The organism is Mycobacterium sp., from assembly GCF_039583785.1.
In the GTDB taxonomy this organism is placed as follows: domain Bacteria; phylum Actinomycetota; class Actinomycetes; order Mycobacteriales; family Mycobacteriaceae; genus Mycobacterium.
Genome location: NZ_JAVKSG010000020.1, coordinates 1 through 51,340, shown reverse-complemented (window position 1 = coordinate 51,340; position 51,340 = coordinate 1). Strand labels below are relative to the sequence as shown.

Annotated in this window: 53 protein-coding genes, 5 tRNA genes and 5 pseudogenes; 40 read left to right on the top strand and 23 right to left on the bottom strand. The window is 65.7% G+C overall.

What is annotated here, in order from left to right; all coding sequences use genetic code 11:
* Window positions 1-165 precede the first annotated feature (165 nt).
* Window positions 166-233: transfer RNA gene (locus tag ABDV69_RS09210), tRNA-Val, on the bottom strand.
* A 477-nt stretch (window positions 234-710) separates the two neighbouring features.
* Between ABDV69_RS09210 and ABDV69_RS09205 the strand changes: the two genes are divergently transcribed.
* From ABDV69_RS09205 to ABDV69_RS09190, 4 genes and pseudogenes are all read left to right on the top strand, one after another.
* Window positions 711-1,823 carry a hypothetical protein gene (locus ABDV69_RS09205; RefSeq protein WP_343573434.1) on the top strand — a complete coding sequence of 371 codons (1,113 nt, stop codon included), beginning with the start codon at window positions 711-713 and terminating at the stop codon, window positions 1,821-1,823.
* 441 nt (window positions 1,824-2,264) lie between these two features.
* Complete coding sequence (locus tag ABDV69_RS09200; protein ID WP_343573433.1) at window positions 2,265-3,455, top strand: WXG100 family type VII secretion target; 1,191 nt, start codon at window positions 2,265-2,267, stop codon at window positions 3,453-3,455.
* Complete coding sequence (locus ABDV69_RS09195; protein WP_343573431.1) at window positions 3,452-4,144, top strand: hypothetical protein; 693 nt, start codon at window positions 3,452-3,454, stop codon at window positions 4,142-4,144. The genes ABDV69_RS09200 and ABDV69_RS09195 overlap by 4 nt, the downstream gene beginning before the upstream one ends.
* Before the next feature lie 368 nt (window positions 4,145-4,512).
* Window positions 4,513-4,659 (top strand): annotated as a pseudogene (locus tag ABDV69_RS09190) (site-specific integrase); the annotation flags it as partial.
* Between the two features lie 23 nt (window positions 4,660-4,682).
* On the opposite strand, the gene ABDV69_RS09185 reads toward ABDV69_RS09190, so the two are convergent.
* Window positions 4,683-4,757, bottom strand: a tRNA-Val gene (locus tag ABDV69_RS09185).
* Window positions 4,758-4,928: 171 nt separating this feature from the next.
* On the opposite strand from ABDV69_RS09185, the gene ABDV69_RS09180 reads away from it, so the two are divergent.
* The 5 genes from ABDV69_RS09180 to ABDV69_RS09160 all read left to right on the top strand — a co-directional run bounded on the left by ABDV69_RS09180 (window position 4,929) and on the right by ABDV69_RS09160 (window position 5,927).
* Window positions 4,929-5,001 (top strand) — tRNA-Gly (locus tag ABDV69_RS09180).
* 27 nt (window positions 5,002-5,028) lie between these two features.
* Window positions 5,029-5,102: transfer RNA gene (locus ABDV69_RS09175), tRNA-Cys, on the top strand.
* A gap of 14 nt (window positions 5,103-5,116) precedes the next feature.
* Window positions 5,117-5,191: transfer RNA gene (locus tag ABDV69_RS09170), tRNA-Val, on the top strand.
* Window positions 5,192-5,287: 96 nt separating this feature from the next.
* A complete protein-coding gene (locus tag ABDV69_RS09165; protein ID WP_343573429.1) occupies window positions 5,288-5,491 on the top strand; it encodes a hypothetical protein in 204 nt (67 codons plus the stop codon).
* Between the two features lie 106 nt (window positions 5,492-5,597).
* Window positions 5,598-5,927, top strand: coding sequence for a DUF732 domain-containing protein (locus ABDV69_RS09160; protein WP_343573427.1), 330 nt, complete (start codon window positions 5,598-5,600; stop codon window positions 5,925-5,927).
* A 269-nt stretch (window positions 5,928-6,196) separates the two neighbouring features.
* On the opposite strand, the gene ABDV69_RS09155 is transcribed toward ABDV69_RS09160, so the two are convergent.
* Together ABDV69_RS09155 and ABDV69_RS09150 are read right to left on the bottom strand one after the other, a co-directional pair.
* On the bottom strand, window positions 6,197-6,661 hold the full coding sequence (locus tag ABDV69_RS09155) for a phage terminase small subunit P27 family (RefSeq protein ID WP_343573425.1): 465 nt from the start codon (window positions 6,659-6,661) through the stop codon (window positions 6,197-6,199).
* Window positions 6,661-6,786: a hypothetical protein gene (locus ABDV69_RS09150; RefSeq protein WP_343573424.1), complete on the bottom strand. Its 126-nt coding sequence runs from the start codon at window positions 6,784-6,786 to the stop codon at window positions 6,661-6,663. Before ABDV69_RS09150 ends, ABDV69_RS09155 begins: the two co-directional genes overlap by 1 nt.
* Before the next feature lie 818 nt (window positions 6,787-7,604).
* Between ABDV69_RS09150 and ABDV69_RS09145 the strand changes: the two genes are divergently transcribed.
* Entirely contained in the window at window positions 7,605-8,195 is a 591-nt protein-coding gene (locus ABDV69_RS09145) for an HNH endonuclease family protein (RefSeq protein WP_343573423.1), read from the top strand.
* A gap of 432 nt (window positions 8,196-8,627) precedes the next feature.
* On the opposite strand, the gene ABDV69_RS09140 is transcribed toward ABDV69_RS09145, so the two are convergent.
* A complete protein-coding gene (locus ABDV69_RS09140) occupies window positions 8,628-8,972 on the bottom strand; it encodes a GlsB/YeaQ/YmgE family stress response membrane protein (protein ID WP_343573421.1) in 345 nt (114 codons plus the stop codon).
* A gap of 396 nt (window positions 8,973-9,368) precedes the next feature.
* Between ABDV69_RS09140 and ABDV69_RS09135 the strand changes: the two genes are divergently transcribed.
* Both ABDV69_RS09135 and ABDV69_RS09130 read left to right on the top strand, forming a co-directional pair.
* Complete coding sequence (locus ABDV69_RS09135; RefSeq protein WP_343573419.1) at window positions 9,369-9,719, top strand: hemophore-related protein; 351 nt, start codon at window positions 9,369-9,371, stop codon at window positions 9,717-9,719.
* A gap of 149 nt (window positions 9,720-9,868) precedes the next feature.
* Window positions 9,869-10,174 carry a hypothetical protein gene (locus ABDV69_RS09130; RefSeq protein WP_343573417.1) on the top strand — a complete coding sequence of 102 codons (306 nt, stop codon included), beginning with the start codon at window positions 9,869-9,871 and terminating at the stop codon, window positions 10,172-10,174.
* A 41-nt stretch (window positions 10,175-10,215) separates the two neighbouring features.
* Here ABDV69_RS09130 and ABDV69_RS09125 read toward each other — a convergent pair.
* Together ABDV69_RS09125 and ABDV69_RS09120 are read right to left on the bottom strand one after the other, a co-directional pair.
* A pseudogene (locus tag ABDV69_RS09125) lies at window positions 10,216-10,337 on the bottom strand (LLM class flavin-dependent oxidoreductase); the annotation flags it as partial.
* Window positions 10,338-10,455: 118 nt separating this feature from the next.
* Window positions 10,456-10,839 (bottom strand): DUF732 domain-containing protein, encoded by a 384-nt coding sequence (locus tag ABDV69_RS09120; protein WP_343573416.1) that lies wholly within the window; start codon window positions 10,837-10,839, stop codon window positions 10,456-10,458.
* A gap of 66 nt (window positions 10,840-10,905) precedes the next feature.
* Here ABDV69_RS09120 and ABDV69_RS09115 point away from each other — a divergent pair, with 66 nt between their 5' ends.
* The 4 genes and pseudogenes from ABDV69_RS09115 to ABDV69_RS09100 all read left to right on the top strand — a co-directional run bounded on the left by ABDV69_RS09115 (window position 10,906) and on the right by ABDV69_RS09100 (window position 12,699).
* A complete protein-coding gene (locus tag ABDV69_RS09115) occupies window positions 10,906-11,391 on the top strand; it encodes a polyketide cyclase (protein WP_343573414.1) in 486 nt (161 codons plus the stop codon).
* 68 nt (window positions 11,392-11,459) lie between these two features.
* Window positions 11,460-11,594: a Clp protease N-terminal domain-containing protein gene (locus ABDV69_RS09110; RefSeq protein ID WP_343573412.1), complete on the top strand. Its 135-nt coding sequence runs from the start codon at window positions 11,460-11,462 to the stop codon at window positions 11,592-11,594.
* 67 nt (window positions 11,595-11,661) lie between these two features.
* The gene (locus tag ABDV69_RS09105) at window positions 11,662-12,168 is read left to right on the top strand and encodes a hypothetical protein (RefSeq protein WP_343573410.1); all 507 of its coding nucleotides are present in this window, start codon (window positions 11,662-11,664) and stop codon (window positions 12,166-12,168) included.
* A pseudogene (locus ABDV69_RS09100) lies at window positions 12,156-12,699 on the top strand (GNAT family N-acetyltransferase). Before ABDV69_RS09105 ends, ABDV69_RS09100 begins: the two are co-directional and overlap by 13 nt.
* Here the strand turns inward: ABDV69_RS09100 and zapE are convergent.
* Window positions 12,689-13,714 carry a cell division protein ZapE gene (zapE, locus tag ABDV69_RS09095; protein ID WP_343573408.1) on the bottom strand — a complete coding sequence of 342 codons (1,026 nt, stop codon included), beginning with the start codon at window positions 13,712-13,714 and terminating at the stop codon, window positions 12,689-12,691. The pseudogene ABDV69_RS09100 and the gene zapE overlap by 11 nt on opposite strands.
* 33 nt (window positions 13,715-13,747) lie before the next feature.
* Between zapE and ABDV69_RS09090 the strand changes: the two genes are divergently transcribed.
* The 5 genes from ABDV69_RS09090 to ABDV69_RS09070 all read left to right on the top strand — a co-directional run bounded on the left by ABDV69_RS09090 (window position 13,748) and on the right by ABDV69_RS09070 (window position 18,758).
* Window positions 13,748-14,545: a pyrimidine reductase family protein gene (locus ABDV69_RS09090; RefSeq protein WP_343573406.1), complete on the top strand. Its 798-nt coding sequence runs from the start codon at window positions 13,748-13,750 to the stop codon at window positions 14,543-14,545.
* Between the two features lie 81 nt (window positions 14,546-14,626).
* Entirely contained in the window at window positions 14,627-16,186 is a 1,560-nt protein-coding gene (locus ABDV69_RS09085) for an alpha/beta hydrolase (RefSeq protein ID WP_343573404.1), read from the top strand.
* 79 nt (window positions 16,187-16,265) lie between these two features.
* Entirely contained in the window at window positions 16,266-17,570 is a 1,305-nt protein-coding gene (gene aftC / locus ABDV69_RS09080; protein ID WP_343573403.1) for an arabinofuranan 3-O-arabinosyltransferase, read from the top strand.
* Window positions 17,567-17,983 (top strand): peptide-methionine (R)-S-oxide reductase MsrB, encoded by a 417-nt coding sequence (gene msrB, locus ABDV69_RS09075; RefSeq protein ID WP_343573402.1) that lies wholly within the window; start codon window positions 17,567-17,569, stop codon window positions 17,981-17,983. The genes aftC and msrB overlap by 4 nt, the downstream gene beginning before the upstream one ends.
* A 64-nt stretch (window positions 17,984-18,047) precedes the next feature.
* A complete protein-coding gene (locus tag ABDV69_RS09070; protein ID WP_343573400.1) occupies window positions 18,048-18,758 on the top strand; it encodes a GNAT family N-acetyltransferase in 711 nt (236 codons plus the stop codon).
* Here ABDV69_RS09070 and ABDV69_RS09065 read toward each other — a convergent pair.
* Genes ABDV69_RS09065 through hemE form a run of 4 tightly spaced genes read right to left on the bottom strand, consistent with a single transcriptional unit; the run spans window position 18,755 to window position 22,650 of the window.
* The gene (locus ABDV69_RS09065) at window positions 18,755-19,507 is read right to left on the bottom strand and encodes a class I SAM-dependent methyltransferase (protein WP_343573399.1); all 753 of its coding nucleotides are present in this window, start codon (window positions 19,505-19,507) and stop codon (window positions 18,755-18,757) included. The two genes, ABDV69_RS09070 and ABDV69_RS09065, sit on opposite strands and share 4 nt — an antisense overlap.
* 22 nt (window positions 19,508-19,529) lie before the next feature.
* Complete coding sequence (gene hemQ / locus ABDV69_RS09060) at window positions 19,530-20,225, bottom strand: hydrogen peroxide-dependent heme synthase (RefSeq protein WP_343573398.1); 696 nt, start codon at window positions 20,223-20,225, stop codon at window positions 19,530-19,532.
* A gap of 5 nt (window positions 20,226-20,230) precedes the next feature.
* Window positions 20,231-21,604: a protoporphyrinogen oxidase gene (locus ABDV69_RS09055; protein ID WP_343573397.1), complete on the bottom strand. Its 1,374-nt coding sequence runs from the start codon at window positions 21,602-21,604 to the stop codon at window positions 20,231-20,233.
* Window positions 21,601-22,650: a uroporphyrinogen decarboxylase gene (gene hemE, locus ABDV69_RS09050; RefSeq protein WP_343573396.1), complete on the bottom strand. Its 1,050-nt coding sequence runs from the start codon at window positions 22,648-22,650 to the stop codon at window positions 21,601-21,603. Before hemE ends, ABDV69_RS09055 begins: the two co-directional genes overlap by 4 nt.
* A gap of 111 nt (window positions 22,651-22,761) precedes the next feature.
* Between hemE and ABDV69_RS09045 the strand changes: the two genes are divergently transcribed.
* The 3 genes and pseudogenes from ABDV69_RS09045 (at window position 22,762) to ABDV69_RS09035 (ending at window position 25,590) form a co-directional block, all read left to right on the top strand.
* Window positions 22,762-23,574 carry an enoyl-CoA hydratase/isomerase family protein gene (locus ABDV69_RS09045; protein WP_343573395.1) on the top strand — a complete coding sequence of 271 codons (813 nt, stop codon included), beginning with the start codon at window positions 22,762-22,764 and terminating at the stop codon, window positions 23,572-23,574.
* 93 nt (window positions 23,575-23,667) lie between these two features.
* Window positions 23,668-24,305 (top strand): annotated as a pseudogene (locus tag ABDV69_RS09040) (DUF3000 domain-containing protein).
* A 1-nt stretch (window position 24,306) separates the two neighbouring features.
* A complete protein-coding gene (locus tag ABDV69_RS09035) occupies window positions 24,307-25,590 on the top strand; it encodes a ribonuclease D (protein WP_343573393.1) in 1,284 nt (427 codons plus the stop codon).
* Between the two features lie 70 nt (window positions 25,591-25,660).
* Here ABDV69_RS09035 and dxs read toward each other — a convergent pair whose 3' ends face one another.
* Window positions 25,661-27,631 (bottom strand): 1-deoxy-D-xylulose-5-phosphate synthase, encoded by a 1,971-nt coding sequence (gene dxs / locus ABDV69_RS09030; protein WP_343573392.1) that lies wholly within the window; start codon window positions 27,629-27,631, stop codon window positions 25,661-25,663.
* A 348-nt stretch (window positions 27,632-27,979) separates the two neighbouring features.
* Between dxs and ABDV69_RS09025 the strand changes: the two genes are divergently transcribed.
* From ABDV69_RS09025 to ABDV69_RS09005, 5 genes are all read left to right on the top strand, one after another.
* Window positions 27,980-29,281 (top strand): ArsB/NhaD family transporter, encoded by a 1,302-nt coding sequence (locus tag ABDV69_RS09025; protein WP_343573391.1) that lies wholly within the window; start codon window positions 27,980-27,982, stop codon window positions 29,279-29,281.
* Between the two features lie 27 nt (window positions 29,282-29,308).
* Window positions 29,309-29,749: a CBS domain-containing protein gene (locus tag ABDV69_RS09020; RefSeq protein WP_343573389.1), complete on the top strand. Its 441-nt coding sequence runs from the start codon at window positions 29,309-29,311 to the stop codon at window positions 29,747-29,749.
* A gap of 120 nt (window positions 29,750-29,869) precedes the next feature.
* Window positions 29,870-30,316, top strand: coding sequence for a CBS domain-containing protein (locus ABDV69_RS09015; RefSeq protein WP_343573387.1), 447 nt, complete (start codon window positions 29,870-29,872; stop codon window positions 30,314-30,316).
* 190 nt (window positions 30,317-30,506) lie between these two features.
* Window positions 30,507-31,796: an ArsB/NhaD family transporter gene (locus ABDV69_RS09010; protein WP_343573385.1), complete on the top strand. Its 1,290-nt coding sequence runs from the start codon at window positions 30,507-30,509 to the stop codon at window positions 31,794-31,796.
* 96 nt (window positions 31,797-31,892) lie between these two features.
* Entirely contained in the window at window positions 31,893-33,200 is a 1,308-nt protein-coding gene (locus tag ABDV69_RS09005; protein WP_343573383.1) for an ArsB/NhaD family transporter, read from the top strand.
* A 4-nt stretch (window positions 33,201-33,204) separates the two neighbouring features.
* Here ABDV69_RS09005 and ABDV69_RS09000 read toward each other — a convergent pair whose 3' ends face one another.
* Together ABDV69_RS09000 and ABDV69_RS08995 are read right to left on the bottom strand one after the other, a co-directional pair.
* Window positions 33,205-34,419 (bottom strand): TRAM domain-containing protein, encoded by a 1,215-nt coding sequence (locus ABDV69_RS09000; RefSeq protein ID WP_343573381.1) that lies wholly within the window; start codon window positions 34,417-34,419, stop codon window positions 33,205-33,207.
* Window positions 34,416-36,407: an APC family permease gene (locus ABDV69_RS08995; RefSeq protein WP_343573379.1), complete on the bottom strand. Its 1,992-nt coding sequence runs from the start codon at window positions 36,405-36,407 to the stop codon at window positions 34,416-34,418. Before ABDV69_RS08995 ends, ABDV69_RS09000 begins: the two co-directional genes overlap by 4 nt.
* A gap of 104 nt (window positions 36,408-36,511) precedes the next feature.
* Here ABDV69_RS08995 and ABDV69_RS08990 point away from each other — a divergent pair, with 104 nt between their 5' ends.
* On the top strand, window positions 36,512-37,183 hold the full coding sequence (locus ABDV69_RS08990; protein ID WP_343573378.1) for a TrkA family potassium uptake protein: 672 nt from the start codon (window positions 36,512-36,514) through the stop codon (window positions 37,181-37,183).
* A 61-nt stretch (window positions 37,184-37,244) separates the two neighbouring features.
* On the top strand, window positions 37,245-37,907 hold the full coding sequence (locus tag ABDV69_RS08985) for a TrkA family potassium uptake protein (protein ID WP_343573377.1): 663 nt from the start codon (window positions 37,245-37,247) through the stop codon (window positions 37,905-37,907).
* Here ABDV69_RS08985 and ABDV69_RS08980 read toward each other — a convergent pair.
* Both ABDV69_RS08980 and ABDV69_RS08975 read right to left on the bottom strand, forming a co-directional pair.
* Window positions 37,858-38,490, bottom strand: a complete 633-nt coding sequence (locus ABDV69_RS08980; protein ID WP_343573437.1) for a DUF3159 domain-containing protein — start codon at window positions 38,488-38,490, stop codon at window positions 37,858-37,860. The genes ABDV69_RS08985 and ABDV69_RS08980 overlap by 50 nt on opposite strands.
* A gap of 86 nt (window positions 38,491-38,576) precedes the next feature.
* Entirely contained in the window at window positions 38,577-38,945 is a 369-nt protein-coding gene (locus ABDV69_RS08975) for an OB-fold nucleic acid binding domain-containing protein (RefSeq protein WP_343573375.1), read from the bottom strand.
* 125 nt (window positions 38,946-39,070) lie between these two features.
* Between ABDV69_RS08975 and ABDV69_RS08970 the strand changes: the two genes are divergently transcribed.
* Window positions 39,071-39,769, top strand: a complete 699-nt coding sequence (locus tag ABDV69_RS08970; protein WP_343573373.1) for an alpha/beta hydrolase — start codon at window positions 39,071-39,073, stop codon at window positions 39,767-39,769.
* 69 nt (window positions 39,770-39,838) lie between these two features.
* Here ABDV69_RS08970 and ABDV69_RS08965 read toward each other — a convergent pair whose 3' ends face one another.
* A complete protein-coding gene (locus ABDV69_RS08965) occupies window positions 39,839-40,612 on the bottom strand; it encodes a DUF3710 domain-containing protein (protein WP_343573372.1) in 774 nt (257 codons plus the stop codon).
* On the bottom strand, window positions 40,613-41,077 hold the full coding sequence (gene dut, locus ABDV69_RS08960) for a dUTP diphosphatase (RefSeq protein ID WP_343573370.1): 465 nt from the start codon (window positions 41,075-41,077) through the stop codon (window positions 40,613-40,615). It lies immediately after the preceding gene.
* Between the two features lie 25 nt (window positions 41,078-41,102).
* Between dut and ABDV69_RS08955 the strand changes: the two genes are divergently transcribed.
* Entirely contained in the window at window positions 41,103-41,579 is a 477-nt protein-coding gene (locus tag ABDV69_RS08955) for a DUF3093 domain-containing protein (RefSeq protein WP_343573368.1), read from the top strand.
* A gap of 24 nt (window positions 41,580-41,603) precedes the next feature.
* Here ABDV69_RS08955 and ABDV69_RS08950 read toward each other — a convergent pair whose 3' ends face one another.
* Window positions 41,604-41,906 (bottom strand): DUF4193 domain-containing protein, encoded by a 303-nt coding sequence (locus ABDV69_RS08950; protein WP_343573367.1) that lies wholly within the window; start codon window positions 41,904-41,906, stop codon window positions 41,604-41,606.
* 173 nt (window positions 41,907-42,079) lie between these two features.
* Between ABDV69_RS08950 and cei the strand changes: the two genes are divergently transcribed.
* Window positions 42,080-42,730, top strand: a complete 651-nt coding sequence (gene cei, locus ABDV69_RS08945) for an envelope integrity protein Cei (RefSeq protein ID WP_343573365.1) — start codon at window positions 42,080-42,082, stop codon at window positions 42,728-42,730.
* Between the two features lie 5 nt (window positions 42,731-42,735).
* Here cei and ABDV69_RS08940 read toward each other — a convergent pair whose 3' ends face one another.
* On the bottom strand, window positions 42,736-43,611 hold the full coding sequence (locus ABDV69_RS08940; protein WP_343573364.1) for an inositol monophosphatase family protein: 876 nt from the start codon (window positions 43,609-43,611) through the stop codon (window positions 42,736-42,738).
* Between the two features lie 116 nt (window positions 43,612-43,727).
* On the opposite strand from ABDV69_RS08940, the gene ABDV69_RS08935 reads away from it, so the two are divergent.
* From ABDV69_RS08935 to ABDV69_RS08910, 6 genes and pseudogenes are all read left to right on the top strand, one after another.
* The gene (locus tag ABDV69_RS08935; RefSeq protein WP_343573363.1) at window positions 43,728-44,534 is read left to right on the top strand and encodes a polyphosphate--glucose phosphotransferase; all 807 of its coding nucleotides are present in this window, start codon (window positions 43,728-43,730) and stop codon (window positions 44,532-44,534) included.
* A gap of 128 nt (window positions 44,535-44,662) precedes the next feature.
* Window positions 44,663-46,210 carry an RNA polymerase sigma factor gene (locus ABDV69_RS08930; RefSeq protein ID WP_343573436.1) on the top strand — a complete coding sequence of 516 codons (1,548 nt, stop codon included), beginning with the start codon at window positions 44,663-44,665 and terminating at the stop codon, window positions 46,208-46,210.
* Window positions 46,211-46,410: 200 nt separating this feature from the next.
* Window positions 46,411-46,833, top strand: a complete 423-nt coding sequence (locus tag ABDV69_RS08925; protein WP_343573361.1) for a hypothetical protein — start codon at window positions 46,411-46,413, stop codon at window positions 46,831-46,833.
* Window positions 46,830-47,192, top strand: a complete 363-nt coding sequence (locus tag ABDV69_RS08920) for a hypothetical protein (protein WP_343573360.1) — start codon at window positions 46,830-46,832, stop codon at window positions 47,190-47,192. Before ABDV69_RS08925 ends, ABDV69_RS08920 begins: the two co-directional genes overlap by 4 nt.
* Before the next feature lie 89 nt (window positions 47,193-47,281).
* Window positions 47,282-47,662 carry a hypothetical protein gene (locus tag ABDV69_RS08915; RefSeq protein WP_343573358.1) on the top strand — a complete coding sequence of 127 codons (381 nt, stop codon included), beginning with the start codon at window positions 47,282-47,284 and terminating at the stop codon, window positions 47,660-47,662.
* Between the two features lie 219 nt (window positions 47,663-47,881).
* Window positions 47,882-48,130: pseudogene (locus ABDV69_RS08910) on the top strand (hypothetical protein); the annotation flags it as partial.
* 134 nt (window positions 48,131-48,264) lie between these two features.
* On the opposite strand, the gene ABDV69_RS08905 reads toward ABDV69_RS08910, so the two are convergent.
* Together ABDV69_RS08905 and ABDV69_RS08900 are read right to left on the bottom strand one after the other, a co-directional pair.
* Window positions 48,265-50,136, bottom strand: a complete 1,872-nt coding sequence (locus tag ABDV69_RS08905; RefSeq protein WP_343573357.1) for a site-specific integrase — start codon at window positions 50,134-50,136, stop codon at window positions 48,265-48,267.
* Window positions 50,133-51,185, bottom strand: a complete 1,053-nt coding sequence (locus tag ABDV69_RS08900; protein ID WP_343573355.1) for a tyrosine-type recombinase/integrase — start codon at window positions 51,183-51,185, stop codon at window positions 50,133-50,135. The genes ABDV69_RS08905 and ABDV69_RS08900 overlap by 4 nt, the downstream gene beginning before the upstream one ends.
* Between the last annotated feature and the right edge of the window lie 155 nt (window positions 51,186-51,340).

The following is a 51,340-nucleotide window of genomic DNA, read 5'->3' as shown; positions in this document are numbered from 1 at the left end:
CGATACCGTGTCGTTTGCCATGCCAAGCTAAAATTTCGCGCCGCTCGCGAGATTACGCGCTCAGGGGCTGCGGATGCCGTAGACCGAGGTTGGTTGTTTGAAACGCAGCCAAGTCGTCCCAGTCGCGGAAGCGAAGCAGGGTCGGGGTTTACTGCGAGAACTTGGTGGTGGTCCCGGCTGGGTTCGAACCAGCGACCTCCCGCGTGTGAGGCGGGCGAGACTGTCACTGACCTGCGGTTTATCTGCGTCTGTGCGTCGTATGCGCCGCATTGAGCAGGGCTGACGTACCCAGGCTGTCCGGCGAACGGACATAAACCGGACACGGTGCTTGCACTCCCGTCCAGGAGTCTCCGAGTTGCCGCTCGCGTTGTGGGCAGCTTCGGGGGTTCCGGGGAGCAGGCACCCCGATGCCCCGCATCGCATCATCAGTCACCCGGTCGACACCGTCGACGAACGCCGCGGCATCGGCATCTGAACAGCCGCCATTCGCGCAGGGTTCTGCCGGAGCCTCGGTTGACGGGAGGTCGCGAGAGCCCGAGGCCGCCAGGCCGCAGGGCGCGAGAGCGACAGCGTTCGGCCGGACGTCAACCGAGGCGCCGAGCCACAACCCGGCCACGGCCGGCGGGCTTGTTATATGTGCCAAAAATGTCCGCGCCAACCTCACAGACAGGATCGCGACCGGAGAGCTGCGGGCGATCGACGCATTGGGGTTGCAGTTCCCGAGCCCAAAGATGGTCACGGCGGCGGCGGCATTGTTCGAGCCGGCGGCACCGTGGGCATGTGGCCCTGAGCGTCGTGGTGTCGAACCGGAATCCGGACGGTTTCGCATCACCATCGGCCCTGGCGTCGTACGGCTCGGGTGGGCCAATCCTGTCCGGGCCGAGAAAACCGCAGAGCGGGCCGTCGGTTATCACCAACGCGACGTTGACGATGCCAAGCTGCACGTCAGAAACGACTTCGCCCTGACAGCCGGGAACGACGATCAGGCCGTCGTGTCTTCGACACGACGGAGCAGTTCGGCGGCCGACCAGCGCAGCGCCGGAGCTGTCATCACCGAGTGGCCCCGCAAATCACGCTCGGCCATGTGCCGCACCTTCGCCGAACTCGACTACAGCCCACTCGTCGAGTCCGGTCGCGTCCCGGCCACGATCACGCTCACCTACCCCGGAGACTGGGAGGTTGTCGCGCCGGACGGGGCCAGCGTGAAACGGCATATGATGTTGTGGCGCAAACGCTTTCACCGCGAGTACGGCGAACCAGCTCGCTACATCTGGAAACTGGATTTTCAACGGAGCGGCGCACCCCACATTCACCTATGGATGGCACCGCCAATATCGCCCGGCCGCTCGGGTCGCCGCTTTGCGCAATGGCTGTCCGAAACGTGGGCAGAGGTTGTCGACCACCCAGACTCGGCGCAGAAGGCGCGGCACCGACTCGCCGGAACCGCCATCGACGTGCGCAGTGGCTTGAAAGCCCGCGACCCGAAGCGGCTGGCGATCTACTTCACCAAGCACTCATCACCAAACCTGAACGGCGGCAGGGAATACCAGCACATCGTGCCCGAACTGTGGCGGCGGCGCGGATGCGGCCCTGGCCGGTCCTGGGGCAATTACGGACTCAAGCAGGCCATTGCCGTCGTGGAGGTCAACCAGGACGCCTATCTTGCCGCCCGCCGGATCGTGCGGCGCTGGTCACGCAGCCAAGCGGTGTACGGCAACCCCACCAGCCGCTTTCCTACAGCCGTGGTGCCGCGCACTGCTATTCGCCTGGTTCCCCGCGTCAATCGCGACACCGGAGAAGTGACTCATCGAAGGGTGCACTGACGACGAAAGCTCTGCGGCCCAGGCGGACTGGCCGGCGGCTACGCCCTAGTGAACAATGGACCGGGATTCGCCGCCCAACTCGCCCGCGCCGTTGTATGAATCGGCCCAAACACGCCACTATCGTGATGCGTTCAGCCTGTGCCGTCGTCGGCACGTCCCCGATTGCCTCGGCAGCAGGGTTGCCGCCGGGCCGTGTGGTCAGAGACGGCGCATCGCCTCGGTTGTGGGGTATAGTGAAACTAATCGTTCGGCCCGCACCGAGACTCTGTCTCGGGAGTGGGCCGGATTTCGCTATCGCCCCCATGCCGGTTCAGCCCAGCAAGCTCTCGGCGTCGATCGATCGGACGCCGGCGAGCGTGTTTGCAGTTGTCGTGCGGTCGGTTGGCCTTGACCCTTTGAAAGGCGGCCGGCGAGCACCAAGAGCAGGGTTACGATTTTTCTGTGGTGCAGCCGTTGAACGTCGATTCCGCCGTCCTGCGGAAAGAGGCCGCCAACTTCGAGCGGATCGCTGAATCGCTCAAAGATCAGATCACGCGTGTGCAGCAGACGGCAACTGAGTTGGTCGCCGAGCACAACTGGAAGGGCTTGGCGCGTGATGCGGTGAACGGCGCGCTCAACCAGTACGTCGAGGCCGCCCAGGTAATGTGCAACGAGCTGAACGACAACTCGACAAAGCTCGCGAGCGCCGGCCTGCTCTACGGTTCCACCGACGAGCAGCAGACCTCGCGATTAACGCACGCAATGAAGCTCGGTGGCGAGACCGTCGACAGCCATCGCGGTCACATGAGCAATGCCGACAACAAGCATCACGACGGCCACATTCAGCGGGTAGACGACCACCACGGGAGCGTTGATGATCAGGCAATTATTGACGATCCGAATGCGGATCCCGTCGCTAAACGCTTGGCGCACGAGCGTTTAGACGATGCGAGAAACGCAACCTTGGTCGGGCCGCCGCTACCCGATCCGGTTCTCGGAGGCGACACCCGAACACGCGCCCAGGCTCGACGCCAGTTCCAAGAATTCTTGGAATCGGGCAAGGCATATCCCGACCGCCCACCGCTGACGCCTGATCAGGCCACTCAGTTGCTCGACAAGTGGGAGGCCAACAGCCGCAGCATGGTTCTCAACGATTTCGGCAAGCAGTTGCAAGTGGCAGGGGTTTCTGGTCCCGGCATCGAGCGCGCGCTTGACGACGTCCGCAGCGGGAAGACTCCGGCGCAGGTTCTTCGCGAAGCCGCAGATGGCTTGTCCAACTATGGTGGCGCACTTGGCGGCGGCGCTGAGAGTCACGCAGGCGCCATGCCACACGGCAAGCACTGGGGTGAAAACGCCCCAGTCTGGTCGGAAGCAGACGCAAAGGCGCTCGAAGGCTTCGGCCGCAAGCTCTCGATGGCTGGCGTCGGCTTGGATGCTGTCCTCACCGCCGTCGATGTAGCCCACGGGGCCCCGCCCCTTCCTGCTACGGCCGAGCTGGGTGGACGGGCCGCTGGAGGCTTCGCCGGAGGTTGGTTAGCGGGCTCGCTTTGGGGATCGCTCGTGGGCCCCGAAGGCACGCTGATTGTCGGGTTGCTCGGCGGCGTAGCGGGTGCCGCCGGCGGAGACAAAATCGTCAAGGCGTTGGGCGGATGAACGACATTGCATTGGGTGGGGTCATCGTCTGCATTGCCATATGCGTCACGCTTTCATCCTTCAAGATCGGTATTGAGACCCAGCGACGCATCTACTGGGCCAGTGTCGCGGTGGCAGCAGCATTCGGCGCAGCGATGGCATATCCCAAGTGGGCAACTGGACTCTGGATCGCAGGGATCCTGCTCGGCGCGATGACCGTGGCCGCCTACACGACAACGCCCTACATCAAAATCGGCGGCAGAATCTTCGCGCTCTCGCTTGCCGACAGCCAGTCGGAATCAAAGACGGCAACTCATTCGGGTGACGACATCGATCCGACGCCCGATTCCTACGGCGGCATGCTTTCAGCGGCCAAGATGTGGTGGATGCTGGTCGTCCTCGCGGTGATCGCGGGCGGAAATGTCTACTATGCGGTCATTGGTCGCGAAGGAGGCTTGATCCCATGGATCGGGGCAGCCTTCATCACGTTGGCGGCTATCGGCATCGGATACGCAGACGGAAGTTGGGACTATCCTGTCGCGCGCCGCCAGTACATCCAACTTGTGACGGCATCGCTGGTCACTGCGGGCGGCATCGCCTTCCTGTATCTGGTTGCCTACTACGCGGCCCGTGTCCACCCGTTGCGTCGCGAACAATCGCTCGAATACCGGGCTCACCCGCGCCACCAGAAACGCAGCGCCGCAGACTGATCACGGACAGCGTTTGCGTACTTGACGCGACGATAGCACTGACGAGGCTTTTCGCCGTGTTCTCCCATTGGTTTTTCCGCCAGATAAGTAACGGCCGCATCGACTCACGCATGGAGGACCCCGATGGAGCCCCAGCGTCGCCGCATTCGTTGGTCCCAACACGAACTTCGGGTCGCAGCCGGAATACGAGGACGACCGCGTTCACTACCTCGCCGAGTCAATCAGTCGACATGGTAAAACAGGGCTGAACAGGCAAATGTGCTGACCGCCGTCAGCACGCTTACCGAGCAGCTCAATCGCGATGGCAGTGGTCGACGGAGGCGGGCGTCGATCCCCCGGCCATCGTGGTGGCTGCGTTCCTGCAAGCGACCGTCACCGCGAATATTTACAGCGATCTCTACTCCGACGAACTGGACCAGGTGGCAACCAACCTCGATCAGCTTCACGCAACCGAGACTCACACACCGACGACCGGACACAAACCGGACGAGTCAAACCAACCACCGAGTGCATAACCCGTGTCAATGCAGGTCAAATATGGTGGTCCCGGCTGGGTTCGAACCAGCGACCTCCCGCGTGTGAGGCGGGCGCTCTTCCACTGAGCTACGAGACCGGGTTCCCAGAGACGAACGACGTCGAAGGTTAACACGAGACGGCATCTCGGCTGAACGCGCTGCCGGCGGTCAATTCGCGGCGCGCCGATTGTTACTGAGGAATTTGTGCGGTCGCGCTCAGGTGGACTATCGTCGTGCTTCGCACCGGGCGACGATGTCGTTCGTGGCGTGCGGATGTAGCGCAGTTGGTAGCGCATCACCTTGCCAAGGTGAGGGTCGCGGGTTCGAATCCCGTCATCCGCTCGAAGGTGCATCTGGCATTAATCCAGCGGTGGAGTGGCCGAGTGGTGAGGCAACGGCCTGCAAAGCCGTGCACACGGGTTCGATTCCCGTCTCCACCTCCAGATTTGTTCCACCCGCGCGATTAGCTCAGCGGGAGAGCGCTTCCCTGACACGGAAGAGGTCACTGGTTCAATCCCAGTATCGCGCACCATGTTTGACCTGCGATAACAGGGTTAAAAAGGGTCCGCGTGACCTCAATATGACCTGAGATTGACCGGAGCGTGGCTCTCAACCGAGAGGCAACGCCATGACCACCGCCCCAACCACCCCGGATGCGGCCCTGTCGTCGCTCCACGCCTGTCGTGACCACCTGCTCCAAGCAGTGCTGGACGCCAGCCACGCCGCAGCCCTGCTCGACGCCTCCCGCGCGGTTCGCGCCCGAGAACTGGTGACGCTGCTCGACGCCGCCATCAGCCACGCCGGGCGGCTAGCCACCGCACCCGCTGGATGAACCGCTACGGCGATCAATACGCCAACGACGCTGAGCGAGAACAGGGATACCATGACTACCTACGCAACCGCGACGAGCTAGCCGCGGTCTTCGGCGGCGGAAAGTGATGTCTATCGTGCGCCCACTGCTCTCGGTCGCTGCGGTGGTCCTGTCGGCCACGCTGGTCTTCGCCGCGGCCGCCCACGCTTCCACCGACGACGACAATTACCTCGGCGCACTGAGCCGCCACGGCATCACCGGTGACCCGGCCGCGTTGATCACCGCCGGCCACGACGTGTGCTGGGCGCTCGATCAGAACTGGGTGGTGGTCGGCGAGGCGCTGTGGAAGCCGCAGAGCGAGTACGCCGCCCAAGGCGTGACGGGAACGCAGTACGCGCAGGCGCGTCACGACGCGGTGAACGCCTACTGCCCCGACCATGCGACGTGGCGGGATTAGTAAGGGGCCGCGGTCCTGACCCGGGGTCCGTGAATCGCGACAAACCCGGCCCGGATCAGGGGCCGCTAGCCCTCGATGCGCTTCCACGCGGAAACCGAAGGGGAAGAACTGTTTCCGGCCGACAGACCATCGAAGGCGCGGTCGGGTCCGCCGGGGTTAGCGTCCACTCCGGCCCAGGGCGGCCCGCCACCGGCGAGGAAAGCGTAGGCGTGTTGCCCGGCGTGACGGCACCATTCGCGTCAACGTTCGTCCGCCCACACGGCGGCAGATCAGCTGAGCAGCCGGGCTGCCCCGGATCGCGATCCACCATTGTCGTTGACCTTCAATTGGGCGCGGTCAGCCGGCGTCAACCCGAACGACGACCCGATTGACCTCATCTCGCCAAGACACGCCTGGCGCACACGAAACGCGGAAGTGATCGTCTGAGGGTGAAACTTTTGATCCTCCGCCGCACCCGCGTCGTTGACCTGCGCTTCGGCCGCGAAATAGCGGGCCTCAGCGTTGCAGTACGCAGCGAACAAACCGACGTCCCAAGAAGTCAGAATGCGCTTATCGATCAAATCCGGGGCCAGCCGATCCCACACCGCCTGCGCGTCCGACGCCAACTCCACCGGCGGCACGATCGGGTTAGGGGCCGGAATCGGCTCCTCGTGATTGATGCGGCCCTCCCGCACCCCCTCAAGCGCCTTGAGATGATTCGGGCGCCCCTTAGGCCCGCTTCCGGTGCCGGCCATCAGCAGCGCTCCACATACTGCTCGCGCTCAACACGCACCGACTCCTCAACCTCGAGCGGCCGGAGCGTCACCGTCACCTTGCGGGCTTCGCCGACCTGCTCGGTCTCGACCGTCAACTTGTCCACCGGTACACCTTCCCTCGTAACACGTCCACAATAGAACGCGTGTTCTAGTTTGCCCCGGTTTGCTGGAGTTTGCTGGCAGCCGCAGCGAGTTTGCTGGAGTTCGCTGCGCCTTCGCTAGTCGCAAGCCTCTGACCAGCACTTATAGCTGAAAGTTAGCTGCGCGTCCTGACCAGCGCAAACCCAAAATAGTTTTTTATGGCAAATCTGTCGCCCGGCTTGGGGGGTCGACTGATCTTGAAGTTCTTAGGGATTCCGCCGCCCCCCTCCTTTGCTATGCCCTCTGAGCTGCGGTTATATCCAGCAAACAAAACACAACTACCTGCGGTTATGCGCTGTCCGGCAGGGCCGGCAAATCGAATGCGTGTTCGTTTTTCGTGCGATTGTTTGATCTACTTCGCAGTCGGCGCAGGCCGGCCGTCAAGGTGGTAGTCGACAGCCACGCGGCCTAAAACGGTACGGCCGCAACGCAGCCGTGGGCAGTATCGAATCAGCCGCCGACTACGCCCGGAACAAGTGGTCTGCGTGCCATGGAGAAAGCCGTCGACCACGAATTCGTCGCCGCCACCACGCAGCGCTACACCACTGTCTTTAACCGTGACGTCTGCTCAGCATCCGAAGCCGCCTGGCGAAAACGTCTCTGACCGTGGGCCACACAGCGCATGCTCAGCGCCATGACGGCACGTCGAAAAGCCCTGATCGCAGCAGGGTCGGCATCTGTCCTATGCGTGCTACTGGTCGCAGCCGCTCTTATCGCTATGGCGTCTCGCCAGTCCTCAGGGCCGTCACCGACATGGAGTGCGCCGGTTCCCTCGGCGTCGGTGGGCATCACCACGCCAGCGGCCAGTGCGGAGCTGGCGAAACTCGCCGCGATTCCCATCAAAGGGCGGGCCCCAAAAACCGGCTATGACCGCGCGCTCTTTGGCACGCCGTGGACTGACGACGTCACTGTTCCCGGCGGCCACAACGGCTGCGACACGCGCAACGACATCCTCAAACGCGACCTCACCGGTACCGGCTTCAAACCAGGCCGCAAAGCCTGCATCGTCCTCAGCGGCATCCTGAACGATCCTTACACCGGAACCACAATCCTCTACCAGCGCGGCCCTGGAACCTCGAGCCAAGTGCAAGTCGATCACATCGTGCCGATCCTGGACGCGTGGCAGAAAGGCGCTCAGCAGTGGGATGACCTCAAACGCCGGAACTTCGCCAACGACCCGCTGAATTTGCAAGCCACAACCGCTGCGGCTAACCGGCAGAAAGGCTCTGCGGACGCGGCCACATGGCTACCGCCCAACAAGGCCTACCGCTGCGCCTACGTCTCCCGCATCATCGACGTGAAAAGCGCATACGGAGTGTGGATGACTCAGGCCGAGCATGACGAAATCAAGCGCGTCGTAGACACCTGCTGACCCGGGGGCTCAGGATTCCACACCCCCTACTTCAAGGATGGTCAGCACCCCCACGACAGCGTTACTGCAAAGCTGCGGGGAGGCTATCTGCGGTGGTGGGGATAGTCGCTTTCGATGATTCGAGGCCAGTCCGGGCAGATCGCGGCTGGGTTGTTGTGCCACCAACCTCTTGGCCGGCCGGGCACGACTACGGCGAAGACGGCTGGTCAGTCAGTTCTTTCTGGTGTCCCCGCAACGGCCGAGCGGGCTACCGCGCGCGGGACATACGAGGCCGTACTGCGGGCAGTAGTTGGCGGTGTCGGCGAACCGCGCAATTTGTGCGGCGTCGAGGCCGAGGTTCTCTTCGACATCACGGAAACCGCTTCCGGTGAGCAGCGATACGGGTCCGGCTCAGCGCGGAGATGGACCGGCGGCTTCTTCGCTGAGACGAGATCAAAGCAACCTGTTACGCCGGCCCAGGATGCGGCCGCGTCGACCTGTTATGCGGGCATCCCGACGTCGGCCCAGGATGCCGGTTCGCCGACCAAACACGGACTCGTAGACCGCGATGAGCGCGATGGCAGCGGCGACTCCGATCAACAGCGGAATCCACGCGATTCCGCCGTTGGCGTTGTGGTATCCGAATTGGCTGGCCACGGCCGAGCCGATCAAGCCACCCACGGCGCCTACTAAAACTGTCGCGATCATGGTGATGTCTTGCTTGCCCGGCATGATGAGACGCGCCACCAGGCCGATGACCGCGCCCACGACGAGGGCGAGGATTATAGATCCGATCATTGCGCAGCTCCTCTGATCACAGTGCCCCTCACAGACACCAGTTCGCGCTGCGAGTTCCCCGATTTGCTGGGCTTCTAACACAGGTGTTTAGGAAAATTCTGACGAGAGCGGGTTCTCTCACCACGACTCGGAGTCCAACTTCTGTGCCATCCGCTTCGCCGCCTCGAGCGTCGGCGGCGACTGAGGGTCAGCCGGCCTGCTCGGGTCGTATTCGCCGTCGATGAGTAGATCCGGCATCCAGTTCTGTCCGGCGCCGACGACGAGATTCGCGGGTCGATGCTGTCCGCGCCGTGAATCGACCTGATCTCAACGGACGATTGCTGATGGCGTGATCGGGCTAAGCTGCTGTCATCACCGTTTAGCCTTCGGCGGTGCATTGGTGGAAGGTCTCAACACATGGTCACGCTGTTCTCGACCAGACTGGCTGCCGCAGCCGGTGTTCTGACACTGTCGCTGACCATCGGGGCCGGAGTCGCGTCCGCAGATCCCGACCTGGGTCCGGTCATCAACACCACATGCAATTACTCGCAGGTGGTATCGGCGCTGAACGCGCAGAATCCGGCCGCGGCCGCGGGACTGTCCGCTTCGCCGAGCGCGCAGGGCGCGCTGCGTGGATTCCTCGCCTCCACGCCTGATCAGCGCGAGCAGATATACGAGGAGCTCAGAAGCAAGCCCGGATCGGAGCAATACGTCCAGCAGTACGCCGGCGCTGTCCTCCAAGTCGCCAACACCTGCAACAACTACTGAGCGGACGGACGCGAGCTTCTTGCACACGCCCCCAGCGCTGCCCGACACAGCGCTTTCGTGGCTCAACTCACCGCAGCCGCCCGATTCAGCGACTCCAGTCGACCGCCGGCGCATAAGCTGTGGCATGCCCGCCCACTGAGAGGCCCGCTATGACGAGGTTTCTTCGCCGCCTACTCGCCGCCATCGCGACCGTCGGCATTCCGCTGGCAATTGTCGCGGTTGCGACGTCGACCCCGAGTTCCGCGGCCTGCGATCCGAAATGGTCGCACAATGTCTGGAACGGCGAGTGCCATCCACCACCAGCGCCGCCGGACTGGTACAGCGTTCGGCCGGCGTACGCGCCGCCGTATGCGCCCGTGGACGTCCCGCCGCCGCCTCCCCCTCCGCCGGGGGCCGGAAATATGCAGCCTCGCTGGGACGAGGGTGGCCAGCACTGGATCTGGGCCGGTATTTAGCCAGTCAGTGACGGTGTTCCCACCGGAACATCTCGATCCGCCCCGGTGCCGATGCCCAGAATTGCCCGCCCTGTGGTCAACAGCGGCAGCGTCGCCGCCGCCTGCGCGGTGACCGCCGGATTGCGTCGACCCGTGTCAGTCACCCGATCCCAAGACGTATGCGCCCCAAACGATTTCGGGCAGCTAGATGCACCTGCAGCCCCGGCGCCGCCGGACCCAGCACCGAACATCAGCAGAAGACACCGCGTGACCCCACCCCGACCTGCCGCAGAGCGCGTCTTTCAGCCCACCGGAGGCCCGCCGGAATTCGGAGCGGGCTGGGCACCGGCGCGCTGCAGGAATTGCGGGCAGTAGGCGCTCGCCGCGATCGCGGTGAATTGCGCCGCCCTGGTGATATCCAGGCCCGGGTTCTGCCGTGTAACGAGTTGGACGACATCGAGTTGCGGCTTGCCCTGCGCCATCATTTCGCAGGCCGCCTTCGCGGCTTTGACCGCGCCGGTCTGGCTTTTGACGGTGATGTCCGTCTTGGTGAGGGCGTCGAGAAAGCTTGCATCCAAGCCCGGATCGGACCCCGCCGGAGTCGCCTGCACGGCCGGGGCAAAGGCCAGCGTCACGGCTAGCACCGCCATCGCCAGCCGGAGGATCATCGAAACATCGTCGCGCACCTTGACTCCTTTGTCACGGCGTGCGAACCGCCCCATCGGTTCGCACGTCCTGACAAGATCGGACGTATGGCCGAAAGAATCGAAGTCCAGCGCACGATCGCCGCTCCGCCGGCCGACATCTTCGCAGTACTGTGCGACCCGCAGGGTCACGTCGCCATCGACTCATCAGGCATGCTGCAGGACGCCGACGGCGCGGCGGTCGCCGCTACCGGCGACAGCTTCGTCGTACACATGGACCGCGAAGCCCTCAGCGACTTTCCGGACCTGGGCAAGTACGACGTCACCGTCATCATCCGCGAATTCGAGCAGGATCACTTGATCGCGTGGACGGTGTTGGGCCAGATCCGGCCACAGATCGGTCATATCTTCGGCTACCGCCTCGAACCCGACCAGCAGGGCGAAGGCACACTCGTCACGTCGTTCTACGACTGGTCGCAGATCGACGAGAAGTGGCGCGAAGCCGGGATCTTCCCGGTGATCTCCGAGGGAGCGCTGCGCGCATCGCTGGGCATCTTGGATCGCACGGTCCGCCGCGGTTATCCGAAGGGCTGAATCCACTCGCGCCGTCAACCTACTGTCGACGGGATGGCGGTATCGCACCCATCGGCAAGAGCATCGGCGTGACCGAGCAAGCGGCCCCGCAGCGCCGTAGTGGTCGCCCGCACGAGGCCGGCAACAACGAGATCACCCCGGACCATCTGATGCTCGGGGCGCTGAGCGACCCCGAGTCACTGACCGCCGGCAAGAAAAGCTGAGGGTTGTCCAACCCAGCAACGTGAGCCCGGCAGTGTGCCATCATGCGATGGTCGCCAAGGAGGACAGATGCGCCGCTACCTGGTTGTCGTGATCACCGCCATCGCGGCCACATTCATCGCGCTACCCCGCGCGTCGGCCGGCGACGCTCCGATCGGTCACCTCGGTGACACGTTGCGGGTCGACACCGGGAAGATCGTCGCCGACGTCACGGTCAGCAGCGTGCAACCGGTCGACCCGCCGCCGGGGTTCGGCTACAACCGGGTTGGCATTCCGGTGAAGAGTTTCCCGAACAGCGCGGTCGTGCGCGCAGATGTGACGATCCACGCGGTCCGGGTGCCCAACCCGTACCAGATGGTCACTGTTTTCACCTTCGACGGAGTCACGCCGTTCGGTGACGCGTACAAGTCCCGTGCCTCCGACGCGCCTGACGCACTGGACGCGGCACTGACCAACGCACCGGCCGGATCGGTCGTTCGTGGCGGCGTGTACTGGGAGGCCTACCGCGATCCGGTCTCCACTGTTGTTCTGCTGGACAAGAAGACGGGGTATCACCTGGCGCAGTGGAACCTGTAGCGCGGATCGCCACGGCGGATTCCGTCGACGCCGTGGAGCTGGCAGCAGTCGCCGCGCGCACGTTCCCGCTGGCCTGTCCCCCCTCGGTAGCAGTCAGCGACATCGCCGCGTTCATCGACGCGAACCTGTCCGATGTCCGCTTTACCGACTACCTGACCGACCCGCAGCGGTTGATCTTCACCACCAGCCAACGAGGCCGAATCACCGGTTACGCCATGCTGATCACCGGTGAGCCTGACGATCCAGACGTTCAGCGCGCCGTCGACAGTCGACCCGCCACCGAGTTGTCGAAGATGTACGTGCTGCCGGCGCAGCACGGCTCGGGTGCGGCGGCAGCGTTGATGCAAGCCGCCCTCACGGCGGCCGCAGACCGGGGCGACAGCTGCGTCTGGCTCGGCGTCAATCAGAAAAATGAACGCGCACAACAGTTTTACAAAAAATGCGGCTTCACCATCAGCGGAAGCAAAAGGTTTCGGTTGGGCCGTCACCTCCGAAAGTGACTACGTGATGGTCCGGCCGTTTATGCGGTGACGGCAGCGCTCAACGCCAGCAGCCGCGAGGTGGCCCGCAGATATTTCTTGCGGAAACCGCCGGCCAGCATCTCCGCACTGAAGATGCGGTCGAGCTTGTCTCCGGACGCCAGCACCGGGATGCCGGCGTCGTAGAGCCGATCGGTCAGCGCCACCAGTCGCAACGCCACGTTCTGATCCTCGATGGGGTGCACGCCGGTCAGGCAAACCGCTCGCACGCCGTCGATCAGCGCCAGGTACCGCGAGGGATGCATGGTGGCCAGATGCGCGCAGAGCGCGTCGAAGTTGTCGAGGGTCGCGCCCGCCACCCTCGCGGCGTGGGCGGCGACCTCGCCGTCAGACGGCGGCCGCGGCGCGGGCGGCAGATCGCGGTGCCGGTAATCGGGCCCTTCGATCCGAACGACATCGAAAATTGCTGCCAGTGTGGTGATTTCGCGCAGAAAATCTTGCGCCGCGAAACGCCCCTCGCCGAGCTGCTCGGGCAGGGTGTTGGAGGTGGCGGCCACCGACACACCGCGCTCGACGAGCTGCGAAAGCAGGCGTGAGATCAGTGTGGTGTTGCCCGGGTCGTCGAGTTCGAACTCGTCGATGCACAGCAATGTGTAATCGCCCAGCAACTCGACGCATTCGGTGAAACCGAAAACCCCGGCGAGCTGCGTGAGCTGCATGAACGTCGCAAATGCACGCGCATGCAGGGCATCGTCTGGCAGCTGACGGTAGGCGGCAGCCAGCAGATGCGTCTTGCCGACGCCGAAGCCGCCGTCCAGGTACAGCCCGATGCCCGGCAGCACCTCGCGTCGGCCGAACAACTTCCTACGGCCGCTACGGCGCTCGAGGGCTTGCTCGCAGAAGAGTCGGCAGGCAGCCACCGCCGTCGACTGGGACGGCTCGGCCGGGTCAGGGTGATAGCTCGCGAAGCTGGCGTCGGCGAACGTCGCCGGCGGCGTCAGCTGGGAGACGAGCCGCTCCGGCGAGACGGATGGCTGCCGGTCAACCAGACGAGCAGCCCCGCACATGCACGCACCCTATCGACGTGTTGCAATCATGGCATGGCTGACCTTTCAGCTGACGGTTCCGGCGCGGTGCAGATGCGACTGCTCGGCTCCTCGCGGGACGTCGACGGCAGCGATCTTTCCGATCTCTACGGCTACCCCACCGACCACCGGGGCGCCGGCGGCGTATGGCTGCGGGCCAACTTCATCGCCAGCCTCGACGGCGGCGCGACGTTCGGCGGCAAGTCCGGCCAACTCGGAGGCCCCGGCGACCGGGCGGTCTTCGATGCGTTGCGGGAGATGGCGGACGTGATTGTGGTCGGGGCGGGCACTGTGCGAACCGAGGGTTATGCCGGCGCCCGACCGACCGTTGCACAGCGGCAGCGTCGGCAAAGCCGCGCACAGAGCGAAGTCCCGCGGCTGGCGATCGTCTCCAAGTCCGGCCGCCTGGACCGGGATATGCCAATTTTCACCCGCACCGAGGTAGCGCCGCTGGTCTGCACCTGCACGGCTGCGGCCGACCAGACCCGGCGCACGCTGGCCGGACTCGCCGACGTGGTGGACTGCTCGATCGGCGACCCGGACAGCGTCGACTCCGCTACGGTGTTGGCCGCCCTTGCCGACCGCGGCCTGCCACGGGTACTGACCGAGGGCGGCCCGATGCTGTTCAGCTCGTTCGTCGAGGATGGCCTGCTCGACGAGCTGTGCCTGACAATCGCGCCGACCCTGGTCGGCGGTCATGCCGGGCGCATCGCCACCGGCACGGAACAGGTGCTGACCGCGATGCGGTGTGCGCACATCCTCACCGACGACGACGGCTATCTCTACACGCGCTACCTACGGGACCCCGACTGACGACGATGCAGGCCGGAAACGCCCTGCGCAGGAGTCGGGCCATAGACCCTGATCGATCAACCAATCGCTACTGTGGTCGGCATGAGCAGGCGCGCCGCATTCACCACGTCGCTGATCTTGGTGGCCGCTTTGTTGACCGGCTGCGCACCCGGTCTGGCCGCCAACCCGCGCTTTGCCACCGACGCGGGCGCCCGGCCGCAGGGCAAGGCTACGAAGTCGACCACTCCCAGCGGGCCGCCGCCGATAGCCAAGCCGAAGAACGAGTTGTCCTGGCACGACTGCACATCGAAGGAATTCGACAGTGCCGGCGCCCCCGCACCCGGCGGCGTCAAGCTGGATTGCGCGAGCTATGACGCCGACCTCGATCCGGTGAACGGGGCTGACGGGTCGCTGAGCATCGGTGTGGTGCGCGCGAAGTCGGTGAAAACACCCGACGACGCCGGCCCGCTGGTGTTCACCACCGGGTCGGATCTGCCGTCGTCGGTGCAGCTGCCGGTCTGGCTTGTCCGCGCCGGCGCCGACGTGCTTGACAAACACCCCATCGTCGCCGTCGACCGACGCGGCATGGGTCGTTCGAGCCCGATCGACTGTCTCGAGCAGTTCGATCGCCAGGAGATCCAAGACCAGGCACAGTTCGAGGCCGGCAACGATCCGGTCGCCAACCTCGCGGACATCGTGCACAACGCCACCACCAGCTGCACCGACACGATCGCACCCGGAGACTCCGACTACGGCAACACCGACGCCGCGGCCGACATCGAGCGGCTGCGCAGCATCTGGGATGTGCCGACGCTGGCGCTGCTCGGCATCGGCAACGGCGCCCAGGTGGCGCTGTCGTACGCCAGCGCACATCCCGACAAGGTCGCCCGGCTGGTCCTCGACTCACCACTGGCGTTGGGCGTGGGCGCCGAAGCCGCCGCCGAACAAAAGGTCAAAGGCCAGGAGGCGGCGCTAGACGCATTCGCCGCTCAGTGCGCCGCGGTGAACTGCCCGCTGGGCCCCGACCCGAAGGCCGCCGTCAGCGGGTTGCTGGCCGATGCGCGGGCCGGCCACGGCCCGGCAGGCGCATCAGTGGCCTCCATCGTCAGCGCCATCAGCACGGCGTTGGGCTACCCGGCCGGCGACCGGGTCGGCACCACCAACGAACTGGCCACCGCGCTGGTGAACGCCCGCGCCGGGGACACCAACCTGCTGGCCAACCTGATCAACCGCGCAGAAGGCATCAGCGGAACCGACGGGCAGTTCGTCAACTCGTGCAGCGACGCGGTCAACCGGCCCACGCCGGACCGGATCCGGGAACTGGTGGTCGCCTGGGCCAAGCTCTACCCGCAGTTCGGCACCGTCGGCGCGCTGAGTCTGGTCAAGTGCGTCTCCTGGCCGAGCTCGACGCCCCCGCAGCCGCCCAAGAAGCTCACGGTGAACGTGCTGCTGATGGGCGTCCGGGATGATCCGATCGTGGGGTCCGAGGGCGTCTCGGCTACCGCCGCCACGATCATCAACGCGACCGCCGCCAGCAAGCGGGTGATGTGGCAGGGCATCGGCCACGGCGCCAGCATCTACTCGTCGTGCGCGGTCCCACCGCTGGTCGGCTACCTCGACAGCGGCACCTTGCCAGCCACCGACACCTACTGTCCCGCGTGATTCATCGGCCCGTATAGGGTTCGCTCGTGACGCACGCTGACGACGATGCGAAGCCAGGCGATGAGAAGGAGCGGCGCTCGTGACGGGTGTCGAATCCCGACCCGGGGGTCTTCTCGACCGGGTGCACGCGGTCTTCGCGCCCCGCACGGCGGCGCCGAGCAGTGCGACCGTGCTGCGCTCGGCGCTGTGGCCGGTGGCCATCCTGGCGGTCATCCACCGCACCATCGTGGTCACCACGAACGGCAACATCACCGACGACTTCAAGCCGGTCTACCGCGCGGTGTTGAACTTCCGGCACGGCTGGGACATCTACAACGAGCACTTCGACTACGTCGACCCGCATTATCTGTATCCGCCCGGCGGCACGCTGATCATGGCGCCGTTCGGCTATCTGCCGTTCGCGGAATCGCGCTACCTGTTCGTCGCGATCAACAGCGCCGCGATCGTCTTGGCCGCGTACGCGCTTCTCAAGATGTTCAAGTTCAGCCTCGGCTCGGTGGCGGCGCCGGCGCTGCTACTGGCGATGTTCTGCACCGAATCCGTCACCAACACACTGGTTTTCACCAACATCAACGGCGTGATCCTGCTGCTTGAGGTGCTCTTCTTGCAGTGGCTGCTCGACGGCCGGACAAGCCGGCAATGGTGGGCCGGCATCGCGATCGGTCTGACCCTGGTGGTCAAGCCGTTACTCGGCCCGCTGTTGCTGCTACCGCTGTTGAACCGCCAGTGGCGCGCGATCGTGCCGGCTTTGCTGGTGCCCGCGGTGTTCAACCTGGCGGCATGGCGTCTGGTCGTTCATCCCGGGGATTTCATCACCCGCACCGTGCCCTACATGCTGGGCGTTCGCGACTACTTCAACAGCTCGATCGAAGGCAACGGCGTCTACTTCGGGCTGCCGTTCTGGCTCATTCACCTGCTGCGAATCCTGTTCACGCTGCTGGCCATTGGCAGCCTGTGGCTGCTTTACCGCTACTACCGCACCCGTGATCCGCTGTTCTGGTTCACCACCTCCTCGGGTGTACTGCTGCTGTGGTCGTGGCTGGTATTGGCGCTGGCGCAGGGTTACTACTCGATGATGTTGTTCCCGTTCTTGATGACGGTGGTGCTGCGCAATTCGGTGATCCGCAACTGGCCGGCGTGGCTGGGCATCTATGGATTCCTCACGATGGACCGCTGGCTGTTGTTCAACTGGATGTTCGTCGGCCGGCCGCTGGAATACCTCAAAATCACCTATGGGTGGTCGCTGCTGCTGATCGTGGTGTTCACCGTGCTCTATTTCCGCTACCTGGACGCCAGGGCCGAGAACCGGCTCGACGAAGGCATAGATCCGGCGTGGCTGACGGCCGAGCAACCGCTCGCCGTGGACGCTAGCGTGGACGCATGACTTCTTCTCAGCCCAAGGTTCAACTCAGCGACGACGAATGGCGCAAGAAACTCAACCCGCAGGAGTTCGATGTGCTGCGCCGTGCCGGCACCGAGCGCCCTTTCGTCGGTGAATACACCGACACCAAGACCGACGGGGTCTACCAGTGCCGGGCCTGCGGCGCCGAACTGTTCCGCAGCTCTGAGAAGTTCGAATCCCATTGCGGCTGGCCGTCGTTCTTCGATCCGGCGGACTCCGACGCGGTGATCCTGCGCCCCGACCACGCGTTGGGGACGACGCGCGTCGAGGTGTTGTGCGCCAACTGCCACAGCCACCTGGGGCACGTCTTTGCGGGCGAGGGCTACCCGACCCCGACAGATCAGCGCTATTGCATCAACTCGATTTCGCTGCGCCTGGTCCCCGCCGGCTGCTGATCTGCACGGCCTTGGTCAACCGCGGCGCCGAGCGCCTCCACTGACGTCTGCGAAGATTCGGCACATGCGGATCGCCCGCGAATTGCTCGACGATCCCGTCTGGCATGCCCTCACCGGGCCGCACCGCCGGTTCGCGGTCGCATCGGATCACCGCGCGCCACGCGCCTACCGCTACCGCGTCGACGTCGCACCCTTCGCCGCCCTGCCCGACGTCGGCGATCCGCAGGCCTGGCAGCAACTGGCCGCAGTGTGCGGACCCGAGGGACGGGCGGCCCTCGAAGCTGAACGGGCGATCACCGTGCCCGCGGGATGGACGGTGACCAACGTCTTGCCAGTCGCGCAGATGATCGCGCCGGAGCGCGGCCTCGAAACTGGCACGCCGGCGGAAACCATTGTCGCTCTTGGCAAGCGCAACGCCGCCGAGATGATGGCGCTGGCCGAACTCACCCGTCCTGGCCCGTTCGAGGCCTCGACCGTCGACCTGGGCGGCTATCTGGGAGTGCGGCGCGAGGATCGACTCGTCGCGATGGCCGGACGTCGCCTGCACCTGCCGGGCTGGATCGAGATCAGCGCGGTGTGCACACATCCGGATCACCGCGGCCAGGGCCTGTCCCGGCTGCTGATGGCTGCCGTCGAAGCCGCGATAAGGGCCGCGGGCCATCGCGCCTTTTTGCACGTGCTGCACGAGAACACCCGGGCCATCGAGCTTTACCGCCGACTGGGCTTCACCACCCGCGCCGACATGACGATCACCGTGGTGCGCCCGGCGAGCTAGTCAATTCGGGTGGCGTGGACTTCCCAGAACGGGGCGTGCACGCGACCGTCGGTCAGCCACGGCTCGATGGCACGGAATCGTTCGGCCACCGACTTCATCTCTTCGGCCCGCTCGGGGGCACGCCGAAGCATGTGGTCGAGATTCTCCGAACTCATGTTGATCTGGTAGGTCGTCGGCCCCAGATAGCTGATCTGCCAACCGGCGTCTGGGAATACCTGGCGGAAGTCGTCTTCGGTCAGCGAACGCGGCATGAAGAACCCGTTGACATTGCCGGTGCCGAACTCGAACATGTACAGCCGAGCCCCCGGCTTGGTGGCCCGATGCAACGCCGCTGCGTAGCGCCGCTGCAGCTCAGGCTCCGTCGAAAAAGTATGGTAGAAGGCACAATCCACGACGGTGTCGAAATGGTTGTCCAGGCCGTCGAGCTTCATCGCGTCAGCCAGCTGGAAGTTCACCGAGACACCCGCCTTGCGCGCATTCTCGCGGGCCCGCTCCAGCGCGGTTTCCGAGCCGTCAATCCCGGTGGCCGAGTATCCCTGTGCCGCGTAGTAGATGGCGTGATGCCCTGGGCCGGTGCCCGGGTCGAGGACCTCGCCCCTGATCGCACCCAACGCGACCAGTTGCTGTACCACCGGCTGCGGGCCGCCGATATCCCACGGTGTGGCGGCGGGTAAACCGTGCGCGACGGAAGCGTCGCGGTACATCTCTTCGAAGCGAGTGGGATCGTTGGGATCGAATTGCGTTGTCATGTCTCTCCTTCTGCTGTGAGAATCAGGGCAGCGAATTGACCAGTTGCTCGACCGGTACCCGCGGCCCAGTGAAGAACGGCGTCTCTTCGCGGGTGTGCCGTCGTGCGTCGGTGGCCCGCAGTTCACGCATCAGGTCAACGATGCGATGCAGTTCCGGCGCCTCGAACGCCAGCAGCCATTCGTAGTCGCCGAGCGCGAACGCCGGCACCGTGTTCGCCCGGACGTCTTTGTACTCGCGGGCGGCCATGCCGTGTTCGGCGAGCATCCGCCGGCGTTCTTCGTCGGGTAGCAAGTACCACTCGTAGGACCGCACGAACGGGTAGACGCAGATGTAGGCGCCCGGTTCCTCGCCGGCCAGGAAGGCCGGGATGTGGCTCTTGTTGAACTCGGCGGGCCGGTGCAGCGCGACGCTGCTCCACACCGGTGTCGACGCCCGGCCCAACGTGGTGGTGCGGCGAAAATCCTGGTAGGTGGCCTGCAGCTCTTCGACGCGTTCGGCGTGCGTCCAGATCATGAAGTCGGCGTCGGCCCGCAAGCCCGCGACGTCGTAGAGTCCGCGCACCACGACTCCCCGATCCTCGCGCTGCTTGAAGAAGGTCGCGGTTTCGTCGACGACCTGTTCTCGTTGGTCGCCCAGTTCCCCGGCGCGGACCGAGAACACCGAGAACATCAGGTATCGGACACATTCGTTCAGAGCGTCGTAGTCCAAGCGAGCCATGAGAACTATCGTGCCACGGACGTTTCGACGGCCCGGACGGCGGCAGCGGCGGCCCGACCCGCGGCGCCCACACAGGCCGGGACCCCGATCCCGTCGAGGTAACTGCCCGCCACCTGGCAGGTCGGCGGCAAACCGGCCCGCAGTTCGGCAACCAGATCACGGTGGCCAGGCCCGTACTGCGGCATCGCATCAGGCCAGCGCTGCACGCGGACGTCGACCGGTTCGACCGTGAGCTCGAAAACGCCTGCCAGGTCGTCCAGCGCCCAGGCCAGCAGCTCGTCGTCGGTCGCGCGGGTCGCCAGGTCGTCACCGAAACGCCCGAACGACAGCCTCAACAGCTCTACGTCGGTGCGCCGCCCCCACTTTCGCGACGACAGCGTAATTGCCTTGGCGTGCAACCGTTCTCCGCTGGCCACCAGAACGCCGGAATTCTGCGGGAAGTCGATGCCGCGGGGCACCGCCATCGCCAGCACCGCGGAGGACGCGCTACGGATCCGGCCGGCGGCCGCGGCGGTGCGCGGGGCGGCCTTGCCGACCAGTGCGGCAAGGCGCGCCGCGGGAACGGCGAAGATCACCGCGTCGGCGTGCCAGTGCTCACCGGCGGTGTCCCGCAGGGTCCAACCCGGTCCGGCGGCGTCGATGCCGTCGATCGCGGCCTGCACCCAGTGGAAACGGCCACGACGGACCAATTGCTCCACGAGCACGGTGTATCCCCCGCCCACCGCACCGAAGATCGGCCCGGCGGTGATGCTGTTGAGCGCCTGGCGGACCGCGTCGGTGACGCTCGTGGCACCGGCGTCCAGGCCCGCGGCCAGCGTCGGGGCCGCCGAGCGCAGGCCGATGGTTGCCGCCGAGCCCGCATACACGCCGCTGAGCATCGGATCCACCGACCGGGCCACCACCTGCTCGCCGAACCGGTCGGCGAGCAGGTCGGCGACAGCCGGGTCGGCGCCGTGTCTCCAGTTCAACGGTTGATCGGGTTCGGCGGCGATACGAGCGAGGGTGGCGTCGTTGACCAGGCCGGCCATCGACTCCGCCGACGAGGGGATGCCGTTGAGCGTCCCGGTCGGCAACGGGTGTAGCCGTGCCTGGCTGTAGATCAGCGGACGCGCCCCGGTGGTGCCCAGTTGTTCGTTCGCCAGGCCCAATTCGGCCATCAGCGCCGGCACTTCGGGTCGGCGCACCACGAACGCTTCGGCGCCGACGTCGACCGCGACGCCGCCGACCTGTTCGGTGCGCAGCACGCCACCGAGCCGGTCCGACGGCTCGAACAGCGTGATGCTGGCCTGCTCACCGGCTGTCCGGCGCAGCCGGTATGCGGCGGTGAGGCCGGAAATCCCGCCACCAACAACGCAATACGAGTGCTTGGCAGAAGTCATAGCGAGTGGATCAGCGCTACCAGGTCGGTGAGAATTGCAGGATCGGTCTCGGGCAGCACGCCGTGGCCGAGGTTGAAGATGTGCCCGGCCGCGCCGGCGTCCACAGCGCGGCGCCCGTCATCGACCACCGTACGCGCTGCGTGCTCGACGGTCGGCCAGCCGGCCAGCAGCACCGCCGGATCGAGGTTGCCCTGCAACGACTTACCGCTGTCGACCCGCGCTGCCGCGTCGACCAGCGAGGTCCGCCAGTCGACCCCGACCACCGTAGCGCCGGCCGCGGACATGGCGCCCAACAGTTCGGCGGTGCCCACGCCGAAGTGCGTCATCGGAACGCCCCGGTCGGCGAGTGCGGCGAACACCCGCGCACTGTGTGGCAACACGTACCGGCGGTAGTCCGCCAACGACAGCACACCGGCCCACGAATCGAACACCTGAATCGCATCTACCCCGGCGTCGAGCTGAACCCGCAGGAATCCGATGGTCAGGTCGGTCAACTTCGCCATCAGCGCATTCCAGCAGTCGGGTGCGGACAGCATCATCGCCTTGGTTCTGGCGTGGTTACGGCTCGGACCGCCCTCGACGAGGTAGGACGCCAGCGTGAACGGCGCGCCGGCGAAGCCGATCAGCGGAACCTGACCCAGCTCGCGGACCAGCAGCGAGACCGCGTCCCACACCGGTTGCACGCCGCCCGGATCGAGCGGCCGCAAGGCGTCGACATCGGCGGCGGTACGGACCGGCACCGCGATGACCGGGCCGACGTCGGCGACGATGTCCACGTCGACACCGGCACCGCGCAGCGGAACCACGATGTCGGAGAACAGGATTGCGGCGTCGACATCGTGCCGGCGGATCGGCTGCAGCGTGATCTCGGCGATCAGCTCAGCGTTGAAGCAGGCCTGCATCATGGTGTTCTGCCTGCGCAGCTCGCGGTACTCCGGCAGCGAACGGCCGGCCTGGCGCATGAACCACACCGGCACCCGGTTGGGTTTGCGGCCGGCGGCCGCGGCCAGATACGGCGAATCGGGAAGCGTGCGGCGGTCACTCATCAGCCTCAATGCTGCCACGACGGGCTGACAGCCGGGTGCGGCGGGCAGCGCCCCGGTGCGTGCGTAATCTCGTCGTCGGTAATGCCCGTGAGCCACTCGTCAGGAGCCCGGATGCCAGTCCGCCACCCAACAGTCAGCTACGACGAGTTCCCGAGCCTGCGCGTCGAACGCGCCGAGCACGGCGTGCTGCACGTGATCCTCGACTCGCCCGGACTCAACTCGGTCGGCCCGCAGATGCATCGCGACCTCGCCGACATCTGGCCCACCATCGGTCGTGACGCGGAAGTGCGCGCGGTGCTGGTCCGCGGCGAGGGCAAAGCGTTCTCCTCGGGTGGCAGCTTCGACCTGATCGACCAGACGATGGGTGCGTTCGACGACCGGATGCGGATCATGCGCGAGGCCCGTGACCTGGTGCTCAACATGGTCAACCTGGACAAGCCGGTGATCTCGGCGATTCACGGCGCCGCGGTGGGCGCGGGCCTGGTCGTGGCGCTGCTTGCCGACATCTCGGTGGCCGGGCGCACCGCCAAGATCATCGACGGGCACACCAAGCTGGGCGTCGCCGCCGGCGACCACGCCGCCATCTGCTGGCCGCTGCTGGTCGGGATGGCCAAAGCGAAGTACTACCTGCTCACCTGCGCGCCGCTGTCCGGCGAGGAAGCCGAACGGATCGGGCTGGTGTCGCTGTGCGTGGACGACCGCGACGTGCTCGACACCGCCACCCGGATCGCCGACGAACTGGCGCACGGGGCTCAGTCGGCAATCCGGTTCACCAAACACAGCCTCAACCACTGGTACCGGACGGCGGCGCCGGCCTTCGAAACCTCCCTTGGCCTGGAGTTTCTGAGTTTCAGCGGGCCCGATGTGCGCGAGGGCCTGGCCGCCCACCGGGAGAAGCGGCCGGTGCATTTCACCGCCGATTAGCGATGGCGCTGCAGTCCGCTGTGATGGCACCGCTGCGACCGTCACGGCGCGCCTGTGTCCGCGTGTCGACGGTTAGGTCTAGCGTCAAATGCTGTGAACCGCCAGCAACGCTGCGAGGCGGAGCGAAGCGACGAGGAGGTGCGGCGCCTATGACAGCAGCCGAGCCGGTCCCGTTTCGCGAGGCTGTGGAGGCGATGAGCGGAGCCACCACTCGATCCGAAATCGAGCTGGGCCCTATCCGGCCACCGCAGCGTCTCGCGCCCTACAGCTACGCCCTCGGTGCCGAAGTCAAGCGGCCCGAGGTCGATGTCGTACCGGAGCGGTCCGACGGTGACGCCTTTGGCCGCCTGATCCTGCTGTACGACCCGGAGGGCGCTGACGCGTGGAACGGCACCATGCGCCTGGTCGCCTACATCCAGGCCGACTTGGATTCCAGCGAAGCCGTCGACCCGCTGTTGCCGGAGGTCGCCTGGAGCTGGCTGGTCGAGGCCCTGGACGCCCGCACCGAACAGATCACCGCACTCGGCGGCACCGTGACGGCCACCACCTCGGTGCGCTACGGCGACATCTCCGGACCGCCGCGGGCTCACCAACTGGAGCTGCGGGCGTCTTGGACGGCACTCACCACCGACATCGGTACCCATGTCGAAGCGTTCTGCGACGTCCTCGAGCACGCCGCGGGGCTGCCGCCGGTCGGGGTGACAGATTTGGGCACCCGGTCGCGCGTTTGATATGGCCAGCGAGCCGACAGAACCACACACCGACACGCCCGACGCCGCGGACCCTGATGTCACGCCGCTGCTGCATCCCGCCGACGGGGTGCCCAACCTGTCGATCAGCACCGACGAGATCAAAGCCGCCGCAACGCTTTTGGCCAGTGGCCACGGCCCCTTCGCGGTGGATGCCGAGCGCGCGTCGGGATTCCGCTACTCCAACCGCGCCTACCTGATCCAGATCCGACGGGCCGGGGCCGGCACGGTGCTGATCGACCCGGTCAGTCACGGCGGTGACTCACCGGCCGTGCTGCGGCCTCTCGCCGACGTGATGGCATCCGACGAGTGGATCCTGCACGCAGCCGACCAGGACCTTCCGTGTCTGGCCGAGGTCGGCATGCAGCCACCGGCGCTGTATGACACCGAGTTGGCCGGGCGGCTGGCCGGTTTCGATCGAGTCAACTTGGCGGCGATGGCGCAACGCCTGCTGGGTGTGGGGCTGGCCAAGGGCCACGGCGCGGCGGACTGGTCTCGGCGTCCGTTGCCGGCCGCGTGGCTCAACTACGCGGCGCTCGACGTCGAGGTGCTCATCGACCTGCGTGCGGCGATCGCAGCCGTACTCGCAGAGCAGGGCAAAACCGGTTGGGCAGCAGAGGAATTCGACTACCTTCGACGCAGCACCGGCCAGACCTCGCCAACGACACGCCGGGACCGCTGGCGCCGCACCTCGGGTATTCACAAAGTGCGTGACCAGCGCGGGCTGGCTGCGGTCCGCGAATTATGGACGCTAAGAGACGAAATCGCGCAACGACGCGACATCGCGCCGGGTCGAATCCTGCCCGATTCGGCGATCATCGAGGCCGCGACCGCCGATCCCAAGACCCTCGACGACTTGGTCGCGCTGCCGATTTTCGGCGGGAAGAGGCAACGCCGCAGCGCCTCCACGTGGCTTGCGGCGCTCCAAGCCGCGCGCGAAAACCCCGGCCCGGCCGAGGACGCCGAATCACTCAGCGGACCGCCCCCGCCGGCCCGCTGGGCCCGGCGTCGCCCGGAGGCCGCCGCGCGTCTGGACACGGCCCGTGCCGCGCTACGGGAACTGTCGGAGCGAGTGACGGTGCCGACCGAGAATCTGGTCACGCCCGAATTGATCCGGCGGCTGTGCTGGGATTGGGAAACGCCCGCCGGCGACGACATCGCCGCGGTGATCGACGAAATCCTCGCCGCCGGGCAGGCCCGCAACTGGCAACGCGAGTTGGCGGTGCCCGTATTGGCTGCGGCGTTACAGTCGCTACCCGAGGCCTGACACAGCGAGATCGACGATGGCTCGGCCGCCTCTCGAAGAAATCCGAGACAGCGTCGATCTCACCGCGGCGTCAGTCCAGCTGATCGGTGATCGCGGCCCCGGAGTCGACCGCGTCGCCCGCTACATCGGTGATCCCGCTTCTCCTCGGGCCGTCTCGGCTCGCGTCGTCGCGAGTCAAAGCCGCGATCCAGCCGGTGATGCAACGCGCGACATGCTGGTCGGTCAGGCCTGCGTCGGCGAGCACCTCGCCGCGCGATGCGTGATCGAAGAATTGTTGCGGCAGACCGATATCGCGGCACGGCACGTCGATCTCGGCGGCCCGCAGCGCGGCTGAGACGGCCGAGCCGACACCACCGGCCACCCCGTTGTCTTCCAGCGTGACAACCACCTTGTGCGCGATCGCCAACTCCCCCAGCGCCTCTGACACCGGCAGCACCCACCGCGGGTCGACCACCGTCACGCCGATGCCCTGATCGCGCAACCGCCCGGCCACCGCCAGGGCCATCGACGCGAAAGCTCCGACCGACACCAGCAGCACGTCGGCACCGAGACCGTCGGCCGGCACCGCCAGTATGTCTACGGCGGAACGTTGTTGCACCGCCGGAATGTCCTCGCCGACATCGCCTTTCGGAAACCTGATCACCGTCGGCCCGTCCGCGGCCAGCGCTTCGCCGAGTTCCTCACGCAGGCGGGCGCCGTCGCGGGGCGCGGCCACCCGGATCCCGGGCACGATGCCCAGCATTGACATGTCCCACATGCCGTTGTGACTGGCGCCGTCGTTGCCGGTGACCCCGGCCCGGTCGAGCACGATCGTGACGGGCAGCTTGTGCAATGCGACGTCCATCATGATCTGGTCGAACGCCCGGTTGAGGAACGTCGCGTAGATCGCGACGACGGGGTGCATTCCGCCCATCGCCAGCCCGGCCGCCGACGTCATCGCGTGCTGCTCGGCGATACCGACGTCAAACAGCCTGTCCGGGAAACGTTGTCCGAATGCGCTCAGCCCGGTCGGCCCGGGCATGGCCGCGGTGATCGCGACGATGTCGCGGCGCTGGGCCGCCTGCTCGATCAGCGACTCCGAGAAGGTCGCCGTCCAACTCGGGCCCGCAACCTTGGTGGCCAGACCGGTTACCGGGTCGATCACCCCGCAGGAATGCATCTGGTCGGTCTCGTCGTCCTCGGCCGGGCCGTAGCCGCGGCCCTTCTGGGTGACGACGTGCACCAACACCGGTCCGTGGAATCCACGCGCCCGCCGCAGCGCGGCCTCGACCGCGTGTTCGTCGTGGCCGTCAACCGGACCCACGTACTTCAGCCCGAGATCGGTGAACAGCAGCTGCGGTGAAAGCGCATCTTTGACACCGGCTTTGATGCTGTGCATGAACTGGTAGGCCAGATCGCCGAAGACCGGCATGCCGCGCACCGCGCTGCGGCCTCGCTCCAACAGAGATTCGTAGCCGGGCTGTAGCCGCAGCATGGCCAGGTGGTTGGCCAAGCCACCGAAGGTCGGTGCGTAGCTGCGGCCGTTGTCGTTGACGACGATCACCACCGGCCGCCGGGTCGCCGCGATGTTGTTCAAAGCCTCCCAGCACATACCGCCGGTGAGTGCGCCGTCGCCGACCACCGCGACCACATGCCGGTTGCGATGGCCGGTCAGCTCGAAGGCCTTCGCCAACCCGTCGGCATAGGACAGCGCGGCGCTGGCGTGGCTCGACTCGACCCAGTCGTGTTCGCTCTCCGAGCGCGACGGATATCCCGACAGCCCATCCTTTTTCCGCAGTGTCTCGAAGTCCAGGGCGCGTCCGGTCAGCATCTTGTGCACGTAGGCCTGATGGCCGGTGTCGAAGATGATCGGGTCGTGCGGCGAGTCGAAAACTCGGTGCAACGCCAACGTCAGCTCGACGACGCCGAGGTTGGGACCCAGGTGGCCACCTGTCGCAGCAACTTTGTGAATCAGAAAGTAGCGGATCTCGGCGGCCAGATCGCGTAGTTCCGCCTGCGTAAGGTGCTGCAGATCGGCGGGCCCACGGATCTGTTCGAGCATTGTGTCAGTGTACGCAGGACCACCGACGTGGCGCGCGGACCAGCGTAGATACCCCGCCAGACACGCAGCACTGGCGCACAGAAACACCACAGACAAGGCTGCTACCGTATCTCCCGGTGTGCCGGGAAGCCTGGTCGGCGTTTTGCAGTGCTGTTCCGGTCTTCCTGCTAATACCGGCTATTCGGGAGTGCGGCATGACTTGCTCGGTCGGCGCCACCGCGCCTAGCGGACGGACGTCAGGGTTCATCGGCGTGTTCAGGATCACACGCCCGCTAGCTGCGGTGCTCGTATCTTGAGGGCCGCCTACCCGTCCATGCCGAGCAACGCACACGCCCGACAGGACCGCCGATGAGCAGCGACCTGTTTCACGCCGTCTATGCCTCGACCGTGTTCGTGGTCTGCTACGCGCTGATCACCACCGACCGCTTCAACAAAACCAAAATCGCGCTGATCGGCGCGACGTTGATGTTTTTCTTGCCGAAGATCAGCTCTGAGGACATTTTTTACTCACGCAGCACCGGGGTCAACTGGGACGTCCTGTTCCTGCTCCTGGGCATGATGATCATCGTCAGCGTCGTGCGGCAGACCGGCGCCTTCGAGTACGTGGCGATCTGGGCGGCCAAGCGCGCCAAGGGGTCTCCGTTACGCATCATGATCATACTGATCATTGTCACCGCGTTGGGGACTGCCGTTCTGGACAATGTCACCACGATATTGCTGATCGCCCCCGTCACCCTGCTGGTGTGCGATCGCCTCGGGATGAACCCCGCACCGTTTCTTGTCATCGAGGCGATCGGCGCCAACATCGCCGGCGCGGCCACCCTGGTCGGCGACCCGACCAGCATCATCATCGGTACCGGAGCGCACCTGAGCTTCATCGACTTCAGCGCAAACATGGCACCGGCGGTGCTCTTGGTACTGGTGGCATTGATAGCGGTACTGCCCCGGCTGTACCCGGGGTTCTTCAAGGCCGATCCCGAGCGCATCGCAGACGTCATGTCGCTGGACGAACGCGAGGCGATCCGCAATCCGCGTCTACTCCGGCAGTGTGTGATCGTCCTGGCGATCGTGTTCGCCGGGTTCGTCCTGCATGAGCAGATCCGGATGGAGCCCTCGCTGGTGGCGATGGCGGGCGCCGGCCTGCTGATTGTGATCACTGGAATCGACCGCGAGTTCTACCTGGGCAGCGTCGAGTGGGAAACGCTGCTGTTCTTCGCCGGACTGTTCGTCATGGTCGGGGCACTCGTCCGGACCGGAGTCATCAAAGAATTGGCGCAGGTGGCCAGCAACTTCGCCGGCGGCGACACCTGGACGGCGACAGTGCTGATCCTCGCCATTTCCTTCACGATCGGCAGCGTCATCAACAACGTTCCGTATGCCGCTGCGATGACACCGGTCGTCGCGCAGTTCGCCGACTCGATCCCTGGGCACGCGAGTTCAGGGGTGCTGTGGTGGGCCCTGCTGCTGGGCACCGTGATGGGCGGCAACCTCACCCCGGTCGGCGCCAGCGCGAACATCGTCGCGGTAGGAATCGCCGAACGCGCCGGCCACCCCGTGTCTTTCTGGGACTTCACCAAACGCGGTGCGGCAGTGACCGCGATGTCGTTTGTGCTGTCCCTCGGCTATCTGTGGCTGCGCTACTTCGCCTAGCGAGAGATTTGGCCGTATGGTGGCTGTGTGCGAGCAGAGGACCTCGACGACCAGTTTCCGATCGTGACAGCAGATTCTGAGGCAATCGACGCCGCCCGTCTGATCGCCGAGCACGGTTTGCCGGGCGTCATCGTCACCGACGCATCGCACAAACCGGTCGCAGTGCTGCTGGCATCCGAAATGCTGCACTTCGTCCTTCCGCGCTATGTGCGGCAAGACCCCGCGCTGGCCGGCGTCGTGGGCGACACGCTGAGCGACCACAGCCAGAACCTGGTGGGCAAGACCGTCGCCGACCTGTTACCGGAAAAGCCCCGCAAGATTCCCACAATCGATGCCCGCGACAGTGTCGTCAAGGTGGCTGCGGAGATGTCGCAACAGCGAAGCCCGCTGATCGCGGTGACGAAGAAGGGAACGCTGCACGGCGCACTCACCGCTGCACAAGTAATGGCCGCGGCGCTCAAATCCTGAGGGCCCCTTCACTGACCACCGCGCGGTCGACCGTGTTCGGATCGGGTTCGAACGCAACCTGAGAATTCGCTTACGCCCACCCTGGTAACCGAAAGCTCTCCGCGGACGTATTGTGACTATGTGCGGGCAGAGGATCTAGACGAAAAGTTTCCGGTGGTGAGCATCGACTCGAATGCTCTGGACGCAGTGCGCCTGCTGGCCGAGCACCGTCTCAACGGCCTCGTGGTCGTGACCGAGACGTCCGAAGCGCCCTACGCGGTGCTACCGGCGTCTCAGGTGGTGCGGTTCATTGTGCCCGGTTATGTGCAGGATGACCCTGGACTGGCGGGCGTTCTGACCGAGTCGATGGCTGACCACGCAGCAGAAAAACTGGGCACCAAGACGATTCGCGACGTGCTTCCCAAGCAGCGTCAGCATGTTCCGGTGGCGGAGGCGGACGACACCATCATCGAGGTGGCGGAGGTCATGGCGCGGCTGCGGAGCCCACTGGTTGCCGTGGTCAAAAACGGGAAGCTGCACGGTGTGATCACCGCGTCACGCCTGCTCGCCGCAGCCCTCAAGGAATAGTCGCTCGTTCGCCACACGGCAAGCGCGCCTGAATGTTTCGAGGCACGCCAGCGACCGCCGCTCGACATGAGAATTACCAGGACCCTGTTATAGGCTGACAGTTGTGCCATGGACATCGTGGAAGATCTCGCGGTCGTGAGCATCGAGGTCGAGGTAGCAGAGATTTGATCGGGCGTCCAGGGCGGCGCCGATGACATATTTCGCGATCGCGGTGTTCGTCGCAGCCTACGCATGCATCATCAGCGACCGGTTCAACAACACCACCGTCGCTCTGGTCGGCGCAGGCGTGATGATTACCTTGCCGGTAATCGAATCGCGCGACGTGTTCTACTCGCAGGCCAGCGGAATCGACTGGGACGTCATCTTTTTGATGCTGGGCATGATGATCATCGTCAGCATCCTGCGCCAGACCGGGATATTCGAATACACCGCAATCTGGGCAGTCAAGCGCGCCAACGGATCTCCGATACGAATCATGATCCTGCTGAGCGTGGTCATGGCTGTGGCCTCGGCCCTGCTGCCCAACGTGGTGTCGGTGCTGCTGATCGCCCCGGTGACCTTGCTGGTGTGTGAGCGCCTGGCGATCAACCCCGTCCCACTGCTGATAACCGAGGTGTTCGCCTCCAACATCGGCGGCGCAGCGACGCTGGTCGGCGACCCGCCCAACATCATTATCGGGGCACGCAAAGGCCTGTCGTTCAACGCCTTCCTGCTCAACATGGCGCCTATCGTGATCATCATTATGCTGGTGTTCGTCGCCGCGCTTCCGCTGTTGTTCCGCGGCCTCCCCGCCGCGGACCCCGAGCGGATCGCCGACGTGATGAACGTCGACGAAAAAGAAACGCTCCAGGATCGCGCGCTGCTGATCAAATCCGTGACTGTTTTGGCCCTGGTCTTCCTCGGATTCATCGTCTCCGAAGCGATTCACCTCCAGCCGGCGTTGGTGGCCATGCTGGGCGCAGGTGCGCTCATCCTCACTTCCGGATTGAACAAGTCGGACTACCTGGCCAACGTCGAATGGGACACCCTGCTGTTCATGGTCGGCCTGTTCGTGATGGTGGGGGCGCTGTTCAAAACCGGGGTCATCAAGACCCTCGGTCAGATGGCGGCGGACGCCACCGGTGGCAATGTGCTGGTGACGACGATGCTGATCCTGGGCGTGTCGATGCTGCTGTCCGGCGTCATCGACAACGTTCCCTACGTCGCGACCATGACACCGATCGTGAGCCACCTGGCCTCGGTGATTCCGGCCCAGGCACACCACAATGTGATGTGGTGGTCGCTGGGGCTGGGTGGCGACTTGGGTGGCAACCTCACCGCCGTCGGATCCAGCGCCAACATCGTGATGCTCGGCATCGCGCTGAAATCGGGCAACCCCATCTCGTTCTGGCAGTTCACCCGCAAGGGCGTGCTGGTCACCGTGATGTCCACCGTCCTCTGCGCGCTCTATCTGTGGCTGCGCTACTTCGTGATGCGCTAGTCGACAACGCACATGGCGAAACCACCGATGTGCTCTCAGGAGTGGGTAGCTCGCTGGTGATAGGAAACGATTGGTGAAGCCTGAGATGCTGCGACGATGACCGGAACAAATATTCAGATGTATTTCGCCGTCGCGATATTCGTCGTTTCGTATGCGTTCATCATCAGTGACCGATTCAACAAGACCACCGTCGCACTGGTCGGTGCCGGCCTGATGATCATCCTGCCGTCCATCGACGCGCCCGACGTGTACTACTCCCAGGAAACCGGAATCGACTGGGATGTCATCTTTTTGATGCTGGGCATGATGATCATCGTCAGCATCCTGCAGCAGACCGGAGTATTCGAATCCACCGCTATCTGGGCGGCCAAGCGCGCCAACGGATCTCCGGTGCGCATCATGATACTGCTGAGCGTGGTGATGGCCGTAGCCTCGGCCTTGCTGCCCAACGTGGTGTCGGTTCTGCTGATTGCGCCGGTCACGTTGCTGGTGTGCGACCGATTGGCGATCAACCCGGTGCCGATGTTGATCGCCGAGGTGTTCGCCTCCAACATCGGCGGCGCAGCGACGCTGGTCGGCGACCCACCGAACATCATCATCGGCGCCCGTAAAGGCCTGTCGTTCAACGCCTTTCTATTCAACATGGCGCCGATCGTCGTCATTATCATGGCGGTCTTCGTAGTCGCCACACCGTTGCTGTTTCGTGGCTTCTCCACCGTCTCCCCCGAGCGGGTCGCCGATGTGATGTCGTTGGATGAGCGCGAGGTGCTGCGCGACAGCCGGTTACTCATCAAGTGCGGCGCGGTGCTGGGCTTGGTGTTCGTCGGATTCATCGTCTCTCCGGCCATCCACATTCAGCCCTCACTGGTGGCGCTGTTGGGCGCCGGAGCCCTCATTCTGGTCTCCAAGATGGAGAAGTCGGACTTTCTCGCCAGCGTCGAATGGGACACGCTGCTGTTCATTGTGGGCCTGTTCATCATGGTGGGCGCGCTGCTCAAGACCGGTTTCATCACACGTCTGGGCGAGCTGGCCGCCGGAGCCACCGGCGGTAATCCGCTTTTCACGACGATGTTGATCCTCGTCGTGTCGACACTGGCATCCGGCCTGATCGACAACGTCCCCTACGTGGCCACGATGACGCCGATCGTCACCCAGCTCGCCTCGGCGATGCCGCACCAGGAGCACCACAACGTGCTGTGGTGGTCGTTGGCTCTCGGTGGCGATCTGGGTGGCAACCTCACCGCCGTCGGGTCCAGTGCGAACATCGTGATGATCGGTGTCGCGCTGCGGTCGGGCTACTCCATCTCGTTCTGGGAGTTCACCCGCAAGGGCATCGTGATCACCGTGACGTCCACCGTCGTCTGCGGGCTCTACTTGTGGTTGCGGTACTTCGTCCTCGCTTAGCCGGTCAGCGCGTCAGCAGCGCGACGCACTCGATGTGGTGGGTGAGCGGAAACGAGTCGAACGCCGAAAGCTTGTTCACCGCGTAACCGTGACTCTGGTACAGCGCGACATCTCGCGCGAATGATGCTGCCTCACAACCGATATGAACGATACGCGGGACCTCTGCCGCGGAAAGCAGATCAATCACCTCGCGTCCGGCGCCGCCGCGCGGCGGATCCAGCACGGCCACGTCGGCGCGTCCGCGCCGCGTGGTCAACGCCCGCCGCACCGAATCGCTGACCACACGTACCTGCGGAAGACCGGCCAACGTGGCACGCGCCGCACGAGACGCCGCCCGCGCGCTGTCGACGGTGACCACCTGCCCGGACTCCCCCACCGCGTCGGCCAGAACCGCAGCGAAAAGCCCGGCGCCGCCGTAGAGATCCCATGCGGTCATACCCGGATCGGGTCGCGCCCAGTCGCTCACCAGGTCGCTGTAGGTGCGCGCCGCGTCACGGTGCGCCTGCCAGAACCCCGTCACCGGCACCTGCCAGCTGTGCCGCCCGGCTCGGTGCACACCCTGGTGGCTGCCCTCGACCACCTCGGTCGCGTTGCGCCGGCCGTGGCGCACCGTGCGCGCCACATGGCGCCGACCGTCATCGTCAACGACGACATGCAGGTGCGAGCCGGGCGGCCATGCCGCATCGGTCAGGCCCTCGGTCATTCCCGCCGGCAGTTGGCCGCAGTCGAGGTCGGCGACCAGTTCGTCGCTGCGGTAACGGTGGAAACCCGGGCGGCCGTCGGCGCCCACATCCAGCCGAATCCGAGTCCGCCAGCCCGTCGGGCCGGTGGGCGACAGCGGCTGGACATCATCGCACCACTGGTAATTACCCAGGTGGGCAAGCTGATTGGACACCACTTCGGCTTTCAGCGCCCGCGCCGCGGCCGGCTCGACAAAGGCTAGATCGCAACATCCGGCGCCGTCCACACCGGCGATCGGGCACAGCGACGCGACCCGGTCAGTGGAAGGTTGGATCACCTCGATCGTCTCGGCACGCCAATACGAACCGCGGTCCGCGGTGACCTGCACCCGTACTGTCTCCCCGGGAAGGGCGTAGCGGACGAACACCACCCGGCCGTCGTGCCGCGCCACGCAATTGCCCCCGTTCGCCGGTGCGCCGACGGTCAGTGTCAGCTGCCCCAGCGCCGGAGGCGGCGCGGCTGTGGTGTTCGAGCTCAATCGAATATCCCTCGTCGCGCGTCGCCGGGAGCCGCATGCGGTTGCATCGTCTTGAGCCGCTCCGATGAATTGAGTTGCCACGGAACTGATGTCACCATCACTCCCGGCATGAAAAGCAACCGCCCTTTCAGCCGCAACGCACTCTGGTTGTGCAGCACATGCTCCCACCAATGGCCGACCACGTATTCCGGCAGAAATACCGTCACCACGCTGCGTGGCGACTCCTTGCTGACCCGTTTCACGTAATCCAATATCGGACGCGTGATTTCGCGGTACGGCGAGGCGATGACCTTCAGCGACACCTTGAGGTTGCTGTCTTCCCAGCGGCGGACCAACGCGCGGGTTTCGGCATCGTCGACGCTCACCGTGACCGCTTCCAACACATCGGGCCGCGTCGCTCGCGCATAGGCCAACGCGCGCAGCGTCGGCAGATGCATTTTGGACACCAGCACGATCGCGTGATTCTTGCTGGGCAAGACCATGCCCTGATCCTCGGCGTGATGCTCGATTTCCCGGCTGACTGAGTCGTAATGCCCCCGGATCATCTTCATCAACCCGAACAGCAGCGTCATGGCGACAATCGCGATCCAGGCGCCGGCCAGGAACTTGGTGACCAAGACGACGAGCAGCACCGCCCCAGTGGCCACGAATCCGATCGTGTTGACCACCCGTGACCGCATCATCGTCCGCCGAGTGGCGGGGTCGGTTTCGTTGCGTAGCAATCGAGTCCAGTGCCGGACCATGCCGATCTGACTCAGCGTGAACGAAATGAACACCCCGACGATGTAGAGGTGGATCAACGCGGTGACCTGAGCACGAAACGCGATGATCGCCGCCAGCGCCGCAACCGCGAGAAACACGATACCGTTGGAGAACGCCAGCCGGTCGCCGCGGGTGTGCAACTGGCGGGGCAGGTAACTGTCCTGCGCGAGCACCGAGCCCAGCACCGGAAATCCGTTGAACGCGGTGTTGGCCGCCAGCACCAGGATAAGGGCGGTCACGACGGCGATCAGCAGGAAGCCGATGTGGAAGCTGCCGAAGACGGCCTGTGCGATCTGGGTGACGAGCGTCTTCTGCTGGTAGTCGCTTGGGATACCGGTCAGCTGCACGGCGGGATTGTCGACGATCTGAACGCGAGTCTCTTTGGCCAGCAAAATGATGCCCACCAGCAGGCTGACCGCGACGGCGCCGAGCATCAGCAACGTCGTCGCCGCATTACGCGACTTGGGCTTTCGGAACGCCGGCACCCCGTTGCTGATCGCCTCGACACCGGTCAGCGCCGCACAGCCCGACGAGAACGACCGCGCCACCAGAAAGGCAAACGCAAAGCCGGTGATCGATCCGTGTTCGGCATGCATCGTGAATGCGGCGGATTCAGCGCGCACCGGCTCACCCATAAGATAAATCCGGACCAGCCCCCAGCCGAGCATAGCGGCTACGCCGATGATGAACGCGTAAGTCGGAATGGCAAAGGCCACACCGGATTCGCGAATGCCGCGCAGGTTCAGTCCCATCACGAGCAGAATCGAGGCAACGCAGAACAGCACTTTGTGGGTGGCCACGAACGGAATCGCCGAGCCGATGTTCGACATCGCCGCCGCCGTCGAAACAGCGACCGTGAGAACGTAATCCACCATCAGCGCGCTGGCCACCGTGAGCCCGGCGTTGGGGCCGAGGTTGGTGGTGACCACCTCATAGTCACCGCCGCCGGACGGGTAGGCGTGCACGTTCTGCCGGTAGCTGGCCACCACGACCAACAACACCGCCGCCACTGCGACACCGATCCACGGCGTCAGCGAATACGCCGCCAGCCCGGCCACCGACAGCATGAGGAAGATCTCTTCCGGGGCATACGCAACCGACGAGAGTGCATCGGAGGCGAAAACCGGCAGGGCGATCCGCTTGGGCAGCAGGGTGTGGCTCAACCGGTCGCTGCGAAACGGCCTACCCAACACCAGTCGGCGCGCCGCAGTCGAAAGTTTGGACACGGAGCCAAGAGTAAAGGCAACCGTGTCTCCCGGTACGGTTCGGTAGACGAGAATGGCTCCCAAGCCGACTGGCCACTATGGCTGGCGGGCCGAGAGGACCTCTAGTGCGCGTGGTTGTGATGGGGTGTGGCCGGGTGGGCTCGTCGGTCGCCGACGGGCTGGCCAGGATCGGCCACGACGTCGCGGTGATCGACAGCGACGACACGGCGTTCAGTCGGCTGAGCCCCGAGTTCGCCGGTGAGCGGGTACTCGGTCTGGGATTCGACCGGGACGTGCTGCTGAAGGCCGGTATCGAAGGGGCCGATGCGTTCGCCGCCGTGTCCTCCGGTGACAACTCCAACATCATCTCGGCGCGGCTGGCCCGGGAGACCTTCGGCGTGCGGCGGGTGGTCGCGCGGATCTACGACGCCAAGCGCGCCGAAGTCTACGAACGGCTCGGCATCCCGACGATTGCCACCGTGCCATGGACCACAGATCGGCTGCTGCACGCGCTCACCCGGGAGAGTGAGACCGTGCGGTGGCGCGACCCGACCGGAACCGTCGCCTTCGTCGAAGTGGTGCTGCATGAGAACTGGGTGGGCCGCCAGGCGACCGCTCTGGAGGCCGCCACCGGCGCCCGGGTGGCATTCCTGACCCGCTTCGGCACCGGCATTCTCCCAGAACCCAAAACGGTCATCCAGTCCGGCGACCAGATCTACCTCGCGGCGATATCCGGGCGCGCAGCCGAAGCATTGGCCATCGCGGCGCTGCCGCCGGGCGAGGACGCCGAAGCATGAGACGCGCCGGCGATCCGACCGTGCGCCGCATGAGCGGCGCCAATGAGAAGGAGCGGCGCACATGAGAGTCGCTATCGCAGGTGCGGGCGCGGTCGGCCGATCGGTGGCCCGCGAACTGATCGACAACGGGCACGATGTGACGTTGATCGAGCGAAAGCCCGAACACATCGAGGAGGACGCCATACCGGCCGCGCACTGGCGGCTGGGTGACGCCTGCGAGGTGAGCACGCTGGAGCAGATCCAGCTGCACGAGCTCGACGTGGTGGTGGCCGCGACCGGCGACGACAAGGCCAACGTGGTGCTCAGCCTGCTGGCCAAGACCGAGTTCGCGGTGCCCCGAGTAGTGGCCCGGGTCAACGACCCCCGCAACGAGTGGCTGTTCACCGACGCCTGGGGCGTCGACGTGGCGGTGTCCACCCCGCGGATGCTGGCGTCGTTGATCGAGGAGGCCTTCGCCGTCGGAGACCTGGTGCGGCTGATGGAGTTTCGGAGAGGTCAGGCCAACCTGGTCGAGATCACGCTGCCGGACAACACGCCGTGGGGCGGCAAGCCGGTGCGCAAACTCCAGCTGCCGCGCGACGTCGCGCTGGTGACGATCCTGCGCGGGCCGCGGGTGATCGTGCCGCAGGACGACGAGCCGCTGGAGGGCGGCGACGAGCTGTTGTTCGTCGCGGTCAGCGAGGCGGAAGAGGAACTGCGTCAGCATCTGCTGCCGGCGCAGTAGCGGCGGCGGCGATCGCGCGCTGTGCCGTCCTGATCGCCAGGACGGTCACCAGCGTCGCCACCGCGGCCAGCGGCCAGCCCATCCCGAGTCGCGCCACCACCAGCCAGCCGGTGTGGTTGGTGTCGTAGAGAACCCGCTGCACGATGAAGCGGGCGGTGAACACCACCACCCAGGTGAGCGTGGCGACGTCGAACGCGTAGACCGCGCCACGCACGTCGCGCCAGCCGCGATCGTGCCCGTGCAGCCAGCTCCAGATAAAGCCGACAACGGGCCGACGGATCACGATCGAGGCGGCGAACAGCGTCGCATAGCTCAATGACGTCCAAATGCCGAGCAGGAAGTAGCCTTTCGACTCCCCCAGCAGGTAGGCGATCAGCACGCAGACAGCGACGCCGATCAGGCCGGTCACCGCCGGCTGAACGGACTCTCGGCGGACCAGGCGCCACAGCAGGATCAGCGTGGCGACACCGAGCGCGGCACCGGATGCCGCGGCCAGGCCCAGCAGCCGCGAGGTTCCGACGAAGACGAGCACGGGCAGCGACGAATAGGCGATTCCCGCGACGCCGCCCAGTTGCTGCATCATCCGCTCGGCCGGAGTGCGGCCGACGCCAGCGCGCTCTGGATCGCTGGCGACGGTGTCAGCCCCGTCGCCAACGCCGGTGGCATGGTTCACCGCTGAATCTCGTAGTGCGGGTTGTAAATCGCCTTGCTGCCGCTCTCCAGCTTGCCCAGCCGGCCCTGGACGCGCAGTGTGCGGCCTGACTCGATCCCGGGAATCCGGCGCTGCCCCAACCACACCAGCTCGATGGTGTCGGTGCCGTCGAACAGTTCGGCGCGAACCCCGTCGCCGCAGCCCTTGCCGTTGCATTCGACGCTGCGGAGCATCCCGACCACGGTGACCTCCTGGCCGCGCTCGCAATCGATGGCCCGCTGCGCGCCGGTAGCCACCGCCTCGTCAGACAAGTCCTCAGCGTCACGCTGCTCGGGGTTCTCAGTCAACCGACGAGTCAGCCGGCGCAGATAACCTTCTGCCGCCATGGCTTCTCCTGAGCGTCTTGATGTGCCTCACACGGGACCGCGTACCGACGATCCTCTCACGACAACGGACACCGTAGACCCGATGGTTCCCCAACCGCCAGGCGGCGCCCGGGCAATATCTAGGGGTGGCTATCGACCTGCGCGGCGTTCGTGCCGTTGTGCTGCCGGGAACGGGATCCGACGACAGCTATGCCGCCCGGGCGTTCGGCGCGCCGCTGCGCGACGCCGGCGCTCGACTGCTGACGCCGCGGCCGCAGCCGACTCGTTTGATCGACGGCTACCTAGACGACCTGAACGACGCCGCGCGCAACGGACCGATCGCGGTCGGCGGTGTGTCGATCGGCGCCGCGGTGGCCGTCGCATGGGCGTTACAACATCCCGATCGCGCGGTCGCAGTGCTGGCCGCGCTGCCGGCATGGACCGGCGCACCGCACGGCGCGACCGCCGCAGTGGCAGCACAGCACTCCGCTCGACAGCTACGTGACGACGGCCTGGAGGCGACGACAGCGCAGATGCGCGCGTCGAGCCCGCCGTGGCTGGCCGACGAGTTGGCCCGCTCGTGGCTCGGCCAGTGGCCGCATCTGCCCGACGCGATGGAAGAGGCCGCCGGCTACGTCGCCCCGACCTACGAAGAACTTCAGCGGCTGACAGCGCCGCTGGGCGTCGCGGCGGCTGAAGACGACCCGATTCATCCGCTTGATGTCGGGCGCCGGTGGGCGGCCGCAGCGCCGCACGCGGCGCTGCGCACCGTGACCCTGGACCAGATCGGCGCGGACCCGTCCGCGCTGGGCGCCGCCTGTCTGCTGGCGCTGAACGCGGCATAGTCACCGGCGACCCGCTGCGCCCGGCCCGGGGCCTGGGTCGGTGACAGGTTCGCCGGGGCTAGGAGGTCGCTAGCCGTCGGTACCGCGCAGCTGCTGCATCGCCGAGCCCGCGGCACTGCGACGCTCGGGGGCAACCGATTCGTCTTGGCTGGCGGCGGCGGAGTCGGTCGGCTCGACCGGCTGCCCGGCAGCACCCTGAGCAGCAGCGGCCTCGCGCAGCTGCGACGCCATCGGCTCCGGCAGCTGCACCGGCAGCGGCGTGCGCACCGGCAGCGGCGTGTCACCGCGACGAATCACTGTGTCCAACAATGCATTTCGGGCTTCTTCGGTGAGCGCGTCCACGCTATCGCTGGAGCCGTTGACCACGCAACGGATCATCCAGCGGTAGCCATCGACCCCGATGAACCGCACCACACCGGTCCCGGTGCCAACCACCTCTCGGCCCCATCGGCCGTCTTGAATGGTCACCGAGGCCCCGTCGGCGCGAAGCGAATCCGCCAGCTCAGCGGCGACTTCCCGCCACAGCCCACCGGTCTTGGGCGCGGCATACGCAGCGATGGTGAAACGACCGTTGACCGTCACCACCCACACCGCGCTGGGGACGCCGTTCTCGGTCAACTCGACCTGAAGCTGGGCCGCCTCCGGCAGCGGGACCAGCACCGAGCCGAGGTCCAGGCGGCCCTCGGCGGCAACCGACGACTCGTCGAAATCCTCGATGTCGAAGGGGCCATCCAGGTCGCCGTCAGCCGCAACTTCGGCGGCCGCTGCCGGCTTTCGATGCGTGCCCGCCGTTTCCGGTTCGTCGACGGGTTCGTCCTTGGATTTACGCCTGCCAAATGCCATCTAAAGACTCGCATGTCCGCCGGAGGAACCGTGGCCGCCGGCGCCACGGGAAGTATCGGCCATACCGGCCTCGTCGAACGACGCCACCTCGACCAGGTCGACCAGTTCGACGCGCTGCACCAGCAGCTGCGCGATCCGGTCGCCACGGTTGACCACGATCGGCGCCGCGGGGTCGAGGTTGATCAATGAAACCTTGATCTCACCACGGTAACCCGCATCGATGGTGCCGGGACTGTTGACAATCGAAAGTCCCACCCGCGCAGCCAAACCGGACCTCGGGTGCACAAGCCCCACCATTCCGACCGGGATGGCCACCGCGATGCCCGTCCCGACCAGCGCCCGGTGTCCGGGCGCAAGCTCGAGGTCTTCGGCGCTGTAGAGATCTACCCCGGCATCACCGTGGTGGGCCCGGGCGGGCAGCGGAAGCCCGGGGTCGAGACGAACAACCGCCAGACTGGTCGACACGGGGGCACAGACTACCCTTGGCCAGGTGTCAGGGACGCCAGTCATGCCGCAAAGCGTGCGGTACAGCGAGCGTTTGTGGGTGCCGTGGTGGTGGTGGCCACTGGGTTTCGGTCTGGCGGCGCTGATCGCCGTCGAAGTCAACATGGGCGTGCCGAGCCTGCCGCGCTGGCTCCCGTTCGCCGCGTTGTTCGTCGTCGCTGCCGGGGCGTTGCTGTGGCTGGGCCGCATCGAGGTCCGGGTCAGCACCGGCGACAGCGGAGTCGAACTTCAGGTCGGTGAGGCCCACCTGCCGGTCTCGGTGATCTCCCGCTCTGCCGACATTCCCCGCTCGGCCAAGTCAGCGGCGTTGGGACGTCAGCTCGACCCGGCCGCCTACGTGGTTCACCGTGGCTGGGTCGGCCCCATGGTGCTGGTGGTGCTGGACGACGCGGACGACCCGACGCCCTACTGGCTGGTGAGTACCCGCCACCCAGAGCGGGTGTTGTCGGCGTTGCGCAGCTAGTCGGCAACTGCCCGACGGCCAAAGTCAGGCCGCGCAGTCCGTACAGATCATTACGCCGCCCTTTTCGCTGGCCAACCGACTGCGGTGTTGGACCAGAAAGCAGCTCGAGCAGGTGAACTCGTCGGCCTGCTTCGGGATGACACGGACCGTGAGCTCTTCGCCGGACAAGTCGGCGCCGGGCAGCTCGAACGACTCGGCGGACTCGGCCTCGTCGACGTCAACAACCGCCGACGCCGCCTCGTTTCGCCGCGCCTTGAGTTCCTCTAGGGAGTCCTCTGAAACGTCGTCGGTTTCGGTGCGCCGTGGGGCGTCATAGTCGGTTGCCATCGTCTGTCCCCTCGTAAACGTGCAAGCAAAGCTTTGTACCAGCGTCGAACGCATCCGCAAAATGATTCGTGCCCGTATCGACGGGTATTCAATTGTGATTTACATCACACCCGATGTTTAGCAGCACTACCTCCCGCTAAACATCGGGCTGGAGAGTGCCTTAGAGTGCCACAGTGGTCGCGCAAATCACTGAAGGCACAGCGTTAGACAAGCACGGTCGCCCATTCCGCCGTCGCAACGCCCGGCCCGCAATCGCCCTGCTGATAGTGCTGCTGGTGGCCAGCGCCGTGGCGTGGACCATCGCGCTGACCCGCCCGGCCGACGTTCATGAGGCGACGGCGTGCAACCCACCGCCGGAGCAGACCGGCCCGGCCCAACCGCACCTGGGCACCGCGGTGTCGCGCAGCGCGATGATCAACGTCGCACCGGCCAAGCTCGCCGACACCAAGGTCCGGGTCCTCAACGCCAGCGGGCGGGGCGGTCAAGCCGCCGACGTCGCGGGCGCCCTGCGGGATCTGGGATTCGCGCAGCCGACGGCTGCCAACGACCCGGTCTACGCCAACACGCGACTGACCTGTCAGGGGCAGATCCGCTTCGGTGAGGCCGGTCAGGCCGGGGCGGCCGCGGTGTGGCTGGTCGCGCCCTGCGCCGAGCTTTACCGCGACGATCGCACCGACGACTCCGTCGATCTCGCGATCGGCACCGAGTTCGGGGCGCTGGCTCACAGCGACGACATCGCCGCGGTGCTCGCCGGCCTGCGCCCGGGCAACACCGAGCCCGCGGACCCCGCGCTGCTGGCCAGGATTCACGCCGGCAGCTGCTGACCTCCTCAGCCGGGAATCGGCGCCAGACCGTCGAATCGGCCGAGGGCAGCGAGCAACTGATCGGCGATGCCAGGCGCGGCGGCGACCACCAATGCCGCGTTGCGAACTGGGTCGTCCGGCTCCGGCAACACCACCCGCGCCCCGGCCTCAGCGGCGATGAGCGCGCCCGCCGCGGAGTCCCACGCATTCAGCCCATGCTCGTAGTAGGCGTCCAGCCGGCCCGCCGCGACCATGCACAAATCCAGCGCCGCAGAGCCGATTCGGCGCACATCCCGGACCGCCGGCAGGATCTGTGACACCAGCTGCGCCTGGACCGTGCGGCGGCGCCCGGAGTAGGCGAACCCGGTGCCCACCAACGCCCGCGACAAATCGTCGACGGCACTGCACCGCAGACAGCGGGTGCCCTCGGCGTCGGTGACGTGTGCGCTCAGTCCCACAGCGGCCGAGTACAGCCGCCCGCCGACGACATCAGCGACCGCGCCGGCCACCGAGACACCGTCGATCTGCGCGGCCACCGAAACCGCGTACGCCGGGATTCCGTAGACGAAGTTCACCGTGCCGTCGATCGGGTCCAGCACCCAGGTGACCGCGCCGGGTGCAGCGCCCGCCGGATCGGTCGGCCCGCCGCCCTCCTCGCCGAGGATGGCGTCACCGGATCGCAGTTGCGCCAACCGATCACGCAGCAGCCGTTCGGTTTCGGTGTCGACGACGGTCACCGGGTCGGTCGGCGTCGTCTTGGTCTGCACCGCGTCGTCGCCGTCGGCGCCGGCGTCGGCGCCGAAGACCTCGCCGCGTCGTCGCCGCACGAACGCGGCTGCTTCGGCGGCCAGCGCCTCGGCCACTGTCCGCAGCTGCGCCGGCTGGTTCTCAGGTGTGCTCACCGACCCATCGCATCACAGATATCGCTGGGATTGGCAACGTCGGAGTAACAAGACAACCAACCACCCAGCTACGCACTAGGGTTTTGTCGACACCCACAGCTCGCCGAGGAGATTCGATGACCAGTTCCGACGCGCCGCACGCCGCACCGACGAACGAAGGGGCAGTGCCGCCGGCGAGACAAGGCTTCGGCATCGACGTCGGCGGCAGCGGCATCAAGGGCGGCATCGTCGACCTGGACACCGGGGAGCTGGTCGGCGACCGCCACCGGCTGCCGACGCCGCAGCCGGCCACTCCGTCGGCCGTCGCCGCGACCATCGCTGCCATCGTCAACGATTTCGGGTGGACCGGCCCGCTCGGCGTGACGTATCCCGGCGTCGTCACCCACGGCATCGTCCGGACCGCCGCCAACGTCGACAAGAAGTGGATCGGCACCAACGCGCGCGACATCATCAGCGCGGGATTGAACGGTCAAGAGGTCGTCGTGCTCAACGACGCCGACGCGGCTGGGCTGGCCGAGGAACACTACGGCGCGGGCAAGGACGCCACCGGCCTGGTGGTGCTGCTCACATTCGGCACCGGCATCGGCTCGGCGGTCATCCACAACGGGATTTTGCTGCCCAACACCGAGTTCGGTCACCTCGAGGTCGGCGGCAAGGAGGCCGAACGCCGCGCCGCGTCCTCGGTCCGCGACAAGCGCGGCTGGAGCTACAAAAAGTGGACCAAGCAGGTGACGAAGGTGCTGATCGCGATCGAGAACGCAATGTGCCCGGAGCTGTTCATCGCCGGCGGCGGAATCAGCCGCAAAGCCGACAAATGGATTCCGCTGCTGAAAAACCGCACGCCGGTGGTGCCTGCCGCCCTGCAGAACAAGGCCGGAATCGTCGGCGCGGCGATGGCGGCGACGCGCGACGTGACGCACTGATTTGCGCTCACTGGCGGGGGTGACGCCCCGCGGTCGTTACAATGGTCACCGCCAGCCGCCTGAGGAGATAGCGGCGAATATCCACCCTGATAATCGACGCCGACATCCGACACAGCTGACGTCTTCCGATTGAGCGTGCCTACGCACCGGAAGAGAGTTCTACCGAAGGGGTTCACGTGGCAGCGACCAAAGCACGACCGGCAACCGATGAGCCGGTGAAGCGCACCGCCGCCAAATCTCCCGCCAAGCGTTCGCCGGCGAAGGCCACCAACGGCGCTGCGACCAAGAAGGCTCCGGCGAAAGCCGCTACCGCGACCAAGTCGCGCACCGCCACCAAAAGCGCCGCAGCCAAGGCCGCACCGACCGGTGGCCGCTCGAAAAAGGCAACCACGAAGGGCGCCGACGACGCCGAGGCGACCACCACCGATCTGGAGGCCGACGAGCCGGACCTCGACAGCGACGCCGAACTCGAGGGTGACCCGGGCGACGAGATCGATCTCGCCGACGAAGATCTGACCCTCGGCGACGAAGACCTCGCGGTTGACTCGTCCGACGACGACACCGAAGTCGGCGCCGAGCCGTCCGACATCGACGAAGCGGCTGCGAAGAAGCCCGCCGAAGCCGCCGGCGAGCACTCCGGTGACGACGAGGAGATCGTCGAGCCGAGCGAAAAGGACAAGGCCTCAGGCGATTTCGTCTGGGACGAGGATGAGTCGGAGGCGCTGCGGCAGGCCCGCAAGGACGCCGAGCTGACAGCGTCTGCGGATTCAGTTCGCGCCTACCTCAAGCAGATCGGCAAGGTGGCGCTGCTCAACGCCGAAGAGGAAGTCGAGCTGGCCAAGCGCATCGAAGCCGGCCTCTACGCGACCCAGTTGATGACCGACCTGAGCGAAAAAGGCGAGAAGCTGCCCGCCGCCCAGCGTCGCGACATGGTGTGGATCTGCCGCGACGGCGACCGCGCGAAAAACCATCTGCTGGAAGCGAACCTGCGACTCGTGGTGTCGCTGGCCAAACGCTACACCGGCCGCGGCATGGCGTTCCTGGACTTGATCCAGGAAGGCAACCTCGGCCTGATCCGTGCGGTCGAAAAGTTCGACTACACCAAGGGTTACAAGTTCTCCACCTATGCGACGTGGTGGATCCGCCAGGCGATCACCCGCGCCATGGCCGACCAGGCCCGCACCATCCGCATCCCGGTGCACATGGTCGAGGTCATCAACAAGCTGGGCCGCATTCAGCGCGAACTGCTCCAAGACCTGGGCCGCGAGCCCACGCCCGAAGAGCTGGCCAAGGAAATGGACATCACCCCGGAGAAGGTGCTGGAGATCCAGCAGTACGCCCGGGAGCCGATCTCGCTGGACCAGACCATCGGCGACGAGGGCGACAGCCAGCTCGGTGACTTCATCGAGGACAGCGAAGCGGTGGTGGCCGTCGACGCGGTGTCGTTCACGCTGCTGCAGGACCAGCTGCAGTCGGTGCTGGAGACGCTGTCCGAGCGCGAAGCCGGTGTCGTGCGACTGCGCTTCGGCCTCACCGACGGCCAGCCGCGCACCCTCGACGAGATCGGCCAGGTCTACGGCGTGACCCGGGAGCGAATCCGGCAGATCGAGTCGAAGACGATGTCGAAGCTGCGCCACCCCAGCCGCTCGCAGGTGCTGCGCGACTACCTGGACTGACGAATTTCCTCGAAAAGTCCGCTGCCCAGCTAGGTGCCGGAACGGCTCCGACCAGTTGAGCGAGTATGTTGGCGGTGCTGCACAACCCGGCGCCAATCAGCTTGTGGCCAAGAAAACCGGGACGGGTGCGGGGGCAGTCATACCGTCTTTCTGGCGTCAGAGCGCCTCTGAGCAGCGGAGTCGGGTTGGAATTTCGCCCAGTGGAACGCCGAACAAAGCCGATCGCTCTTCAACGCGGAGAGAAGCTGGTCATCAGGGTTTGGAGTTGGGACAAGTCCAGACTTGTGACAGACGCCAAGTCGGGTTACGAGATCGACACTGTCCAGAACGGCGAACCGCCGACTTACTACAGCATCTCGGTTTTTGCTTTGCCGCTCACCGAGGGAGAAACCGTCGATGACCTGGTCGATCGACTTATTGTCCACGCGGCCGAGCACCGCCGATTTAAGTGGTACTGCCTCGTGACCGAATCGGAACTAGCGAACGACCATTTCGAGTTGATACTGAATGAACCGCCAGATGACCACTACGACATAACTCTCGGCACGGATGCCCTCGACGTGGAGAGAGCTGCGAGATTGGCCATGCTGTTCGGCGAGGAGAAGATTAGGATGCGGACATGACCGGGGTAGTGAACATTTTTCAGGCGCCTACGGGCAACAGCCTGGACATTCGGGTTGAGGTCAACCCGAACTCGTATCACGGCAGCGATGGTGATCCCGAGCTGTATATCGCCCGTTTCCGTGACGCCTCAGCTGTGCCAACGATCAACGATGAAGTGACGGTCATCCAGCCGGACGACGACCCCACGGCTGATTTCGTTAGCACGGCCGTGGTTCTGGACGTTGATCAAGAACATCGGCTGATCACCCTGCGAGTCGACTGGAAAGGCTTCCACGATGTCGAGCCACTGCATCGGCCAGTTGTCGCCGGCGGTGAAATCACGGTCAACTACCGCGAGGCCGTTCTAATCCGCGCGTGACGCCGAACACACCGAGCGTTGGCTTTTCAGACCTCCTACGCTGAGGCTGCCGACGCCTGATCAATCCGCGCGGGAACGGGAGTTACTTGATGGCGAAGCTTCTGCAAGGTGGTCAATCAATCCTGACTATGGGGGGCGGAGGCGCAAACTTCCTGTTCGCGCATCTACAGACAGCTGCATACGAGCGGTTTCGCGAAGGACAAGGCTTCTTCATCACGTTCTTCGGTGGCACTGACAACAACGGCGAACCGATGCCGGCGAACTCGATCTGGTGTCCCGCTGAGGTTCCGCTGCACTTTTTCTTCGATGAGTACGAAGAGCCAGTCAAGCTTCAGCAAGAGCTGGTCGACACCATCTTGAAGACTATGAACGACCCGATCGGCGTCATCATTTCGCCGCACAACGAATTCGTATGGCCGTTCACCCCGCTTAAGACTGAGCGCCCGCAGCCACCAGAGCCACAGTCATAGGTCAACTTTCGGTCAACTGCGCGGCGGGCGGGTGGTCGCCGAACGTGCCGCGCTCGTCGCCGGCCACCGTTCAGTTGTGCTGCTCTTCAGCACGCGTCCCCTCTCTGTCAACATGAGTTGAGGCGCCCGCCCCCTGACAATTAGTGATCCGAGGGCGGGGATGGAGAGAGTCTCCCCGAAATGACGAACAAAGTGACGACGTTGGCCCGAGCGGCCGGGATGGAAGATCCTGGTGGGGTGGCTGAGGATGCAACGCAACGTCCCGATCCCGAGGTGCCTGAACGCGCCCGGCGGCGGACGTTCACCGCCAAGTACAAGCTGGAGGTCCTTGCTGCCTATGACGCAGCACCCGACGGTGAGAAAGGCGCGGTGTTGCGCCGTGAGGGGCTGTATTCCAGCCACATCACTGAGTGGCGCAAAGCGCGTGACGCCGGCGCGTTGGCGGGACTGGCCGCCCCACGCGGGCGCAAGCGCCGTGATCCGGCCGCCGAGCAGATCGCTCGCCTGCAAGCCGAAAAGCAGCGACTGGAGCAGGAGCTGGCCAAGACCCGCTTCGTGGTGGATGTGCAGGCAAAACTGCACGCTTATGCGGGTGATCGGTGTCAAGTGCGGGGTCCGTCGAGCCTGGTGAGCAGCTCGAGGTAGACCTTCTGTCTGCGGGGTTCAGCGCGTTGGGTGGCATTGTCGAGCTGGTTGGTCAGGACCTGGCGGTGCTGCTCGTTGGTGGAGAAGTGGGTGCAGGTTTCGCAGATCGTTTCGTAGCGGCAGTCCAAGACGGTGGGCCGGGTGCAATGCCCGTTGCCGAGCAGTCGGGTGGCCTCGCCGCGTAGGCGTCGCATGTTGGGGCCTTCCGCGTCGGCGGGCAAGGCGGTCGGGGGTTGGGTGTAGAGCGCTTCGACTTGTGCTGTGACAGCGAAGTATTCGTCGGCTACAGTGCGGTCTGCGATGCGCGCATAGGTCATGGTCATCGACAGGGAGGCATGGCCGAGAAGCGCGGCGATCGCTTCGATACTCATGCCCCGGTTGATGGCCTGGGTGGCCAAAGTGTGACGGAGTTGGTGGGGGGTGACGTGCCCGATGCCGGCGGCCGCCGCGGCGGCGTAGACGGCGTAGTCGACCCGCCGCCCGGGAATGGGCCGACCCCGGTCGGTGAACATCAGGGTGCTGTTGTCTGGTTGTGGCGGGTGAGCGCAAAGCCATTGCTGGAGAAGCTCATCGACCCTGGGATGCAGCGGAATGTAGCGGTCGTTGTGCAGTTTCCCGATCGGGGTGCGCAGCCAGCGTGCATCGCCGATCACGGTGATCGCATCGCGGGTCAACCCGAGGAACTCGCCCTTGCGTAGGCCGGTGCGGGCAAGGACCTCGACGGCGACCCGGTCGAACAGATCGGGCAATGCGCGGGCGGCGGTAAGCAGAGCGGCGGCGTCGGGGTCGGAGAGGAACCTCGGCAGGGGCCGGTCCCGGATGGGCATGTCCCCGGCGAAGATCGGGTTGCGCGCGGGCGCATCGGCATAGTCCCATTCGATGATCCGGTCGAAGAAGCAGTGCAGGTGACTTATTCGCATCCCGGTGGTCGTCTTGGCGGGTGCGCGCTTGCCGCGGTAACCGGGCTTGCTGGTCAGGAAGGTCTTGAAGCCCTCAATGTGGGTGCGGCGGATGTGTGCGACACCGGTGATCTCGGGGTGGTGGTCGGTGAGATAGACGGCGAGGTGGCGCAGGGTGGTATCGATCAGCGCCACACTGCCCGGGCGCATGCTCACGGCGATCTGGGTCAGGTAGCGGCGCAGGGTGGCGACCAGCTGTGGCGCCCGGGCAGCCAGGGCGGTCCAATGCGTGTCGCGACTCGACGGCGACAAGCGGGTCGGTGAGGCGTCGACGATAAGGCCCAGGGCAGCTGCGGTGGCCTTGAGACCGTGCAGCGGGGTGGACCAGGTGTTCGGGATCTTGCCGCCCGAATCGGTGTGGGCCGCGGTCAGCTCAGCGGACACACTGTGGAAGATGTTGGTGTCCAGCATGTTTGGTGTCGCACCAGCGGTGGCGGCGATCTTGGCCAGAGTGCACCACTGGCGTGCGGCTTCGTGCTTGCTGAATCCAAGGGCCAGGGCGCTCCGATGGAAGGTGTCCGCGAAGTCCGGATGCACTGCGGCGGCGTGGAAACCCCACTCGCTGCGGCAAGCCCGGACGTAGCCGGCCGAAGCCGGGCGTGCTGTGGCCAGGAGCAGGAACGCCACCAGTCCCCGGATCCCGACACCGATCGCGAGTTGCGTTGGAAGAGAGGATTGTTGCCATCCACTGAGATCCGTGAAGGCACGGGTGAAGGCTTCCACGGTCGCCCGCCTCTGCGTCTGTGCGGCCGGGGAGTCGCCGCGGGCGGTGAATCGTGTGATCGCGGTCAGTTCGTCCAGCGACACAGAGCCAGCGACCCGAGGCGCACCCGCAGGTGTCTGCACGGTGGCTACGGCCGGGGTGCTCACGCGTGGCTGCCGGAGTCCGCGGCGGCCAGGGATTGGTCCAAGGCGGTGATCGCCTGGTGGTATTGGTCAGCGAGCCAGGTGTTGGAAAGATGCAGGTAGATACGGGTGGATTCGATGTTTCGGTGCCCGGCCTGAGCTTGGACGGCCTCCAAAGCCATGCCCGCTTCGCGGAGCCGGGTCAGGCAGGTATGGCGAAGCATGTGGCAGGTCAGATGGCCGATTCGGGCACGGCCACGGGCGCCGCGGATGATCTCGTCGACGCCGGCCGCCGACAGTGGCTGCCCGCGGCGGGGTCCTTTGAGGACAACGAACACGCTCGCGGTGGCCGTGTCGGCAGGGCGTTCGGTGTCGAGGTAGGCGGCGAGGGCGTTGAAGAACCCGGGCGCGATCGGGACGATGCGGTGGTGTCCGCCTTTGCCTTCGGTGATCGTCACCCTCCGGTCGGCGAGGTCGATGTCGCCAAGGCGCAGGCCAAGAACCTCACAGCGGCGCAGTCCGCCCAAGAGCATCGCCAGGATCATGGCACGGTCGCGGTGGGTGCGCAGGGCGCCGAGGAGATCGGTGGCGTCGTTGGCGTCCAGGATTTTGGGCAGTGTGCGCGGTGTCCGGATCAGCGGGGTGGATCTGGTCCGGCGCCGCTGATCGGCGGGTTTGCGGATGCTCAGCCCGGTGGGCACCGGGTTGGCGGCGATCAGGTTACGGGCACTCAGATAGCCGTATAGCCCGGAGAGGGTGGCCAGGCGGCGGCGGATGGTGCGTGCACAGAGCCCCTTCTCTCCGTCGTCGAGGCGCACGACGTTGCCTCCGTGGGCGGGACGCCTTTGGGCGGTGATGAATTCAAGAACATCGTCAGTGGTGACCTTGAGCGGGTCCTTCTCGACAACGCTGAAGAAGACTTTCAGGTCGTATCCGGCAGCGAGGACCGAGTTGGGGCGACACCGGGCCGAGACGAACCGCAGGTAGTCGTCGAGCAGGTCGTGACCGAGCCGGACCTCGACACCGGTCTCGCCCAAAGACCGGCGGACAATTTGTGGGATGAATCGGGGCATGCGGGCCTTCCGTTTCCCTGCCCGCTCTCCGGCGGAATGTCGGAGAATCACCGGGCACGAGATCACCTACATATCCTTGCGCTCTTGGAGACGCTCTCCGGGAGCGCGGATACCGATCCGAGGTCGACACCGTGACTGATCAGGCCGTCGTGGAG

Excerpts from the sequence above, each read along its gene's own strand:
- ABDV69_RS09090 (WP_343573406.1), top strand. The coding sequence starts at position 13,748 with ATGGCTGACCTTTCAGCTGACGGTTCCGGCGCGGTGCAGATGCGACTG.
- ABDV69_RS09140 (WP_343573421.1), bottom strand. The coding sequence starts at position 8,972 with ATGATCGGATCTATAATCCTCGCCCTCGTCGTGGGCGCGGTCATCGGC.
- ABDV69_RS08985 (WP_343573377.1), top strand. The coding sequence starts at position 37,245 with ATGAGAGTCGCTATCGCAGGTGCGGGCGCGGTCGGCCGATCGGTGGCC.
- ABDV69_RS09005 (WP_343573383.1), top strand. The coding sequence starts at position 31,893 with ATGACCGGAACAAATATTCAGATGTATTTCGCCGTCGCGATATTCGTC.
- ABDV69_RS08915 (WP_343573358.1), top strand. The coding sequence starts at position 47,282 with ATGGCGAAGCTTCTGCAAGGTGGTCAATCAATCCTGACTATGGGGGGC.
- dxs (WP_343573392.1), bottom strand. The coding sequence starts at position 27,631 with ATGCTCGAACAGATCCGTGGGCCCGCCGATCTGCAGCACCTTACGCAG.
- ABDV69_RS08975 (WP_343573375.1), bottom strand. The coding sequence starts at position 38,945 with ATGGCGGCAGAAGGTTATCTGCGCCGGCTGACTCGTCGGTTGACTGAG.
- ABDV69_RS09055 (WP_343573397.1), bottom strand. The coding sequence starts at position 21,604 with ATGACTTCTGCCAAGCACTCGTATTGCGTTGTTGGTGGCGGGATTTCC.
- ABDV69_RS09045 (WP_343573395.1), top strand. The coding sequence starts at position 22,762 with ATGCCAGTCCGCCACCCAACAGTCAGCTACGACGAGTTCCCGAGCCTG.
- ABDV69_RS08935 (WP_343573363.1), top strand. The coding sequence starts at position 43,728 with ATGACCAGTTCCGACGCGCCGCACGCCGCACCGACGAACGAAGGGGCA.
- ABDV69_RS09065 (WP_343573399.1), bottom strand. The coding sequence starts at position 19,507 with ATGACAACGCAATTCGATCCCAACGATCCCACTCGCTTCGAAGAGATG.
- ABDV69_RS09105 (WP_343573410.1), top strand. The coding sequence starts at position 11,662 with ATGCGCCGCTACCTGGTTGTCGTGATCACCGCCATCGCGGCCACATTC.
- zapE (WP_343573408.1), bottom strand. The coding sequence starts at position 13,714 with ATGTGCGGGGCTGCTCGTCTGGTTGACCGGCAGCCATCCGTCTCGCCG.
- hemE (WP_343573396.1), bottom strand. The coding sequence starts at position 22,650 with ATGAGTGACCGCCGCACGCTTCCCGATTCGCCGTATCTGGCCGCGGCC.
- ABDV69_RS09070 (WP_343573400.1), top strand. The coding sequence starts at position 18,048 with ATGCGGATCGCCCGCGAATTGCTCGACGATCCCGTCTGGCATGCCCTC.
- ABDV69_RS08920 (WP_343573360.1), top strand. The coding sequence starts at position 46,830 with ATGACCGGGGTAGTGAACATTTTTCAGGCGCCTACGGGCAACAGCCTG.
- ABDV69_RS08965 (WP_343573372.1), bottom strand. The coding sequence starts at position 40,612 with ATGGCATTTGGCAGGCGTAAATCCAAGGACGAACCCGTCGACGAACCG.
- ABDV69_RS09010 (WP_343573385.1), top strand. The coding sequence starts at position 30,507 with ATGACATATTTCGCGATCGCGGTGTTCGTCGCAGCCTACGCATGCATC.
- ABDV69_RS09135 (WP_343573419.1), top strand. The coding sequence starts at position 9,369 with ATGGTCACGCTGTTCTCGACCAGACTGGCTGCCGCAGCCGGTGTTCTG.
- ABDV69_RS08950 (WP_343573367.1), bottom strand. The coding sequence starts at position 41,906 with ATGGCAACCGACTATGACGCCCCACGGCGCACCGAAACCGACGACGTT.
- msrB (WP_343573402.1), top strand. The coding sequence starts at position 17,567 with ATGACTTCTTCTCAGCCCAAGGTTCAACTCAGCGACGACGAATGGCGC.
- ABDV69_RS09130 (WP_343573417.1), top strand. The coding sequence starts at position 9,869 with ATGACGAGGTTTCTTCGCCGCCTACTCGCCGCCATCGCGACCGTCGGC.
- ABDV69_RS09165 (WP_343573429.1), top strand. The coding sequence starts at position 5,288 with ATGACCACCGCCCCAACCACCCCGGATGCGGCCCTGTCGTCGCTCCAC.
- ABDV69_RS09115 (WP_343573414.1), top strand. The coding sequence starts at position 10,906 with ATGGCCGAAAGAATCGAAGTCCAGCGCACGATCGCCGCTCCGCCGGCC.
- ABDV69_RS09155 (WP_343573425.1), bottom strand. The coding sequence starts at position 6,661 with ATGGCCGGCACCGGAAGCGGGCCTAAGGGGCGCCCGAATCATCTCAAG.
- ABDV69_RS08980 (WP_343573437.1), bottom strand. The coding sequence starts at position 38,490 with ATGATGCAGCAACTGGGCGGCGTCGCGGGAATCGCCTATTCGTCGCTG.
- ABDV69_RS09035 (WP_343573393.1), top strand. The coding sequence starts at position 24,307 with ATGGCCAGCGAGCCGACAGAACCACACACCGACACGCCCGACGCCGCG.
- hemQ (WP_343573398.1), bottom strand. The coding sequence starts at position 20,225 with ATGGCTCGCTTGGACTACGACGCTCTGAACGAATGTGTCCGATACCTG.
- ABDV69_RS08900 (WP_343573355.1), bottom strand. The coding sequence starts at position 51,185 with ATGCCCCGATTCATCCCACAAATTGTCCGCCGGTCTTTGGGCGAGACC.
- ABDV69_RS09085 (WP_343573404.1), top strand. The coding sequence starts at position 14,627 with ATGAGCAGGCGCGCCGCATTCACCACGTCGCTGATCTTGGTGGCCGCT.
- ABDV69_RS09195 (WP_343573431.1), top strand. The coding sequence starts at position 3,452 with ATGAACGACATTGCATTGGGTGGGGTCATCGTCTGCATTGCCATATGC.
- ABDV69_RS09025 (WP_343573391.1), top strand. The coding sequence starts at position 27,980 with ATGAGCAGCGACCTGTTTCACGCCGTCTATGCCTCGACCGTGTTCGTG.
- ABDV69_RS09160 (WP_343573427.1), top strand. The coding sequence starts at position 5,598 with ATGTCTATCGTGCGCCCACTGCTCTCGGTCGCTGCGGTGGTCCTGTCG.